At 67.3% G+C, this 55269-nt stretch carries 51 protein-coding genes (1 of these 51 only partly in view); 26 read left to right on the top strand and 25 right to left on the bottom strand.

Annotation, left to right across the window (positions count from 1 at the left end; genetic code table 11):
- Positions 1-278: 278 nt before the first annotated feature.
- Both AC5P9N_RS16205 and AC5P9N_RS16210 read right to left on the bottom strand, forming a co-directional pair.
- The gene (locus AC5P9N_RS16205; protein WP_005410971.1) at positions 279-2570 is read right to left on the bottom strand and encodes an NADP-dependent malic enzyme; all 2292 of its coding nucleotides are present in this window, start codon (positions 2568-2570) and stop codon (positions 279-281) included.
- Between the two features lie 230 nt (positions 2571-2800).
- On the bottom strand, positions 2801-4144 hold the full coding sequence (locus AC5P9N_RS16210) for a dicarboxylate/amino acid:cation symporter (RefSeq protein WP_005410972.1): 1344 nt from the start codon (positions 4142-4144) through the stop codon (positions 2801-2803).
- Between the two features lie 332 nt (positions 4145-4476).
- Between AC5P9N_RS16210 and AC5P9N_RS16215 the strand changes: the two genes are divergently transcribed.
- Positions 4477-5646, top strand: coding sequence for an OprO/OprP family phosphate-selective porin (locus AC5P9N_RS16215; protein ID WP_005414426.1), 1170 nt, complete (start codon positions 4477-4479; stop codon positions 5644-5646).
- A gap of 66 nt (positions 5647-5712) precedes the next feature.
- On the top strand, positions 5713-8355 hold the full coding sequence (locus tag AC5P9N_RS16220) for a hybrid sensor histidine kinase/response regulator (protein WP_099483939.1): 2643 nt from the start codon (positions 5713-5715) through the stop codon (positions 8353-8355).
- A 637-nt stretch (positions 8356-8992) separates the two neighbouring features.
- Here the strand turns inward: AC5P9N_RS16220 and AC5P9N_RS16225 are convergent.
- Genes AC5P9N_RS16225 through AC5P9N_RS16240 form a run of 4 tightly spaced genes read right to left on the bottom strand, consistent with a single transcriptional unit; the run spans position 8993 to position 12797 of the window.
- Positions 8993-9643 carry a response regulator gene (locus AC5P9N_RS16225; RefSeq protein ID WP_005414428.1) on the bottom strand — a complete coding sequence of 217 codons (651 nt, stop codon included), beginning with the start codon at positions 9641-9643 and terminating at the stop codon, positions 8993-8995.
- 28 nt (positions 9644-9671) lie between these two features.
- Positions 9672-10727: an ABC transporter substrate-binding protein gene (locus AC5P9N_RS16230; protein ID WP_099484739.1), complete on the bottom strand. Its 1056-nt coding sequence runs from the start codon at positions 10725-10727 to the stop codon at positions 9672-9674.
- A complete protein-coding gene (locus tag AC5P9N_RS16235) occupies positions 10724-12115 on the bottom strand; it encodes a sensor histidine kinase (protein WP_005414430.1) in 1392 nt (463 codons plus the stop codon). The genes AC5P9N_RS16230 and AC5P9N_RS16235 overlap by 4 nt, the downstream gene beginning before the upstream one ends.
- Positions 12108-12797, bottom strand: a complete 690-nt coding sequence (locus tag AC5P9N_RS16240; protein WP_012481218.1) for a response regulator transcription factor — start codon at positions 12795-12797, stop codon at positions 12108-12110. Before AC5P9N_RS16240 ends, AC5P9N_RS16235 begins: the two co-directional genes overlap by 8 nt.
- A 245-nt stretch (positions 12798-13042) precedes the next feature.
- On the opposite strand from AC5P9N_RS16240, the gene AC5P9N_RS16245 reads away from it, so the two are divergent.
- The 6 genes from AC5P9N_RS16245 to AC5P9N_RS16270 all read left to right on the top strand — a co-directional run bounded on the left by AC5P9N_RS16245 (position 13043) and on the right by AC5P9N_RS16270 (position 20128).
- A complete protein-coding gene (locus AC5P9N_RS16245; protein WP_024958494.1) occupies positions 13043-14182 on the top strand; it encodes an OprO/OprP family phosphate-selective porin in 1140 nt (379 codons plus the stop codon).
- A 74-nt stretch (positions 14183-14256) separates the two neighbouring features.
- Positions 14257-15585, top strand: a complete 1329-nt coding sequence (locus AC5P9N_RS16250) for a CitMHS family transporter (RefSeq protein ID WP_012481220.1) — start codon at positions 14257-14259, stop codon at positions 15583-15585.
- Positions 15586-15609: 24 nt separating this feature from the next.
- Entirely contained in the window at positions 15610-16350 is a 741-nt protein-coding gene (gene phbB / locus AC5P9N_RS16255) for an acetoacetyl-CoA reductase (protein ID WP_005414435.1), read from the top strand.
- 182 nt (positions 16351-16532) lie between these two features.
- Positions 16533-17153 (top strand): hypothetical protein, encoded by a 621-nt coding sequence (locus tag AC5P9N_RS16260; protein ID WP_065426815.1) that lies wholly within the window; start codon positions 16533-16535, stop codon positions 17151-17153.
- Positions 17128-17670, top strand: a complete 543-nt coding sequence (locus AC5P9N_RS16265) for a hypothetical protein (protein ID WP_049450563.1) — start codon at positions 17128-17130, stop codon at positions 17668-17670. Before AC5P9N_RS16260 ends, AC5P9N_RS16265 begins: the two co-directional genes overlap by 26 nt.
- A gap of 160 nt (positions 17671-17830) precedes the next feature.
- A complete protein-coding gene (locus AC5P9N_RS16270) occupies positions 17831-20128 on the top strand; it encodes a TonB-dependent receptor (protein ID WP_099484740.1) in 2298 nt (765 codons plus the stop codon).
- Between the two features lie 439 nt (positions 20129-20567).
- Here AC5P9N_RS16270 and AC5P9N_RS16275 read toward each other — a convergent pair whose 3' ends face one another.
- Both AC5P9N_RS16275 and rsgA read right to left on the bottom strand, forming a co-directional pair.
- Positions 20568-21821 (bottom strand): flavohemoglobin expression-modulating QEGLA motif protein, encoded by a 1254-nt coding sequence (locus AC5P9N_RS16275; protein ID WP_099484741.1) that lies wholly within the window; start codon positions 21819-21821, stop codon positions 20568-20570.
- 126 nt (positions 21822-21947) lie between these two features.
- On the bottom strand, positions 21948-23057 hold the full coding sequence (gene rsgA / locus AC5P9N_RS16280) for a ribosome small subunit-dependent GTPase A (protein ID WP_154329698.1): 1110 nt from the start codon (positions 23055-23057) through the stop codon (positions 21948-21950).
- 114 nt (positions 23058-23171) lie between these two features.
- On the opposite strand from rsgA, the gene AC5P9N_RS16285 reads away from it, so the two are divergent.
- The 3 genes from AC5P9N_RS16285 to AC5P9N_RS16295 are packed head-to-tail and all read left to right on the top strand — an operon-like array spanning position 23172 to position 25791.
- On the top strand, positions 23172-24446 hold the full coding sequence (locus AC5P9N_RS16285) for a pyridoxal phosphate-dependent aminotransferase (protein ID WP_099484743.1): 1275 nt from the start codon (positions 23172-23174) through the stop codon (positions 24444-24446).
- 3 nt (positions 24447-24449) lie between these two features.
- Positions 24450-25067, top strand: coding sequence for an SGNH/GDSL hydrolase family protein (locus tag AC5P9N_RS16290; protein ID WP_099484744.1), 618 nt, complete (start codon positions 24450-24452; stop codon positions 25065-25067).
- Positions 25068-25071: 4 nt separating this feature from the next.
- Positions 25072-25791, top strand: a complete 720-nt coding sequence (locus AC5P9N_RS16295) for a class I SAM-dependent methyltransferase (protein WP_049450566.1) — start codon at positions 25072-25074, stop codon at positions 25789-25791.
- 120 nt (positions 25792-25911) lie between these two features.
- On the opposite strand, the gene AC5P9N_RS16300 is transcribed toward AC5P9N_RS16295, so the two are convergent.
- The gene (locus tag AC5P9N_RS16300) at positions 25912-26691 is read right to left on the bottom strand and encodes a polysaccharide deacetylase family protein (protein WP_033835208.1); all 780 of its coding nucleotides are present in this window, start codon (positions 26689-26691) and stop codon (positions 25912-25914) included.
- 59 nt (positions 26692-26750) lie between these two features.
- Between AC5P9N_RS16300 and grxD the strand changes: the two genes are divergently transcribed.
- Positions 26751-27677, top strand: a complete 927-nt coding sequence (grxD, locus tag AC5P9N_RS16305) for a Grx4 family monothiol glutaredoxin (RefSeq protein WP_099484745.1) — start codon at positions 26751-26753, stop codon at positions 27675-27677.
- A 77-nt stretch (positions 27678-27754) separates the two neighbouring features.
- Here the strand turns inward: grxD and AC5P9N_RS16310 are convergent, their stop codons facing one another.
- Both AC5P9N_RS16310 and AC5P9N_RS16315 read right to left on the bottom strand, forming a co-directional pair.
- Positions 27755-28294 (bottom strand): DUF924 family protein, encoded by a 540-nt coding sequence (locus AC5P9N_RS16310; protein ID WP_005410992.1) that lies wholly within the window; start codon positions 28292-28294, stop codon positions 27755-27757.
- 43 nt (positions 28295-28337) lie between these two features.
- Positions 28338-29114 carry an AMP nucleosidase gene (locus tag AC5P9N_RS16315; protein ID WP_005414446.1) on the bottom strand — a complete coding sequence of 259 codons (777 nt, stop codon included), beginning with the start codon at positions 29112-29114 and terminating at the stop codon, positions 28338-28340.
- 152 nt (positions 29115-29266) lie between these two features.
- Between AC5P9N_RS16315 and AC5P9N_RS16320 the strand changes: the two genes are divergently transcribed.
- The 6 genes from AC5P9N_RS16320 (at position 29267) to AC5P9N_RS16345 (ending at position 34873) form a co-directional block, all read left to right on the top strand.
- Positions 29267-30676, top strand: a complete 1410-nt coding sequence (locus AC5P9N_RS16320) for an amidohydrolase (RefSeq protein WP_005410994.1) — start codon at positions 29267-29269, stop codon at positions 30674-30676.
- Positions 30676-31959: an amidohydrolase family protein gene (locus AC5P9N_RS16325; protein ID WP_005410995.1), complete on the top strand. Its 1284-nt coding sequence runs from the start codon at positions 30676-30678 to the stop codon at positions 31957-31959. The genes AC5P9N_RS16320 and AC5P9N_RS16325 overlap by 1 nt, the downstream gene beginning before the upstream one ends.
- Before the next feature lie 20 nt (positions 31960-31979).
- On the top strand, positions 31980-32612 hold the full coding sequence (locus tag AC5P9N_RS16330) for a 2-hydroxychromene-2-carboxylate isomerase (protein ID WP_005414448.1): 633 nt from the start codon (positions 31980-31982) through the stop codon (positions 32610-32612).
- 94 nt (positions 32613-32706) lie between these two features.
- Positions 32707-33648, top strand: coding sequence for a DegV family protein (locus AC5P9N_RS16335; RefSeq protein ID WP_005410997.1), 942 nt, complete (start codon positions 32707-32709; stop codon positions 33646-33648).
- Between the two features lie 77 nt (positions 33649-33725).
- A complete protein-coding gene (locus AC5P9N_RS16340) occupies positions 33726-34064 on the top strand; it encodes a hypothetical protein (RefSeq protein ID WP_005410998.1) in 339 nt (112 codons plus the stop codon).
- A 245-nt stretch (positions 34065-34309) separates the two neighbouring features.
- Positions 34310-34873 (top strand): DUF3916 domain-containing protein, encoded by a 564-nt coding sequence (locus tag AC5P9N_RS16345; RefSeq protein ID WP_014038449.1) that lies wholly within the window; start codon positions 34310-34312, stop codon positions 34871-34873.
- A 144-nt stretch (positions 34874-35017) separates the two neighbouring features.
- Here the strand turns inward: AC5P9N_RS16345 and AC5P9N_RS16350 are convergent, their stop codons facing one another.
- From AC5P9N_RS16350 to AC5P9N_RS16365, 4 genes are all read right to left on the bottom strand, one after another.
- Positions 35018-36430, bottom strand: a complete 1413-nt coding sequence (locus AC5P9N_RS16350; protein WP_099484746.1) for an efflux transporter outer membrane subunit — start codon at positions 36428-36430, stop codon at positions 35018-35020.
- Entirely contained in the window at positions 36427-37509 is a 1083-nt protein-coding gene (locus AC5P9N_RS16355) for an HlyD family secretion protein (protein ID WP_012481236.1), read from the bottom strand. The genes AC5P9N_RS16350 and AC5P9N_RS16355 overlap by 4 nt, the downstream gene beginning before the upstream one ends.
- Before the next feature lie 21 nt (positions 37510-37530).
- Entirely contained in the window at positions 37531-39060 is a 1530-nt protein-coding gene (locus AC5P9N_RS16360; RefSeq protein WP_099484747.1) for an MFS transporter, read from the bottom strand.
- Positions 39061-39213: 153 nt separating this feature from the next.
- A complete protein-coding gene (locus AC5P9N_RS16365) occupies positions 39214-40131 on the bottom strand; it encodes a LysR family transcriptional regulator (protein ID WP_005411002.1) in 918 nt (305 codons plus the stop codon).
- Positions 40132-40272: 141 nt separating this feature from the next.
- Between AC5P9N_RS16365 and AC5P9N_RS16370 the strand changes: the two genes are divergently transcribed.
- A complete protein-coding gene (locus AC5P9N_RS16370) occupies positions 40273-40719 on the top strand; it encodes a universal stress protein (RefSeq protein WP_032129880.1) in 447 nt (148 codons plus the stop codon).
- A 5-nt stretch (positions 40720-40724) separates the two neighbouring features.
- On the top strand, positions 40725-41195 hold the full coding sequence (locus AC5P9N_RS16375) for a hypothetical protein (RefSeq protein WP_099484748.1): 471 nt from the start codon (positions 40725-40727) through the stop codon (positions 41193-41195).
- Between the two features lie 39 nt (positions 41196-41234).
- Here the strand turns inward: AC5P9N_RS16375 and AC5P9N_RS16380 are convergent, their stop codons facing one another.
- The 6 genes from AC5P9N_RS16380 to AC5P9N_RS16405 form a co-directional block, all read right to left on the bottom strand.
- Positions 41235-42680, bottom strand: a complete 1446-nt coding sequence (locus tag AC5P9N_RS16380) for a GGDEF domain-containing protein (RefSeq protein ID WP_005411005.1) — start codon at positions 42678-42680, stop codon at positions 41235-41237.
- Between the two features lie 188 nt (positions 42681-42868).
- Positions 42869-43699, bottom strand: a complete 831-nt coding sequence (gene fghA / locus AC5P9N_RS16385; RefSeq protein ID WP_005411006.1) for an S-formylglutathione hydrolase — start codon at positions 43697-43699, stop codon at positions 42869-42871.
- A 63-nt stretch (positions 43700-43762) separates the two neighbouring features.
- Positions 43763-44122, bottom strand: coding sequence for a YqcC family protein (locus tag AC5P9N_RS16390; RefSeq protein WP_099484749.1), 360 nt, complete (start codon positions 44120-44122; stop codon positions 43763-43765).
- An 8-nt stretch (positions 44123-44130) separates the two neighbouring features.
- Positions 44131-45240, bottom strand: coding sequence for an S-(hydroxymethyl)glutathione dehydrogenase/class III alcohol dehydrogenase (locus AC5P9N_RS16395; protein WP_049396496.1), 1110 nt, complete (start codon positions 45238-45240; stop codon positions 44131-44133).
- A gap of 58 nt (positions 45241-45298) precedes the next feature.
- A complete protein-coding gene (gene frmR / locus AC5P9N_RS16400) occupies positions 45299-45574 on the bottom strand; it encodes a formaldehyde-responsive transcriptional repressor FrmR (protein ID WP_005411009.1) in 276 nt (91 codons plus the stop codon).
- Between the two features lie 70 nt (positions 45575-45644).
- Positions 45645-46550: a LysR family transcriptional regulator gene (locus AC5P9N_RS16405; RefSeq protein WP_049396494.1), complete on the bottom strand. Its 906-nt coding sequence runs from the start codon at positions 46548-46550 to the stop codon at positions 45645-45647.
- A 129-nt stretch (positions 46551-46679) separates the two neighbouring features.
- Here AC5P9N_RS16405 and AC5P9N_RS16410 point away from each other — a divergent pair, with 129 nt between their 5' ends.
- Positions 46680-47783, top strand: a complete 1104-nt coding sequence (locus tag AC5P9N_RS16410) for an alkene reductase (protein WP_099484757.1) — start codon at positions 46680-46682, stop codon at positions 47781-47783.
- 101 nt (positions 47784-47884) lie between these two features.
- Here the strand turns inward: AC5P9N_RS16410 and AC5P9N_RS16415 are convergent, their stop codons facing one another.
- Positions 47885-48562 carry an SMI1/KNR4 family protein gene (locus tag AC5P9N_RS16415; RefSeq protein WP_005411012.1) on the bottom strand — a complete coding sequence of 226 codons (678 nt, stop codon included), beginning with the start codon at positions 48560-48562 and terminating at the stop codon, positions 47885-47887.
- A gap of 114 nt (positions 48563-48676) precedes the next feature.
- Here AC5P9N_RS16415 and AC5P9N_RS16420 point away from each other — a divergent pair, with 114 nt between their 5' ends.
- Positions 48677-49093 (top strand): VOC family protein, encoded by a 417-nt coding sequence (locus AC5P9N_RS16420; RefSeq protein ID WP_012481244.1) that lies wholly within the window; start codon positions 48677-48679, stop codon positions 49091-49093.
- Positions 49094-49105: 12 nt separating this feature from the next.
- Here the strand turns inward: AC5P9N_RS16420 and AC5P9N_RS16425 are convergent, their stop codons facing one another.
- Entirely contained in the window at positions 49106-49801 is a 696-nt protein-coding gene (locus tag AC5P9N_RS16425) for a DAPG hydrolase family protein (RefSeq protein WP_065183180.1), read from the bottom strand.
- A gap of 76 nt (positions 49802-49877) precedes the next feature.
- On the opposite strand from AC5P9N_RS16425, the gene AC5P9N_RS16430 reads away from it, so the two are divergent.
- Positions 49878-50540, top strand: coding sequence for a TetR/AcrR family transcriptional regulator (locus AC5P9N_RS16430; RefSeq protein WP_024956057.1), 663 nt, complete (start codon positions 49878-49880; stop codon positions 50538-50540).
- 146 nt (positions 50541-50686) lie between these two features.
- On the opposite strand, the gene AC5P9N_RS16435 is transcribed toward AC5P9N_RS16430, so the two are convergent.
- Positions 50687-51571: a LysR family transcriptional regulator gene (locus AC5P9N_RS16435; protein ID WP_005411016.1), complete on the bottom strand. Its 885-nt coding sequence runs from the start codon at positions 51569-51571 to the stop codon at positions 50687-50689.
- Positions 51572-51678: 107 nt separating this feature from the next.
- On the opposite strand from AC5P9N_RS16435, the gene AC5P9N_RS16440 reads away from it, so the two are divergent.
- Positions 51679-52737, top strand: coding sequence for an NAD(P)-dependent alcohol dehydrogenase (locus AC5P9N_RS16440; RefSeq protein WP_099484751.1), 1059 nt, complete (start codon positions 51679-51681; stop codon positions 52735-52737).
- Positions 52738-52858: 121 nt separating this feature from the next.
- Here the strand turns inward: AC5P9N_RS16440 and AC5P9N_RS16445 are convergent, their stop codons facing one another.
- Entirely contained in the window at positions 52859-54223 is a 1365-nt protein-coding gene (locus AC5P9N_RS16445; protein WP_049450587.1) for a glutamate--cysteine ligase, read from the bottom strand.
- Between the two features lie 152 nt (positions 54224-54375).
- Here AC5P9N_RS16445 and AC5P9N_RS16450 point away from each other — a divergent pair, with 152 nt between their 5' ends.
- Both AC5P9N_RS16450 and AC5P9N_RS16455 read left to right on the top strand, forming a co-directional pair.
- Entirely contained in the window at positions 54376-55080 is a 705-nt protein-coding gene (locus AC5P9N_RS16450) for a VIT1/CCC1 transporter family protein (protein WP_043034022.1), read from the top strand.
- Positions 55077-55269: the 5' end (the start) of a helix-turn-helix transcriptional regulator gene (locus tag AC5P9N_RS16455; RefSeq protein WP_043034020.1), read on the top strand. Its footprint extends 632 nt past the window's final position; the window shows 193 of its 825 coding nt (coding positions 1-193); it begins with the start codon at positions 55077-55079; its stop codon lies off the right edge, out of view. The genes AC5P9N_RS16450 and AC5P9N_RS16455 overlap by 4 nt, the downstream gene beginning before the upstream one ends.

A 55269-nucleotide genomic window follows, 5' to 3' on the forward strand; every position in this document is an offset into this window, starting at 1 on the left:
AGTGCTCGACTATGGACGGTCAAACGGGCATTTTTATGGTGGTTCATCCGGGCTCTTTGGGGTCTGGAGAGGTGTGGTAACCACCATTTTCCAAAGATGTCCCGGATGAACAACGTACAGAGAGATCACAGTTAGTCGACTATCGCGCGATCGCGCGGGATTTTCGGCGTCCGAATCAAGAGCAGTCGACTAACAGTCGACTCTACCCGTTTCCGCTTTGCGGAAACAGAAACGCGCCCCGTGGGGCGCGTTTCTGCAGCTGTCGCTGAAAAGAAGGCTTACGCCTTCTTTTCCGCTTCCAGCTGCTTGCGGATCTGCGCATCCACCGCCGCAATGGCGGTCATGTTCAGGATCCTGCGCGAGGTCGCGCTGGTGGTCAGGATGTGCACCGGCTTGTTCACGCCCATCAGGATCGGGCCGATCGCCACGCCGTCGGTGAACACACGCACCAGGTTGTAGGCGATGTTGGCCGCTTCCAGGTTCGGCAGCACGAACAGGTTGGCGCGGCCCTGCAGGGTCGAGCCCGGCAGCAGCTTCTGGCGCAGCGCTTCATCCCACGCGGTGTCGCCCTGCATTTCACCGTCCACGTTCAGACGCGGGTTGCGCTTGAGCAGCAGCTCGCGCACCTGGCGCATCTTCAGCGCGTCCTTGGAATCGTGGCTGCCGAAGTTGGAGTGCGACAGCAGCGCCACCTTCGGCTCGATGCCGAACAGCTTCATGCGGTAGGCCGCCTGCAGGGTCGCTTCGCACAGCTGCTCGGCGGTCGGGTCTTCCTGCACGTGGGTATCGACGAAGAAGAACACGCCCTGCTGGTTGATCACGCCGGTCATCGCAGAGGTCGAGGTGACCTTCGGCTCCAGCGGCAGCACGCTGCGCACGTAGCCCAGCTTCTTGTGGAAGCGGCCGACGATGCCGGTCAGCATTGCATCGGCTTCGCCACGGGCCACCATCACCGCCGCGATCAGGGTCGGGCGCGAACGCATCAGGTTCTTCGCCGCGGCCACGGTCACGCCACGACGGCCGGTCAGGCCGTGGTAGTACTGCCAGTATTCGTTGAAGCGCGGGTCGTCGTTGATGTTGGTGACTTCAACGTTCTCGCCGATCTTCAGGCGCAGGCCGAGGCGCTCGATGCGCGACTCGATCACTTCCGGGCGGCCGATCAGGATCGGGTGTGCCAGGCCGTCGTCGACCACGTTCTGCACCGCCTGCAGCACCACTTCCTCTTCGCCCTCGGCGTACACCACGCGCTGCTTGTCGCTGCGCGCGCGGTCGTAGACCGGCTTCATCATCAGGCTGGTGCGGTAGACGAACTGGGCCAGCTTGTCACGGTAGGCGCCCATGTCCTCGATCGGGCGCGAGGCCACGCCCGAGTCCATCGCGGCCTGGGCCACGGCGGCCGACAACTCCACCAGCAGGCGGCGGTCGAACGGGCGCGGGATCAGGTATTCACGGCCGAAGCTCGGCGTCTCGCCACCGTAGGCCGAGCCCATGTCGGTGGCGGCACGACGGGCCAGCGCGGCGATGGCACGCACGCAGGCGATCTTCATTTCCTCGTTGATCGCGGTGGCGCCCACGTCCAGCGCACCGCGGAACAGGTACGGGAAGCACAGCACGTTGTTGACCTGGTTCGGGTAGTCCGAACGGCCGGTGCCGATGATCGCGTCAGGACGCGCGGCGCGCGCCACCTCCGGCATGATCTCCGGGGTCGGGTTGGCCAGCGCGAAGATCACCGGATCCGGCGCCATGGTCTTGACCATGTCGGCAGTCAGGATGCCCGGTGCCGACAGGCCCAGGAAGATGTCCGCGCCGTCGACGATCTCGGCCAGGGTGCGCTTGTCGGTGTCGCGCGCATAGCGCTGCTTTTCCGGATCCAGGTCGGTACGACCGGTGTGGATCACGCCCTCGCGGTCGAAGGCCAGGATGTTTTCCGGCTTCAGGCCCAGCTGCACCAGCATGTTCACGCAGGAAATGCCGGCTGCGCCCATGCCCGTGGTCGCCAGCTTCACGTCTTCGATCTTCTTGCCGGTGATCGCCATGGCGTTGAGCACGGCCGCACCGACGATGATCGCCGTGCCGTGCTGGTCGTCATGGAACACCGGAATCTTCATGCGCTCGCGCAGCTTGCGCTCGACCACGAAGCACTCCGGCGCCTTGATGTCTTCCAGGTTGATGCCGCCGAAGGTCGGCTCCAGCGAGGCGATGATGTCGACCAGCTTGTCCGGGTCGGTCTCATCCACTTCGATGTCGAACACATCGATGCCGGCGAACTTCTGGAACAGCACGCCCTTGCCTTCCATCACCGGCTTGCCGGCCAGTGCGCCGATGTTGCCCAGGCCCAGCACCGCGGTGCCATTGGAGATCACCGCCACCAGGTTGCCGCGGGCGGTCAGCTCGCTGGCCTGCTGCGGGTCGGCCTTGATCGCTTCACAGGCGTACGCCACGCCCGGCGAATACGCCAGCGACAGGTCGCGCTGGGTCAGCATGGGCTTGGTAGCGGAAACCTTGATCTTTCCCGGCGGGGACATCCGGTGGTAATCGAGGGCGGCCTGTTTGAAATCTTCGTTGGACATCGATGTGGGTTACATGAATGGGCAGAAGGGACAGGGGATGATACCCCCGTTGGAGCGTCTGGACCTGTCGCTATCCTGTCGCAGGCATGCTGCGACTGCACAATTCCGTGCCGTATGCGACGGTACTGGGATGCCAGCATCGGCGCCCCCGATGACAGCCATGGGACGCCCTGAAACGCCGCGGGGCCGTACCACTGTCGTGATCGGCCCCGCGGTACCACACACCTGGGTCAGCCCTTGGCCGGCAGCGCCTCGGGCAGTGCGTCCACCGGCGGCGGCAGCTCGCTTTCGCGGCCATCCAGCGCCAGCTGCAGGCGGTTGCGGTCCAGCGCGCCTTCCCAGCGCGAAACCACCACGGTGGCCACCGCATTGCCGATGAAGTTGGTCAGCGAGCGGCATTCGCTCATGAAACGGTCCACGCCCAGGATCAGCGCCATGCCGGCCACCGGTACCTCCGGCACCACCGCAAGGGTGGCGGCCAGGGTGATGAAGCCGGCACCGGTGACGCCGGCCGCACCCTTGGAGCTGAGCATGGCAACCAGCAGCAGGGCGATCTGGTGGCCCAGGGTCAGTTCGGTGTTGGTGGCCTGGGCAATGAACAGTGCCGCCAGGGTCATGTAGATGTTGGTGCCGTCCAGGTTGAACGAGTAGCCGGTCGGGACCACCAGGCCCACCACCGACTTGCTGCAACCGGCGCGTTCCATCTTCTCCATCAGCGACGGCAGCGCCGACTCCGACGAGGAAGTGCCCAGCACAAGCAGCAGCTCGGCCTTCAGGTAGCGCGCCAGCTTGAACACCGAGAAGCCGCACAGTCGGCAGACCACACCGAGGATCACCGCCACGAACAGGAACGCGGTGAGGTAGAACGAGCCCACCAGCCACGCCAGGTTGACCAGCGAACCGACGCCGTATTTGCCGATGGTGAAGGCGATCGCGCCGAAGGCACCGATCGGGGCGGCCTTCATCAGGATGTGCACCAGCTTGAACACCGGGGCGACCAGCGCCTCCAGGAAGTTCAGGATCGGCTTGCCCTTCTCGCCCACCGAGGCCAGCGCGATGCCGAACAGCACCGCGATGAACAGCACCTGCAGGATGTTGCCGTCGACGAAGGCGCTCACCAGCGTCTTCGGAATGATGTCCATCAGGAAACCGACCAGGGTCAGGTCGTGCGACTTCTCGACGTAGCTGTGCACCGCGGTCTGGTCCAGCTCGGCCGGGTTGATGTTCATGCCGGCGCCGGGCTGCACCACGTGCGCCACGATCATGCCCACGATCAGTGCCAGCGTGGAGAAGAACAGGAAGTACGCCATCGCCTTGGCGAACACCCGGCCCACCGTGCGCAGGTGGGTCATGCTGGCGATGCCGGTGACGATGGTGAGGAAGATCACCGGCGCGATGATCATCTTCACCAGGTTGATGAAGGCATCGCCGAGCGGCTTCATCTTCTCGCCGATCAGCGGTTCGTAGTGGCCGAGGATGGCGCCCAGGACGATCGCCACGATCACCTGGAAATACAGCTGGCGATAGATCGGCAACGGCTTTGCAGGCGCCGGGGCTGCGGTCGGGATGTGCATGGCGGACTCCGGAAGGGGCGTTTTCAGGCACGTACGGCCCCGGGACAGCACGGGAACCGTTACCGTGGAAACTGATCGCAGGCCCTGTGCTGCATGCGCAGGAGGTGCGACCAATGGACGCCTTTGTACGCGCCGGGCACGCCGGCGCAGATAACCTATTGGTACTAGCCCCCCGGTTCAGGTGGCGGCGATGCCTACACTGGCGCCGCACCGCCCGATCCTGGGGAGGCCGGTGGCCCGTGCTGAACGGCCGGGCGCGTCATTGCGAAAGTTTCGGCCCCTGCGGCCGTTGTTGTCCTGTCCACACGCAATCTGAGAGAGCCGCACCCAACATGCGCCCGATTCCCACCTTGCTGGCCCTGTCGCTGGCCGCGCTTCCCGCCTTCGCTTCGGCTGCCGATTTCGACAACTGGCCGACCAAGTACGCCTTCGGCGACGGCACCGAGTTGGCCGCTACCGCCAACATCGCCTACGACTACAACGATTTCTCCTCGGGCAGCGGCCTGGAGGACGACGACGCCGTGCGCCGCAAGGAGTTCGGTGCGACGCTGAAGAAGAAGGGCGTCTACGACGCGATGGTCTACTACGACTTCCAGTCCGATACCTGGCTGGACGTGTTCGTGCGCTTCGAGAGCAAGGCCTTCTTCGGTCGCGACATCGGTCGCTTCCGCTTCGGCTATATGAAGACCCCGGTCGGCCTGGATGCGAACACCTCTTCGCGCGCCGGCAGCTTCCTGGAAACCGCGCTGCCCGTGCAGGCCTTCTACGAAGGCCGCCGCACCGGCGTGGAATGGGTGCTGGAGCGTCCGCAGTACCTGCTGCAGGCCGGCGCCTATGGCGGCAAGGACCTGCAGGGTGACAACCCCGGCACCACCCAGGCAGTACGTGCGGTGTGGACCCCGGTGAAGGCGCCGGGTGACGTGATCCACCTGGGCCTGGCCTACTCGCAGGAAAATCCGCGCGGTTACAGCGATGGCCGTGACGTGCACCACGAGGCCAGCGCGCGCCTTCGCGCACGCCCGGAAGCCGGCCTGACCGACATCCGCTACGTCGATTCCGGCGCCCTGGTCACCGCCGACCAGATCCGCCGCACCGGCCTGGAAGGCATCTGGATCCGCGGCCCGTTCTCGCTGCAGGCCGAAGCCCTGCGCGCTACGGTCACCCGCCATGACGGCAAGCCCGACTACACCGGCAGCGGCCAGTACGCGATGGCCAGCTGGGTGCTGACCGGCGAGTCGCGCCCGTACAACGCAGGTGCCGTGGCCAACATCAAGCCGGCGCACGACTACGGCGCGGTGGAACTGGTGGCCCGTTACAGCCGCATGGACCTGGACGATGGCAGCATCCTTGGTGGCCGCCAGCACGACCTGACCCTGGGCGCGAACTGGTACCTGACCAGCCACTTCAAGTTCCAGGCCAACTACGTGAAGGTCGACGCCAGCCGTCGTGGTGTGCACAGCACGCCGGAGATCTTCGAGCTGCGCGCGCAGATGCACTTCTGACCCCTTCCACGTCAGATCCCGGCGGGCGTGCACGTCACGCCCGCCGGCCCTGCGTAGACTGCCGCCATGTACTGGCTCAGCCGCCACCGGATGCTGTTGCTGACCATCCTGGTGATGGTCGGAGGCACCGTGCTTTGTGCGGTCGCCGCCGGCCACTACGCCTGGCGGCGCGCCCTCGGCGAGGAAAGCAGCCAGGTGCAACGCCAGCTGCAGCTGTACGGCCAGGGCCTGCAGCAGCGCATCGACCGCTTCGGCACGTTGCCGCAGGTACTGGCGCTGGATCCGGATCTGCTGCACGCCCTGCGTGTGCCGCCCTCGCCCACCGAACAGCAGCGGCTGAACCTCAAGCTGCAACGCGCCAATGAAGTCACCCGTGCCTCGACCCTGACCCTGGTCGGCCACGACGGGGTGGCAGTGGCGGCCAGCAACTGGGACCAGCCGACCAGCAACGTCGGCGAGAACTACAGCTACCGCCCCTACTACCGGCAGGCACTGGCGCAGGGCCGCGGCCGCTTCTACGGCATCGGCATGACCACCGGCGTACCCGGCTACTACCTGTCGCAGGCCATCGAGGAAGACGGCAAGCGGCTCGGCGTGGTGGTGATCAAGGTCGAGCTGTCGGCGCTGGAACAGGAATGGTTGAGCAGCCCGGACGTGGTGCTGGCCAGCGACGACCATGACGTGGTGTTCCTGGCCAACCGTGACAGCTGGCGCTACCGCCTGCTGCGCCCGCTGGGCGCCGATGAGCGCCGCGAAATGCTGGACGCCCGCCAATACGCCGACCGCGCGTTGCAGCCATTGCGCGCGCGTACTGAAGACGTGCTTGCCGATGGTGGCCGCATGGTGCGCCTGCTCGATCCCGCACTGCCGCAGCTGATGCTGTGGCAAAGCCTGCCGCTGCCCGCCGAAGGCTGGAACCTGCATCTGCTGCACGACGCCAGCGCCGCCACCGCCGCCGGTCGCGCAGCCGCCCTCACCGGCGGTGCCGCGTGGCTGGCGCTGGGCTTCCTGGTGCTGTTCGTGCAGCAGCGCCGACGCCTGGCCAAGCATCGCCTGCGCAGCCGCCGCGAACTGGAAACCCTGCTCAAGCAGCACGCACAGGAACTGCGCACCGCACAGGATGGCCTGCTGCAGGCGGCCACCGACGCCGACAGCGGACTCAGCCGCAGCCTCGAACACCTGCCGCAGGGCGTGGTGGTGATCGACCGCGAACTGCGCCTGGTCGCGTGGAACTCGCGCTACCTGGAACTGTTCCGTTTCCCACAGGACCTGGTTCGCGTCGGCCGGCCGATCGAGGAACTGTTCCGCTTCAACGCACGCCGTGGCCTGCTCGGTCCGGGCCCGGTCGATGAAGCAATCGAGCGCCGCCTGAACCACCTGCGCAGCGGCCGCCCGCACATGCGCGAGAGCGAGAAGGACGACGGCACGGTGCTGGAGATCCGTGGCAATCCGCTGCCTGACGGCGGCTTCGTCACCAGCTATGCCGACATCACCAGCTACAAGAACGCCGCGCGCGAACTGCGCTCGTTGGCCGATGCGCTGGAGCACCGCATCGCCGAGCGCACCCATGATCTGGAAGAAGCCCGCCGCGAAGCCGAGCAGGCCAACCGCTACAAGACCCGTTTCGTTGCCTCGGCCGTGCACGACCTGCTGCAGCCCCTCAACGCGGCGCGCATGTTCGTCTCGGTGCTGCGCGGCAAGCTGAGTGACCCGGCGCAGCAACAGACCAGCGACCACATCGATGCTGCATTGGCCGCGCAGGATGCGATCCTCAACAGCCTGCTGGATATCGCGCGCCTGGAATCGGGCAGCCTGCCCACGCGCGTACAGGCGTTCCGGCTCGGGCCTTTGCTGCAGACGCTGGCACGCGAGTTCGGCATCGCCGCGCAGTCACGTGGGCTGGTGGTCGACTGGGTCGATACCGCTGCGGTGGTGGTCAGCGATGAAGCGCTGCTGCGCCGCATCCTGCAGAACTTCCTGTCCAACGCACTGCGCTACAGCGAACGTGGCCGCGTGCTGCTCGGCTGCCGTCGCCGCGAAGGCCTGCTGTGGATCGAAGTTCACGACCAGGGCCCCGGCATTCCCGATGCGCTGCAGGGCGAGATCTTCGAGGAGTTCCGCCGCCTGCACGACGGCCAGCAGCGCGGCGCCGGCCTTGGCCTGGCGATCGTCGACCGCATCGGTCGGCTGCTCGGCCACCCGATCCGCCTGCGCTCGCAGCTGGGCCAGGGCAGCGTGTTCGCGGTGGGCGTGCCGTTCGGCGAAGCCAGCGCGATTCCCGCTACTGCTCCTGTGCCGGTGCTGGTGCAGGAACCGGCCGCGGACAATCCGCTGCGCGGTCGCCGGGTGTGGGTGATCGACGACGATCCGCACGTCTGCGCCGCCAGCCGCGCGCTGCTGGAGCGCTGGGGCTGCGAGGTGGCGCTGGCCGACGGCCCGCAGGCGGCGCTGCAGCTGGCGGCAACAGGCGCGGTGCCGGAGCTGGTGCTGCTGGATGTGCGCATGGGCGATCACCACGGGCCGGTGCTGTACGAGACGCTGGCCGAGTTGTGGCAGGCCCGTCCGCCGGTGGTGCTGGTCACCGCCGAGCGCGATGCGGGATTGCGTGAGATGGCCGCCGAGCGCGGCTGGGGAATGATGGCCAAGCCGGTGAAGCCGCCGGCGCTGCGGGCGTTGATGAGCCAGTTGTTGATCCGCCATCGCGGGTAGTTTCCAGCCAACGGCGCAGCCCCTCGTGGGTGGTCGCACAAAGCAGTTCATCGGTGGGGCCGGGCAGATGGGCTGCACAGGGGCCGCTGCAAGTACGTCCCTGTAAGCTCGGTCGCCGCATCCATGCGGCTCACGCCCCTGTGCAGCCCATCTGCCCGACCACGGACACGTTCCGTGCGCGTCCACCCTCGGAGAAGAAAAAAGATCAAAAGCGGGTCGCGCGCTGCGCTTGCTCGTGTAGAGCCGAGCCCATGCTCGGCCTCACGGACGGGCCGGAAAGCAGCCGAGCGTGGGCTCGGCTCTACGAAAAATGGCCTGCCAGGCTGCCTTTGCTTTTGATCTTCTTTTCTCTTCCGTGGGTGACAGGCCACCGAAATCTGTCAGAGGTCGGTCGGGTTGGGTGCGCGGGGGTGTCAGCCGCATGGGCCCGAGGCATGCCTCGGGCGGGTTGGGCAGGACGCCCAACCCGGGTCTTGCCGTGTGCGCAGGACAGCGCACACGAGCAAGCGGCTGCCAAGCCTCCAGGGGCGGATTCACGGCGTCCCCCGCGCACCCAACCCGACTGGCCCGCTCGCAGCTTCTGCTTTCAGCGACCAACCCAAACCCACCCACGAGGGGCTGCGCCGTTGGCTGGAAACTACAACCCGATGCCGGCGTCGCCCTCAGGCTCCAGCGCCTTCACCAGTACCGCTGCCTGTGTGCGGCTGTGGCATTCGAGCTTCTTCAGGATCGCAGTGACATGTACCTTCACCGTGTTCTCGGCCAACCCCAGCGTGTAGGCGATCTGCTTGTTGAGCAGGCCATCGGCCAGGCACAGCAGTACCCGGAACTGCTGCGGGGTCAGCTGGGCCAGGCGGCTGGCCAGCAGTGCGTCGGCCTCGGAGCGTTCGGCGGCCATCGCCGGGAACCACAGGCCACCATCGAGCACCGCCTGCACCGCCTCGCCGATGGTCTCGGCCGGAGCAGACTTTGGAATGAAACCAGCCGCGCCGAACTGCTGGGCACGACGGATCACCCGCGGATGGTCGTTGGACGAGAGGATCACCACCGGAATGTCCGGATGCGAGCCGCGCACGTGCAGCAGCGCGGAGAAACCGTGCGCGCCGGGCATGGTCAGGTCCAGCAGCACCAGGTCCACATCCGGGTGGGCATCCAGCGCTTCGGCCAATGCCTCGGCGCTGGCGACCTCGCGCACCTGCGCCAGCGGCAGGCTCTGCCGCAACGACTGCACCACCGCCGAACGCAGCAGCGGGTGGTCATCGGCGATCAGGATGGTGTATTCACTCATGCCGCCATTGTACGGGCAGGCCGGAGCCTCAGCGCCCCGCCGGCTCCACGCTGCTGCGCCAGGCATCCAGGAACTGGCGGCGCTTGAGCGCGTCCAGGTACACCAGCAGGCCCGGGCCGAGCTGGATCGGGCGGCGGCTGCGGCCGGGCGCATGGTCGCCACGTGCGTTGCCGGTCACGATCGGCATCAGGCGTGCCTCGCGCGACAGCACCTGCTGGCCACGCGGTGACAACAGGTAGTCGAGGAAGCGCCGGGCTTCTTCCGGCTGTGGGCCGGTACGTGGAATCACCGCGGTACGCAGCACCACCAGCGTGTAGTCCTCGGGCTCCACGATCGCCAGCGGCGCACCCGCGTCGATGCGCGCCTGCGCGTAGGAGCCGAGTACGTTGTAGACCAGCGACAGCTGTCCGCTGGCGACCTTGTCCAGCAGCACGCCGGTGCGCTCCTCGCGCACCACGTCGTTGTCGCCCAGCGCGCCCAGCAACGCGCCAGCGATGCTGCCACGCTGTGCATCCTGGGTAGACAACAGGTAGCCGACACTGCTGCGCTCGATGTCATAGGTACCGACCCTGCCGCGCAGCGGTGCCCCCTCCGCGCGCAACCGGTCCAGCAGTTGCCGACGCGTGTGCGGCACCTTCGCAGCCGGCAGTGCGCGGGTGTTGTAGACCATCACCACCGGCTCGTAGCTGATGCCGAAGGCCTCGTTGCGCCACTGCGCCCAGGCCGGTAGCGCAGCGGTCTGCGCCGAACGATGCGGCAGCGCGTGGCCGTCGTTGACCAGCTTGGTCTGCAGGTCCATGCCGCTGGAGATCAGCAGGTCCGGCGATGCCGGTCCGCCGCGGTCGTGCAGGTACCGCGCGTACAGGTCCTGGGTGATGATGTCCTCGTACACCACCTCAGTGCCGGGGTGCAGCCGCTGGTAGTCGGCAATCACTACCGCGAACACTTCGATGTCGGTGGTGCCGTGGATGCGCAGCTGCGCAGTGGCCTTTGCCTGGGCCGGGAAGCGGCGCACGTCGCCCGGTGCCGCAAGCACCGGCAGGGCCAGCAGCAAGGCAACGGCAGCAGCGAACAGGCGGATCATGGAGTGCTCCGGGGCAGGCGGATGGTGGCGACCAGCCCGCCCTGCGGACGGTTGCTGAGGTCGATGCGACCGCCATGGCTGTCGACCACGCGCTTGACGATGGCCAGGCCAAGCCCGGCGCCGCCGGACGGCGCGCCTTCGCCACGGGCGAAGCGCTCGAACACGCGTTCGGCATCGGCGGCGGCAATGCCGGCACCGTGGTCGGCGATGGTCAGCACGGCCTGCCCGCCTTCCACGGTCAATGCGATCTGCAACGGGCCGTCGCCGCCGTATTTCAATGCGTTGTCGACCAGGTTCTTGATCGCTTCGCGCAGCAGCAGTGCATCGCCGTGCACCTGCACCGGTTCGGCGGTCATCGCCAGTTGCACGCGCGGCGCCGGGCCGGCCTGCGGCAGTGCCTCATGCAGGGCCTGGTGCACGGTCTCGGCCAGGTCCACCGCCGCAAAGCGCTGCAGATGCGAGCGATGGATCACGCTGGCATCGCTGAGCAGCTGGTTCAACAACCGGCTCATGTGGGTGGCATTGCGTTCGATCGCCTGCAGGCTGCGCCGCATGTCCTCGGGGTCGTCGTCATCCAGCGCCAGCTGTGCCTGCGCGCGCAGGGCAGCCAACGGCGTACGCATCTGGTGCGCGGCCTCGGCCATGAACGCGCGCAAGGTCTCGTTGCTGCTGGACAGTCGTTCCATGAAGCGGTTCAACGCCGCCACCATCTGGTCCATCTCGCGCGGCACGCGCGCATCCAGCGGTTTCAGATCGGACGGCTCGCGGCGCGACAGCTCGCGTTCCACCCGCACCAATGGCCGGAACGCGCGATGCACGCCAAAGGCCACCAGCGCCAGCAGCAGCCCGGACAGCACACCGATCGCCAGCAATGCACGGTTGACCATGTCCTGTGCAACCGCTTCACGTGCACGCCGGGTCTGGCCGACCTGCACCTGCACCTCGCCCTGCGCCGACGCGGCGGCGAAACTGCGGCCGACCACCACGAAGCGCACGGTCTCGCCGCTGTACGCCGCATCAAACAGCTGCGGTTGCGTGCCGGGCCGGCGCGGTGGCGCCGGCAGGTCGCCGTAGCCGGTGATCAGGTTGCCGCGGCTGTCGGCGACCCGATAGAACACACGGTCTTCCGGGGCCATCGCCAGCAGGTCCAGCGCGGCATAGGGAAGATCGACCTGCCATTGGCCATCGACCAGCGCCACCGAATCGGCAATGGACAACGCCGAGGACACCAGCAGGTGATCATAGGAACGGTTGGCGGCGCGCTGGCCATAGCCGCGCGCGGCAAACAGCAGGGCCACCGCGAACACCGCCAGCAACGCGCCGAGATAGAGCAGCAACGTGCGCCGCAGCGAGCCCGGTGCGGCATTCGCGGTACGCGCGTCAGCCATCGGCGTCGGCGCTGCCGTCGCTGGCTTCCAGCAGGTAGCCAACGCCGCGCACCGTGGTGATGCGCAGCGGTGCGCCCGCCAGCTTCTTTCTCAGGCGACCCACATACAGTTCGATGGCATTCGGGCCGGCTTCGTCGTCGAAGCCGAACAGGCCGTTGCCGATTTCGTCCTTGCCGACCACCTGGCCGAGGCGGCCGACCAGGATCTCCAGCAGCCGGTATTCGCGGTTGGGCAGCTCGATCGGTTCACCGTTGAGGCTGACCCGGTGCGCGGCGTTATCGAACTGGAAGCCGCCGATCTGCACCACTTCGCTGGCCTGCCCACGCGCACGCCGCAGCAGCACGCGGCAGCGTGCTTCGAACTCGCGGAAATCGAACGGTTTGCCCAGGTAGTCGTCGGCGCCGACATCCAGCGCCTGCACACGGTCTTCGATGCCATCGCGCGCGGTCAGCATCAGCACTGGCGTGCTGTCGCCGCGCTCGCGCATGCCGGCCAGCACGCGCAGGCCATCGAGCTTGGGCAGGCCGATATCCAGCACCACCAGGTCGAAGCTCTGGTAGCGCAGCACGCTGGCCGCCGCCAGGCCATCGGCCTGCCAGTCCACGGCATGCCCACTGCGGCGCATGCGGCGGATGATCGCATCGGCCAGATCCGGGTTGTCTTCGACCAGCAGCAGGCGCATGGGCACGGGGGTGGGAAGGGAAACGAATGCTACCGCATGCCGCTGCCGCGCTCGCCGCGCCCCGCCCGGAGGCGGCAGCGGGCCGCTTTACGCTGCTGCACCGCACAATCCGGTGACAGGACGATGACAGCTTGCCCGACCCAGACTGCGGCCGCGCACCGTCCGGTGCCCACGATTGCCGCGCGCCTGGCGCGCACCTGGGAGGGTTTGTGGAATTCATGTTTGCCTGGCGACGCCCTGCCGCCATGGTGGCGCTGGCTGCCCTGTCGGCGCCGGCCATTGCCGCCGAAGACGACCGTCCGGTCACCGCCACCCTCGGTGGTCGCCTGCACCTGGACTTCGCCACCTTCGACAACGACAACCGGGGCACCCCGAACAAGGACGACACCGAAATCCGCCGTGCGTGGGTTGACGTGTCCGGCAAGTTCTTCGTGGTCGACTACAAGCTGGAAGCCGATTTCTCCGGCGACCGCGTCGAGGCCAAGGACGTGTACCTGGCACGCAGCTTCGGCAAGGCCGGCAAGCTGACCGTGGGCCAGTTCAAGCAGTACTTCTCGCTGGATGACCGTACCAGCTCCAACTACGGCAGCTTCCTGGAGCGCGGCAACGCCGGCACCACGCTGGCGCCGCTGTACCGCCTGGGTGCGTCCTGGCAGGCCAACCCCGGTGACTTCACCTGGGCGGCCAGCCTCTACAGCCTGGAGAGCATCGACGCCTGGCAGGTGAAGGGTCGCGCTGCCGGTGGCCGCGTCACCTGGGCGCCCTCGCCCAGCGATGGCGACGTGCTGCACCTGGGCCTGTCGCTGGCCCGCGAGGCCTACGACAACCCCGGCGCCAACGGCGTGCCCGGCCTCCGCATCCGCCCGCGCCCGGCCGGCCATCTGTCCGACAACAGCCGCCTGACCCTGGTCGACTTCTCCGCCGGCCGCGATACCGACGTCAACAAGTGGTCGCTGGAATACGCGCAGGTGCGCGGCCCGCTGTCGTGGCAGGGCGAGTTCAGTGGCGCCACCTTCGACGACGGCGCCCAGCGCGGCGATGTAATGGCGGCCTACGGCATGCTCAGCTGGTTTGTCACCGGCGAAAGCCGTGCCTACGACCGCAAGACCGGTCGATTCGCGCGGGTCAAGGACATCCGGCACAAGGCCGGCGCCTTCGAAGTGGCGCTGCGCTACGACCAGATGTGGGGCGCGCAGCATCTCGACGGTGCGCCGGACCTGCGTCGCGGCAGCACCGAAGCCTGGACGCTGGGTGGCAACTGGTACCTGCGCGACAACCTGCGCTTCATGCTCAACGTGATCGAAAGCCGCAACCGTGATCGCCTGGCCGGGGTGACGGTGGACCGCACGCGCGCGGTCACCGGCCGCCTGCAGTACGACTTCTAGGCCCGACATTCCGGGCATTCCGCCCGGGCCCCTTCCACTCCCCACGTCCTGTTTTCGCAAGGAGTCCGCAGATGATGCTGAGCATCCTCGGCTTTGGCATGGTCATTACGTTCATGTACTTGATCATGAGCAAGCGCCTGTCGCCGCTCGTCGCCCTGATCACCATTCCCATCCTGTTCGCGCTGATCGGTGGCTTCGGTGCCGGCATCGACGAGATGATGCTGGAGGGCATCAAGAAGATCGCGCCCACCGGCGTGATGCTGATGTTCGCCATCCTCTACTTCGGGGTGATGATCGACGCCGGCCTGTTCGATCCGCTGGTGCGGGTGATCCTGCGTTTCGTCAAGGGCGACCCGATGAAGATCGTGCTTGGCACTGCAGTGCTGGCGATGCTGATCTCGCTCGATGGCGATGGCTCGACCACCTACATGATCACCGTCTCGGCGATGCTGCCGCTGTACCAGCGGCTGGGCATGAACGCGCTGAACATGACGTGCGTGACCATCCTCGCCGGCGGCGTGATGAACCTGACCCCGTGGGGCGGCCCGACCGCACGCGCGGCCACCGCGCTGCACGTGGATCCGGCCGACGTGTTCGTGCCGCTGATCCCGTCGATGGTGATCGCCTGTGCCGGCGTGCTGCTGCTGGCCTGGTACCTGGGCCTGAAGGAACGCCGTCGCCTCGGCGTGGTGACCCTGCCCAAGGGCGGCAGCTGGATGGACAACAGCGTGTCCGATGACAGCAATCCGCTGCCGACCGTGGAAGACGCCGAAGACATCAAGCGCCCGAAGCTGCTGTGGGTGAACCTGGCCCTGACCGTGGCGCTGATGACCGCGCTGATCATCGGCGTGCTGCCGATGCCGGTGCTGTTCATGGTCGGCTTCGCCATCGCCCTGGTGATCAACTACCCGAACCTGGCCGAGCAGCGCCGTCGCGTGGTCAACCATGCCGGCAACGTGCTGTCGGTGGTGTCGCTGATCTTCGCCGCGGGCATCTTCACCGGCATCCTCAACAACACAGGCATGGTCGAAGCGATGTCGCACAGCTTCCTGGCCGTCATTCCGGAATCGTGGGGCCCGTACCTGGCGGTGATCACCGCGGTGGCATCGATGCCGTTCACCTTCTTCATGTCCAACGACGCGTTCTACTTCGGCGTGCTGCCGATCCTGTCCGAGGCCGCTGGCAACTACGGCATCACCCCGGTGGAAATGGCGCGCGCCTCGCTGGCCGGCCAGCCGGTGCACCTGCTCAGCCCGCTGGTGCCGTCCACCTACCTGCTGGTGGGCCTGGCCAAGGTCGAATTCGCCGACCACCAGAAGTTCACCCTGAAGTGGGCCATCGCCATCTCGATGCTGCTGATGGTCGGCAGCCTGCTGTTCGGCCTGTATCCCCTCGCCGCCTGACCCTTTGCCAAGGAGCCTTCTGCAATGACGCTTCGAATCGCTTACGTCACCAGTGGAATGGGCAGTGTCGGCACTGCCATCTGCCAGAGCCTGGCCCGCAGCGGCCACACCGTGGTTGCCGGCTGCGCGCCGAACTCGCCGCGCAAGGCCAACTGGCTGCGCGAGCAGCGCGAACAGGGCTTCGACTTCATCGCCTCCGAAGGCAACGCGACCGACTGGGCCTCGACCAGCGCGGCGTTCGCCAAGGTGCGCGCCGAAGTCGGTGAAGTGGACGTGCTGGTCAACAACTCCGGCGGCAGCCGCGACCTGCTGTTCCGGCAGATGACGGTGGAGGACTGGAACGCGGTGATCGCCTCCAACCTCAACGCGCTGTTCAACCTGACCAAGCAGGTGGTGGACGGCATGGCCACGCGGGGCTGGGGCCGCATCATCAACATCGGTTCGGTCAGTGCCCACAAGGGACAGATCGGCCAGGTGAACTACGCCACCGCCAAGGCCGCGATGCATGGCTTCAGCCGTGCGCTGGCTGCCGAAGTTGCGTCGCGCGGGGTCACCGTCAACACGCTGTCGCCGGGCTACATCGCCAGCCAGGCGATCAGCAGTTTCCCGCCGGATGTGCTGGACCGGCTGGCTGCCTCGGTGCCGGTTCGCCGCCTGGGCCGCCCCGAGGAAGTGGCCGGCCTGTGCGCGTGGCTGGCGTCGGATGAAGCCTCGTATGTGACCGGTGCCGACTACGCCGTCAACGGTGGCCTGTACATGGGCTAAGCCCTCCCCCACGGAGTGCGCGGGGGCCGGATCACCTTCAGTTGTGAAGGTGATCCGGCCCCTTTTGTTTCTGCATTTCTGAGACGCACTTCCCGATACATCGGCAGAACCGCTGCTATACCTGCCAGCGCTCGCCGAGCCCGATGGATGAACGGCTGGAATCGCGGATCAAGGAGGTTGGCATGCGTGCATTGCTGATTGCGCTTCTCGTGGTCGCCACTACGCTGCTGGCGACACCGACCCGCGCGGAGCCCCCGCCTATGCGGGTGATCACGGGCCTGGGCTGCCCCGACTGGCTGATCCCAGGCGCGCCCACGCTCGACGCGCAGATCACCGGCCATCCGGAGTGGACCTTCGCCTGGGCTCCCGCGTCCTATACCAATCGCGATCCCATCCGGATCTACATCCAGTCCTTCGACTGCGATTCCTCCGACATTGCAGGCTATTACTTCCGGATCGCAGCCATTGCCCATGAAGTGGGACACGCACTGTATTTCGAAGGTATCGCCTTGAGCACCCGAGGTGCGTTCATCCAGCACTTCTGCACCATGGAGGGGAAAGCGGTACTCAACAACCTCACCGCGCGCAGTGAGCTTCTGGTGACCAGCCTGGGGTACTACGACATCGGCGTAGCTGCGTCCAACGGTCCTGGCCTCATCGCACAGGCCGATGCCGGCGGTGAAGACCTGGACCGGCAGGTAGGTAAGCTGTTCTGCGACAACAACGTAACTTCAACCACCGGCGAGAACTACAACGACTTCTACGGAAGAATCTACGATGAAGCGATCGCAGCCCGTCCCTGAACTTCTTCTGATCCTGAGCCTGTTGGTTGCCGGTTCTGCAACAGCAGCCACGTCCGCTGCCACTGCGGAAGAGGCGGATGCAACCTGGCGGCTCGTGGAGCGCTGGTCCTTGCAGCTGTCACGCTCTGACCTTGTCGCGCAGCTATCACCCCTGGCTCCGGCCGGCTCGCGTTCGGAAGCAAGAATGGGCCGGGGCGACAGCGCCACCATCGATCTGGCGCCATTCGCGGTCGCTGGGAGGATCAAGGGGCCCTCTGGCCAGATCTACACCGACGCGTCGGGGCGAATCATCAAAGGCATTACGCTGCGGCTGAGCGGCGCCTGCATCTCGCGAAAGCAGATGGGTCGTCGCTACCCCGACTTCAATGTCCTTTCCGTGCCGTCAGGGCATAGCCTGGACGAGTCGACGGTGTTCGGCACAGTAGTGAACGGCATCCAGATCGGGTTCTCATTCTCCGAGCATGACCGTGACTGCATGGACCAGCTCAAATTGAGCTGGCCTGGGGAGCGCTTCTGATTCCCACCGGCCTACCACCATGACGAACATGTTGCAGAGCACGCACCACTGCCCTGCATCGTTCGTTGGTTTTTCGTAAAGAAGGTTTCATGTTCCGTTCGCATAGTGGCCATGCACCGCGCACGCGTGCCGGTGACCACCCCCAATGCAACGGACCACCATGCAGACCCGACACCTGACGATCGCCGTGGCGATCGCCCTCTCCGCCGCCACCAGCGCCCATGCCGCCACCGCCGCCGATACCGGCGCCAGCACCGATGCCGCGCTGAGCGCGCAGACGCTGGATACCGTCTCCGTGATCGGCCAGGGCGAGACCCGCCAGGTGCAGCGCATCACCACCGTCGACAAGCAGGTGCTGCCGCCGGGCACCAGCGGCCAGAAGATCCTCGACCGCCTGCCGGGCGTGTCGGTGCAGTCCAACGATGCCTTCGGCGCCAACGAAGAATCGCAGACCATCAGCCTGCGCGGCTTCGACAAGAGCCGCCTCGGCTACACGCTGGACGGCATCCCGCTGGGCGACAACAGCTACGGCAACTACAACGGCCTGAGCATCGCCCGCGCCATCATCGCCGAGAACCTGGCCGGTGCCGAGCTGTCGCAGGGCATCGGTTCGCTGGGCGTGGCCTCGACCAGCAACCTGGGCGGCACCATCCAGTACTTCTCGATGGACCCGTCCACCGAGTTCGGTGGCCGCGCCAGCGTCACCGTCGGCGACAACAGCCAGCGCCGTGGCTACCTGCGCGTGGATACCGGTGACATCAACGGCTTCTCGGCCTATGTGTCCGGCGTGCACCAGGACCAGGACATGTGGGCCGCGCCCTACCAGAACCAGACCACCCGCCAGTTCAACGCCAAGGCAGTGTGGAATGTCGGCGACCACCGCTTCGGTGCGTTCGTGGCCACCTCGCGCGCCAGCCAGGCCAACTACGCCTACCTGTCCAAGGACATGCTGGCGCGTGGCCTGGGCTGGGATTGGAACATCTACGCGCCGGACTGGGATCGCGCCGTGGCCGCTGCGTACTGCGCGCCGGGCACCTTCAATGCTTTGAAGTGCAAGTACAGCGGCAATGTCCGCAGCATCGACGATGCCTACTACCAGAGCCGCGCACTGCGTGACGACAATCTCTATTCGGTCGATGCCGACCTGCGCCTGGGCGAGCAGGGCCGCCTGAAGCTGCTGGCCTATCACCACGACAACCGTGGCCAGGGCCACTGGTGGGCACCGGGCCAGCCGTCCTACCCGGGCACCGACAGGATGCTGCCGATCTCGATCCGCAGCACCAACTACACGATCAACCGCGACGGCCTGACCGCCGCGCTGTCGTGGACGGTGGGCATCCACGAACTGGAAGCCGGCCTGTGGTACGAGCAGAACGACCACAACGTGTCGCGCAACTTCTACTACATCAGTGGCCCGTTCCTGGACGACCTGTACCTGAAGAACCCTGATCGCCTGCTGTTCAACCAGGACTTCGACATCCGCACGCGCCAGTTCTACGTGCAGGACCGCATGCGCTTCCTGGACCAGCGCCTGACCGTGGACGTGGGCATCAAGAGCCCGAACACCCGCATGCGTGCCACCGCCCAGCCGGGCGTGGAAACCAGCATCGCCTCGGGCACGCTGACCGCCAAGGAATCGGTGCTGCCGCAGGTGGGCCTGGGCTTCAAGCTCAATGCCAACAACGAGCTGTTCGCCTCGTACGCCGAAAACATCGCCGCCTTCGTCGGCGGTGGCAGCGGCGGCCCGCTGCAGGTGTCGCCGGAATCGTTCGCGGCCAGCGCTGGCCTGGAGCCGGAGAAGTCCAAGAGCCTGGAAGCCGGCTTCCGTACCTTCGGCGAGAAGTACCAGGCCTCGATCGCCGCATACAACGTCAAGTTCGACAACCGCCTGCTGTCGTTGAACCCGTGCTCGAGCATCGAAGTCGGCACGCGTCCGGAGTGCGTGACGCGCTTCATCAACGTCGGTTCGGTGAAGAGCTACGGCGCGGAACTGACCTTCATCCTCAAGCCGATCGACGGCCTGCAGTGGTACAACGCGCTGTCCTGGAACAAGACCACCTACGAGGATGACTACACCTCGGGCGGCGCCATCGTTCCGGTGGCCGGCAAGATCACGGTGGATACGCCGCAGCGCATGGCCTCCAGTGAGATCAGCTGGAATCGTGACGGCTTCTTCGCCAGCCTGCGTGCCAAGTACACCGGCAAGCGCTACTACACCTACACCAACGACCAGTCGGTGCCGGGCGTGACCACCTTCGACGCTGGTGCGGGCTACGACTTCGGCCCGGGCCTGGGCCTGCGCAACGTGCGGGTTTCGTTGAACGCGACCAACCTGACCAACAAGCGCTATGCCGGCCAGCTGAGTTCGTTCGCACCGACTGATCCGAAGGGCACGCGTTATGCGATCCATGCGAGCGCGCCGCGGCAGCTGTTCATGACGGTGGCGGCGGAGTTCTAAGTCGAAAGCGTTGCCCCGCGGCGTCTTGATTATCGTCGCGGGGCAGGGCCGGATGGGCCGGCGCAGGACACGCCGTAAACCCATCCATGGGGGCTCGATGGCGCCATCCATGGCGCCAACGGTCCTGCGCCGGCCCATCCGACCCTGCTCGACGGTTTCCCGCGCCACGGTGCGGAAGGCAAAGAAGAGCAAAAAGCAAAGAGCCGGGCATTGCCCGGCTCTTTGCTTTTCAAGCGCAATCCCTTCGGCGCGGTGATGTGCTGCCGCCCGCGCGGGAAAATGTCTGGCGGCGGTGGGGCACCCTGGCCAGGACCGTGAGGCGCATGGATGCGCCGATCGAGCCCCCATGGATGGGTTTACGGCGTGTCCTGGCCAGGGTGCCCCACCGCCGCCCAGCGACATCAATCGAGGCGCCAGCGCATCATCCCGCCAACGCCTTTCATTCCGGCGCCAGCTGGTCCATCCGTATCCGGTTGGCGAACAGCGAGAACGCCAGCATGCCAGCCAGGCCGTTCGCCCGGCTCACCCAATGCGGCAGCCAGCGCGGCGGCTTCAACACCCCCGCCTCGAACAGCGGCGCGAACGCGATCGCATCGGCCAGGCTCATCTTGCCGGCGAACAACCAGCGGCAGACCTGCAGGCGGTCCTCGGCCAGCATGTGGCGGAAGAAGGTGTGCACCGACACCAGGCCGCGCAGATACACCGTGTCCTTGGTGAACGCCAGGCCGCCATTGGGCGGCACGCCACGGAACACGCGCTGTGCCGAAGCGAAGCTCTCTTCCGCGTTCTGCCCGGCATCGCAGAAGTAGCGGAACACCTCGATGAAATCAGCACCTTCGCGCGCCATCGCAATCGCCTCGGTACGCAGGCTGATGCGCTTCAGGCGCTCGATGTCGATGCTGCCGGTGATCTGCTCGGCGAACGTCGCCAGCCCCTCCTGGGTTGCCGTCACCCGTGGCGAGGACAACGCCAGGCTCGGCAGCACCGGCTGTTCGCGGCCATTCAAGGCGGTCAGCGAATGCACCAGCGCTTCATGGTGGAACAGCTGCGCACGGTCGTAGGCGCTGAAGCGCGCACTGGTACGCAGGCGGATACGGGTCGGGCCGGCGGCCGCCTTGGACACCAGCTCCGGATCCAGCTGCACCTGGATGATGCGTGATTCGAAGAAGGCATCCAGATCGTTCTGCAGTTGCAGCTGCAGGGCAATGGCCGAGACCGGCACCTGCTCTTCCGGCGCCAGCAGTTCGTGGTCGAGTTCGGCAGCAATCTGGATGAAGTGACGCGCCGCTTCGCGCGTGCTTGGGCCACTGCCCGGCAGCGGCTGCTCGGGGGCGCCGAACAGCTGCACCGAACAGGTATCGACCGCAGCCGTGCCCAACCCTTCCAGCAGCTGTGCGGCCAGGTCCCAGCTCTGCGCCGACTGCCGCACGTAGTGGCCCAGCGGATGAGTGTCATCGCAGTCGGCGGCGATTGCGGCAAGCGCACGGCGCTCCTCGCTGAAATCCAGCCTCGGGTAGTCCACCTTCGGCAGCACCGGTTGCCCACGTGCCACGCTGTCCAGGAACGGTACCTGCAACGTCGCAGGCCAGCTGGTCAGGCCCAGCAGGCGGATGCCTCCCACGGCCTCGACCAGGCGCGCATCGAGCGCTGCATGGTGGGCCACGTCACGGTCCAGCGTCGCAGTCGGTTCCATGCGCGGACTATAACGCCCTGCCGTGTCCGGCGCCGTGCGCCGCCGCCCGAGCATCGGCTCGGGCGCTACAGGGAATGATTCCACCGCGAACCAAGTGTAGAGCCGAGCCCATGCTCGGCTGCCTTGTTACCGCCTACGCGGCTTGCCCGCCGGGCGGAACTGCTGGCCCTTGCCCTTCCTGCCACCACGCTCCTGCGCGGTCTCGGCCTGGCGCACGGCCAGCTTGGCGGCGGCGGCGGCCACTTCTTCCTTCAGCTTGAAGTAATTGAGCAGCCGGCTCTCTTCGATCTCTCCGGCCTCGATCGCCGCACGCACGGCACAGCCCGGTTCCTGCTGGTGCTTGCAGTCGTTGAAGCGGCACTGTGCGGCCAACGCTTCGATATCGGCGAAGCCACCTTCGGACAGCGTCTCCTCGCCGGTCGGCTTCAGCTCGCGCATGCCAGGGGTGTCAATCAGGCAGGCGCCCGTCGGCAGCGGCATCAGCGCGCGATGGGTGGTGGTGTGCCGTCCTCGCGAATCATTGGCGCGCACCGCATTGGTCTTCATCCGCTGCTCGCCAAGCAGCGTGTTGGTCAACGTGGACTTGCCCGCACCGGAAGAACCGACCAGCACCACGGTGTGGCCCGGGCCGAGCCACGGCTGCAGCACCGCAACGCTGTCGGCATCCAGGCCGTTGATCGCATGCAGCGCGATGCCCTGCATCTCCAGCTCTTCCAGTACCGCCAGTGCGTCTTCGCTGTACTCGGTCTGGTCGGCCTTGGTCAGCACCACCACCGGTTCGGCACCGCCACCGCCGACCAGCAGCAGGTAGCGCTCGATGCGGCGCGGGTTGAAGTCGGCATCCAGCCCGCAGACGATGAACACCGTATCGATGTTGGCCGCGATCACCTGCTGGTGGTAATGCTCGCCTGCCGCACCGCGCTTGATCGCGGTACGCCGCGGCAGCAGCGCGACGATGCGGATGCCGTCGAGCAGCACCCAGTCGCCCACTGCGGGCCGTTCATGGCTGGGGAAGCGCGGGCGCTGCCATTCGGGCAGCGACTCGGCCTTGATCGAGGCATCCGGGCCATCGGCCACCACGTAGTGGGTGCGGTGCTGTTCGATCACCCGTGCCGGGCGGGCCTGCGGGTGCGCGGCCATCGCGGCCTGCCAGTCGGCCTGCTGCGGCGGGCCCGGCCAGGGCCAGCCGATGGTCTGCAGGGCGATGAAATCGGGGGTCTGGGTCATCGCCGCCATTCTACCTGTGCCAGCGCCCTGCCAGCCCAGCAGTGACGGGCCCGGAGCCCTTGCCATGCATTGCAGCAATTCCGGTAGGATGGAAGCCCCATGCCTTTTGACGGCCCAGCTCCCATGTCCACCAACTCGCCCAAGCCCCTGGCCATCCGCGAGCGCCTTTCCGAAGTGCGCTACGAAATCCGCGGAGAACTGGCGCGGCGAGCCCGGGAGCTGGAGGCGCAGGGCCGCAAGCTGATCAAGCTCAACATCGGCAATCCGGGCGCTTTCGGCTTCCGCGCGCCGGAGCACCTGCAGCGTGCGATCGCTGACGACATGGGCCGCACCGACCCGTACACGCACCAGCAGGGCCTGCCGGTGGCACGTGAAGCCATCGCCAGCTACTACGCCCGTCGTGGCGCACCCGAAGCACATCCGGACCGCGTCTTCCTCGGCAACGGCGTCAGCGAGCTGATCGACCTGTCGCTGCGTGCGCTGCTCAACCCGGGCGATGAAGTGCTGGTGCCCTCGCCCGACTACCCGCTGTGGTCGGCTTCGACCATCCTCAACGATGGCCGCCCGGTTTACTACCGCTGCGCGCCGGAGAACGGATTCCAGCCGGACCCGAGCGAGATCGAGACGCTGGTCTCTTCGCGCACCCGCGCCATCGTGCTGATCAATCCGAACAATCCCAGCGGCGCCAGCTACCCGCGCGAACTGCTGGAGCGCGTGGTGGAAATCGCGCGCCGCCACAACCTGCTGCTGCTGGTCGATGAGATCTACGACCAGATCCTGTACGACGACGCGGTGTTCCAGCCGGTCGCGCCGCTGGCCGGCGACCATCCGTGCCTGACCTTCAGCGGCCTGAGCAAGGTGCACCGCGCCTGCGGCTGGCGCGTGGGCTGGGCCCACCTCAGCGGCGACAATGCGCGCCTGGGCGACTTCCGCGCTGCGCTGGACCTGCTCGGCGCGCTGCGCCTGTGCGCCAACGTGCCAGGCCAGTACGCCATCGAAGCTGCGGTGAACGGCCCGGACACCATCTCCGAGCTGTGCACGCCAGGCGGCCGCCTGTATGAAACCCGCCGCGCGGTGATCGAGGCCTGCGAAGCCAGCGAGCACCTGTCGCTGGTCGCGCCGGCCGGCGCGCTGTACGCGTTCCCGGCCGTGGTCGGCGCCGCTGCGAAGGGCTTCGACGACCACAACTTCGCGCTGGACCTGATGAACAACGAAGGCGTGCTGGTGGTGCCGGGCTCGAGCTTCAACGTGCCGTACCGCCACCATTTCCGCGTGACCCTGATGCCGGAGGCCTCGGTGATGCGCGATGTGTTCGCCCGCATCGACCGTGTGCTGGCGCGCCGCGCCGAGGATGCGACCAAGGTCGTGCCGCTGAAGCCTCGCCGCTCGGTGGCCTGAGCCGTGGCGCTGTCCTACCTGGCGCTGGGCGATTCGTACACCATCGGTGAAGCGGTTGCAGTCGAAGGCCGTTGGCCACACCAGCTGGCCGCCGCGCTGCGCGCGCAGGACGTGGCGCTGGCCGACCCGCAGACCATTGCGACCACCGGCTGGACGACCGACGAGCTCGATGCGGGTATCGACGCGGCTGCACCGCAGGGCCCGTTCGATTTCGTCAGCCTGCTGATCGGCGTCAACAACCAGTACCGCGGGCGTCCGCTGGACGAGTACCGCAGCCAGTTCCAGGCCCTGCTGCAGCGGGCGATCGGCTTCGCCGGCGGTGATGCCGGCCGCGTGCTGGTGCTGTCCTTCCCCGATTGGGGCGCGACCCCGTTCGGTGTCGGCAGTGGCCGCGACCTGGCCGCGATCGAGATCGAGACCGACGAGTTCAACGCGGCAGCCGAGGTGATCAGCACCCAGCAGGGCGTGGCCTTCGTCGACATCACCGATATCAGCCGCGCACAGGGCGAAGACCCGACGATGATCGCCGAGGATGGCCTGCACCCTTCGGCGCGGATGTACGCGCTGTGGAGCGCACGCGCCCTTCCGGTGGCCGCGCACCTGCTCGGCGGCACGGACTGAGGCGATGGACGGCACGCCACGGAACGGCCCGCCCCTGCCCTGCACTCCCCTGACGGCCCCGCAGGCCCGCTTGATTGCCGAGGCCTTCCGCCCGGCGCAGGCCTGGGGCAGCCGCCGCGACTACTACTACACCCGTGGCAAGCTCGGCAGCGATCCGCTGTACGACGGCGTGCTGCAGCATCTGCCTGACGATGGGCAGCCGGTGCTGGACCTGGGCTGCGGGCTGGGCCTGTTCGCCCATGTACTGCGCCAGCGCGGCGGTACCCAGCGCTACCTTGGCGTGGACGTGGATGCCGGCAAGATCACCCGCGCGCAGCGTGCTGCCGCCGACCTGCATGACGTGCGCTTCGATTGCGTGGATGTGCAGGCGCCGCTGCCGGCGCAGGCCGGGCACGTCCTGCTGCTGGACGTGCTGCAGTACCTGGACGCGGGCCCACAGCAGGCACTGCTGCGCGCGGCCAGCGCACAGGTGGCCCGCGGCGGCCGCCTGCTGCTGCGCACGCCGCTGGCCACCGGCGATGGCCGCGACCGCACCACGCGGGTGGCGGACCGGCTGGCCTGGCTGATCGGCTGGATGGGCACGCGACCGCGCCACTACCCCGATCCGCAGGTATTGCAGACAACGCTTGCCGAAGCTGGATTGCAGGTGACCGCACCCCGGCCGCTGCACGGGCGTACCCCCTTCAACAGCTGGCTGCTGGTGGCCAAACGCCCCGCGTTGTAGGGCCGAACCCACGCTCGGCTGTGCTGTTGCGGTAGATCCACGCCATGCGTGGATGGCCTCGCGACCACTCCTGTAGGGGCGAGCCCACGCCCGGCTGCCCCAAGCGGCCAGAAGCCTGGTTTACAGGACCGGCAGCCGCGCCTTCAGCCCCCGCTCGTCCAGCGCCTGCAGAACGCGTTCGATGATCACCCGATTGTGACCGTGGGCGGCGCCCTCATGCAGCAGCACGATGGCGCCGGGTTGCAGGTCAGGCAACAGCCGCGACAGCACGCCCTCCGGCGTGCAGCCGACGCCGTCGTAGCCCCGGGCACTCCAGCCCACGCGCACCAGGCCCAGCGCCTTCAACACCGGTGCCACGAACGGATTGGTCATGCCCACCACCGAGCGGTACCAGCGCACTGGATGCCCGCTCAGGGCCTGCAGTGCATGCTGGCAGCCCTCGATCTCCGCCCGCATCGCCGCCGGGCCCAGACGCCAGAAGCGCGCCTGTGGGTGGCTGTGGCTGTGGTTGCCCAGGTCGTGGCCGCGGCGCAGGATCTCCTGCACCAGTTCCGGCTGTGCCAGCGCACGTTCCCCCACCAGGAAGAAGGTGGCCCGCGCCTGGTGGCGGTCCAGCAGGTCGAGCACGGCGCGGGTTTCCGGGCCGGGGCCGTCATCGATCGTCAGCCAGACGCTGTTGCCGGCCTCTGGCAACCGGCTCAGCACCGGTGCGTAGAAGCGGCTGTTGGGCAGGAATATCGGTACCATGAACAGCGCGTGGCTGGCCACCATCAGCGGCAGGCCCCAGTGCCAGCCTGCCAGTACCCATACCAGGATCACGGCCAACTGCGACGCCACCAGCCAAGGCAGCCAGCGCCAGGGCCGGGTCGGGATGCGATGCAATGTTCCTGCGTTGCTCATCCCCCATGATGCCATGAGGGGTAGAATTGATGATTCGAATTCCCGGAAACCCGACGTCCATGTCCCTCGATCCCGCCCTGCGTTCGCGCATCGAATCCATCCTCAACGCCAACCGCGTCGTGCTGTTCATGAAGGGCCAGCCGTCGATGCCGCAGTGCGGTTTCTCGGCCAAGGCCGTGGGCGCCCTGCAGGACCTCGGCGTCGAGTTTGCCCACGTCAACGTGCTGGCCGACCAGGAAATCCGTGAAGGCATCAAGGCCTACGGCGACTGGCCGACCATCCCGCAGCTGTACATCGACGGCGAACTGGTCGGTGGCAGCGACATCGTGCTGCAGATGGCCGCCAGCGGCGAGCTGAGCAGCGTGCTGGGCCTGGCCGCACCGGACCGCACCCCGCCGAGCATCACCGTCACCCCGGCCGCCGTGGAAATGCTCAAGGGCGCGCTGGCCGACGCTCCGGGCGCTGCCCTGCAGCTGAGCATCGACGCCGGCTTCCAGCCGAACTTCCAGCTGGCTCCGCACGACGAAGGCGCGATCGCTGCCGAGTCCAACGGCCTGCGCGTGCAGTTCGACCTGGCCAGCGCGCGTCGCGCCAACGGCATCACCATCGACTGGGTGGACGACATCCGCGGCAAGGGCCTGGCCATCGACAATCCGAACGCACCCAAGCCGGTGCAGGAAATCAGCGTGCGTGATGCCGATGACCTAGTGCGTGCCGGCAACATCACCCTGGTGGACGTGCGCCCGGCCGAGGAGCGCGAGATCGCTGCTGTGGGCGTGCCGTTCAAGAGTTTCGACGGCAACGGCCGTGCGGAGCTGGAGGCCCTGCCCAAGGACACCACACTGGCCTTCATGTGCCACCACGGCGGCCGCAGCGCACAGGCTGCCGAGCAGTTCCGTGCACTGGGCTTCACCAAGGTGTTCAACGTCACCGGCGGCATCAACGCCTGGTCGGAAGAGGTGGACAACGGCGTGCCGAAGTACTGATCGGCACTGAAAAAGGGGACGGAGGGGATTAAGTCGTTTATGGCACAAACGACTTAATCCCCTCCGTCCCCTTTTTCTTAGCCGGCGAACCCGCCTTCGGCCAGGTAATCCAGTTCTTCCGCCGTGGGGAAGCGACCGAGCACGGCATTGCGATGCGGGAAACGACCGAAGCGGCGGATGATGTCGCGGTGCAGTTCGGCGTACTGCAGGTATTCCTTGTCACCCAGCACGTCGAACATCGCCACCGAGCGGTCCTGGTCCAGCGGATCCTCGGAGTGCTCGAACGGCAGGTAGATGAAGGCGCGCAGCTTCGGCACCAGCTGCAGGTCCAGGCCTTCCTCGATGGCGCGCATGGCGTAATGCCGGGCCAGGCCATCGGTGGCGTAGGAATGGGCAGTACCCCGGAAGCAGTTGCGCGGGAACTGGTCGAGCAGCAGCATCAGGGCCAGCGCCCCTTCGGCACTGCCCAGCCAATGTTCGCGCGCGCGCGAAGCGGCGGCGAAATGCTCATCCAGAAACAACTGGCGGAACTGCGCGTCGAACGCGTCGTCGCGGGCGAACCACTTCGCAGGGCCCGCCTCCTTCCAGAATTCCACCACTTGCGCGGCAACGTCCATCACCTACTCCCCAGGGCCGGCGCGCCGCGCCAGGCCATCATCATCATTCGTCGAAGCGCAGGTGGCGGACCGACTTGCCGTTGCGCCGGATAAGCTTAAGCGCCTCGATACCGATCTGGATATGGTTTTCCACGAACTGGGAGCTGACCTTGGCATCGGAGGCTTCGGTCTTGACCCCATCGGGGATCATCGGCTGGTCCGACACCAGCAGCAGCGCACCGCTGGGGATGTGGTTGGCGAAGCCGGCGGCGAACACGGTGGCGGTTTCCATGTCGATGGCCATGCAGCGCATCGCCCGCAGCCGCTCCTTGAAGGCCTCGTCGTGCTCCCAGACCCGGCGGTTGGTGGTGTAGACGGTGCCTGTCCAATAGTCGTGGCCAAGGTCGCGGATCATGGTCGAGACCGCACGCTGCAGCGCGAACGCCGGCAACGCCGGCACTTCCGGCGGCAGGTAGTCTCCCGAGGTACCCTCGCCACGGATCGCAGCGATCGGCAGCACCAGGTCGCCCAGCTGGTTCTTGCGCTTGAGGCCGCCGCACTTGCCCAGGAACAGCACCGCCTTGGGCATCACCGCCGACAGCAGGTCCATGATGATCGCGGCATTGGGGCTGCCCATGCCGAAGTTGATCATGGTGATGCCGTCGATCGTGGCGCTTGCCATCGGCCGGTCCAGGCCGATGACCGGCGCACCGGTCAGCTCGGAAAAGGTATGCAGGTAGCCGCCGAAGTTGGTCAGCAGGATGTGCTGGCCGAACTGGTCCAGAGGCACGCCGGTATACCGGGGCAGCCAGTTGTCGACGATTTCCTGCTTGCTTTTCATGGGCGGTCCGGTACGGCGGGGGACCGGGTATTTTCGGCCACCCGGCCGGTGCAGTCGAGCCGCCGTCGACCGTCCTGTGAAGAAGGTCACTTGGCAAGCCCGCCGCCACCGGGCTAGCGTCGGCGGTTGGACCAGGTTGCAAGCGGAACTGCATGGCATCGACGTTGTTGCGCGCCGGGGTGGCCCTGGCGCTGCTTTCATTGAGTACGGCTCCGGCGGTGGGCGCCTCGCGCTTTGTCGCCGATCCCTACCCCAGCACCTACCAGGCCCATCCAGATGCGCCGGTACTGATCCAGAATGCCACCGTGCTGACCGGTACCGGCCAGCGCCTGGACAACGCCGATGTGCTGCTGCGCGACGGCCGCATCGTTGCCGTCGGCCGCCAGCTGCAGGCCGATGCGGGCGTCACCCGCATTGATGCACAGGGCAAGTGGGTCACTCCGGGCCTGATCGACGTGCATTCGCACCTGGGCGTGTATCCCAGCCCGGGTGTCGGTGCGCACAGCGACGGCAACGAGATGACCGCACCGGTCACCGCCAACGTCTGGGCCGAACACTCGGTGTGGCCGCAGGACCCGGGCTTCGCCACCGCGCTGGCCGGCGGCGTGACCAGCATGCAGGTGCTGCCGGGCTCGGCCAACCTTGTCGGTGGCCGCGGCGTGACGCTGAAGAACGTCCCGGCCATCACCTACCAGGCGATGAAGTTCCCCGGTGCGCCGTGGGGCCTGAAAATGGCCTGCGGCGAGAACCCCAAGCGGGTCTATGGCGAGGGCAAGGGCGTGACCCCGGCCACGCGCATGGGCAACGTGGCCGGCTATCGTGCCGCCTTCATCGATGCCGCCGACTACATCGCCAAGAACAAGCCCAAGCCGGCAAAGCGCAAGAGCTGGTTCGGCAGCGACAAGGGCGACAGCGCCGGTGATGCCGGCGGCAAGCGCGATCTCAAGCTGGACACGCTGGCCGGCGCGATCGAAGGCGACATCCGCGTGCACATCCACTGCTACCGCGCCGACGAGATGGCCACCATGCTCGATCTGGCCAAGGAATTCGGCTTCAAGGTAGCCGCCTTCCACCACGGCGTGGAGGCCTACAAGCTGGCCGACAGGCTGGCCGCCGACGGCGTCTGCGGTGCGCTGTGGGCCGACTGGTGGGGCTTCAAGATGGAAGCCTTCGACGGCATTCCGGAGAACATCGCGCTGGTCGACCGGCCGAAGAACAGCTGCGCCATCGTCCACTCCGATTCACCCGAGGGCATCCAGCGCCTGAACCAGGAAGCGGCCAAGGTGATGGCGTCCGCGCGCCGCGCGCGCATGCCGGAGATCACGCCCGAACACGCCATCACCTGGATGACCGCCAACGCCGCCAAGGCGCTGGGCATTGAAGGCCAGACCGGCACCCTGGAGGCCGGCAAGATGGCCGACGTGGTGGTCTGGAACGGCAACCCTTTCAGTTCCTACGCGCTGGCCGAGCAGGTCTTCATTGATGGCCGCAGGTTGTACGACCGCAGTGCACCGGCAGCGACGCCGCGTTCTGATTTCCAGCTTGGCCAGGAGGTGCGTTGATGATGGTGCTCAAGCAGTTGGCGCAGTCTGCCGCGAAGGGCAGCCGAGCATGGTTCGGCGCTACTGTCATGGTGCTGGCCTGCATCTCCGCATCCGCACAGGCACAGGACCTGCTGGTGCGCAACGCAACGGTGCACACAGCCAGCGCACGCGGCAGCCTGCACAACGCCGATGTGCTGGTCCAGGGTGGCATCATCCGCGCGGTCGGCCCCGGCCTGTCCGCGCCGGCCGGGGCGACCGTGGTCGAAGCCAATGGCAGGCCGCTGACCCCGGCCCTGTTCGGTGGCATCACCGAAACCGGCATCGAAGAGGTCTCGGGTGAATCGAGCACGGTGGACAGTTCGTTGAAGCTCGGTGAGCAGCCGCTGCGCCCGGAATTCGACGTCACCCTCGCCTACAACCCGGCCTCGGTGCTGATTCCGGTCACGCGCCTGGAAGGCATCGGCTTCACTGCATTGGGGGCAGCCACCGGTGGTGGTTTCGTGGCCGGCCAGGGCGGCGTGATGCGGCTGGACGGCAGCGCCGACCCGATCGGCCCGCGTGCCCTGTTCCTGCGCATCGGTGCGGCCGCCTCCGAACTGACCGGCCATTCGCGCGCCGCGCAATGGATGCTGCTGCAACAGATGGTCGACGAAGCACGCGGCCAGGTGGCTGCAGACTCGCCGCACGCGCTGCTGACCCCGGCCGGGCGCCGCACACTCAGTCGCTACCTGGCCGGCCAGGGCCGCATCGTGGTGGAGGTGGATCGTGCCTCGGACATCCGCCAGCTGCTGCGCTGGGCCACACGCGAGAAGGTGAAGATCGCCATTGCCGGTGCCAGCGAAGCCTGGCAGGTCGCGCCGGAGCTGGCCGCTGCGCACGTGCCGGTATTCGTCGACGTGCTGGCCAACCTGCCAGCCAGCTTCGACCAGATCGGTGCCACCCTGGAAACCGCCGCACGCCTGCAGCGTGCAGGCGTGCCGGTGTCGTTCGTGCAGCGCGGCGACGCCACCCACAATGCGCGCAAGATGCGCCAGCTGGCTGGCAATGCAGTGGCCAACGGCCTGCCCTGGGCTGACGGTCTGGCCGGGCTGACCCGGGTACCCGCACAGGCGTTCGGCGTGGCCGACCAGATCGGCAGCATCGAGCCCGGCAAGCGCGCCGACCTGGTGCTGTGGGAAGGCGACCCGCTGGACGTGGCGCACTATGCCGAACAGGTCTGGCTGGGCGGGCGTGCGATGCCGATGCGCTCGCGCCAGACCGACCTGCGTGATCGCTACCTGCAGCGCAATGCGCAGCCCTGACTGCATTGAAGGACACCACCATGGCCACCCTGCGCTGGTACTTCGACTTCGTCTCGCCCTACTCCTACCTGCACTGGCAGAAGCTGAAACAGTTGCCGCAGTTCGCGCAGATCCAGACCGTGCCGATCGCCTTCGGCGCGGTGCTGCATCACCTGGGCAATCTCGGGCCGGCCGAGATTCCGGCCAAGCGCCGTTTCATGTACCGCCAGCTGCAATGGACCGCGCAGGCCGAGGGCACGCCGATGCGCTTCCCGCCCGGCCATCCGTTCAATCCGTTGTCGGCGCTGCGCCTGTGCCTGGCCGCCGGAGCCAGCGCACAGGCGGTGGACGTGCTGTTCGACTGGATTTGGCGCGACGGCCATGCCGGTGACAGCGCCGAGGCCCTGCGCGAACCGGGTGCGCAGCTGGGCATCGAGGATGTCGCCAGCGCCATCGCCGCCCCGGCGGTCAAGGAACAGCTGCGGCGCAACACCGAGGCCGCAATCGGCGCCGGGGTGTTCGGGGTCCCGACCCTGGCCATCGACCAGGAACTGTTCTGGGGCAACGACGCCCATCCGCTGATGGCGGCCGTGCTGGCCGATCCTGCCCTGCTGCAGCAGCCCGAATGGCAACGCCTGGACAGCCTGCCGGTGGCGGTACAGCGCGATCGCTGAACAGGGGTGGCGCCTTTCCCTCGGGCGCGGGCTCTGGTTTTGAGATAGATTTCACGTTTCCGAACCTACAACCGCCCTGGAGGGGGAGCCGCGGATGCGCATCGGAATCGTCGTCGACTCGGCCTGCGACCTGCCGCAGGACTTCATTGCCGAGCACAACATCGTGCTGCTGCCGATCACCGTCCGCATCGGCGAAGCCGTGCTGGCCGATCACCGCGATGAGCAGGCCACGCTGAGCTTCCTGCACGCGCACGTGGCCGAACACGGCGCCGAGGCGGAAACCATTCCCTTCAGTGTCAACCAGATCCGCGACCTGTTCCTGCAGCAGCTGGTGATCGATTACGACCACGTGTTCTGCATGACCATCACCAAGACCCGCAGCCCGATCCATGACAACGCGCTGCAGGCCAGCTTCGCCATCCTCAACGACTACAAGCCGGTGCGCCAGGCGGCAGGCTACAACTCACCGTTCGCGCTGCGCGTGCTCGATACCCAGAACCTGTTCGCCGCGCAGGCGGTTACGGCGGTGGAAGCCGTGCGCCTGCGCGAGAGCAACGCCAGCGTGCAGCAGATCCGGGAGCGGCTGGAGGAACTGGCCGGCAACGTGCACGGCTACATGGTCACCCGTGACCTGTACTACATGCGTGCGCGCGCACGGCACAAGGGTGACCGCAGTGTCGGCCTGCTCAGCGCCGCACTGGGCAGCGCGCTGGACATCAAGCCGGTGCTGCATGGCTACCGCGGCGAGACCGGGCCGGTGGCCAAGATCAAGGGATTCGACAATGCCGTGCAGAAGCTGTTCGCGGTGGTCGGCCAGCGCGTACGTGCCGGACTGATGACGCCGACGGTGTGCGTCAGCTACGGCGGAGAACTGGACGAGCTGCGTGCCCTGCCCGGCTACGCACAGCTGAAAGAGGTCTGCGCCACCCATGGCGTGACCGTGTACGAATCGGTGATGAGCCTGACCGGCATGGTCAACGTCGGCAAGGGCGCGGTCACCGTAGGCTTCGCCGATGGGCCGCATCGGTTCGAATGAGCGCTGGCCACGGCCGGAATCTGCACATCGATTCCACTGCGGTTGTGCCAGTCTTGCCGCACTTCAAGGAGAACTCCATGCCTGCGCAGTACCACATCAGCCTGCCCGACCCGTCCAAGGCCCGCGGCAATGACCCTGACCTGTCCTTCCACTCGCAGGGCGCCGCCGGTTTCGCCGAAGAGCTGCAGGATGCCCTGCGCAGCGGCACGCTGTTCGAGCGCTGGAAGGCCAAGCAGCCCGACCCGGACGCGGTGGAACCGCAGTGGGGCGTGACCGATCCGGAGGCCACCGTGACCGGCGAGCAGAAGGACCTGCGCATCAACCTGGTCGCCACCACCCGCATCGACAGTGACGTGTTCAAGCAGCGCCTGCGCCTGCTGGCCGGCAGCCACTGGGAACTGCGCGACGTGCGTTGAGGCACCCGCCCGCCGGGCATGGCCCGGCGCTACCGTGCCCGTGTCGTGATCGACCCGGTGCCGATGACCATGCTCTGGTAGACGCCAACCTTGGTTGGCGCTTGCACAAACGGCTGCCAACCAAGGTTGGCCACTACTGACGCGCCGCCGGACATGGCCATGCGCTTCCGAGGGCTGCTCCGGTAGATGCCAACCTCGGTTGGCGCTTTCCAACCCGCCGCGCATGTGGCTGGCACACTGTGGGAATGAGAAACAGAGATGCCATCACCCGGCCGGGTACGCGCGGCGAGAAGAAGCTGCGCGATGCCCCACGCCGACTACGCGACCTGCAGCATTGGGCTGACTGCTTCAGTGGTGCGTTTCCCTCGCCAGAGGAGTTGGGCAGTCAAGCTCGCTACTGGAACTACAAGGTTCCGACCCGAGCCGGTCTGATCGAAGGCCCGGCCACCACCCTGAGAATCCAGCGTGCCTGCGCCCAATCGCTCATCAGCGCCTGCGCAAATCTGATCCAGTCGCGGCCCGCTTCACAAGCTACTGTGCGGGTAACCTGCTGCATCGCCCAGCCAGGGATGTTCTCCAGCGAGATTTGCCTTTACCTGGACGAAGCGTACTTCCAGGGCCACGTCGCCTCGACAGCGGATGGCCAGGTCACCGCCATCACCTCGCGCAGTCTTTCCGCCGAATGGCAGCTCGTCCTACCCCAAGGCGTTGAGGAGCGAGGTGTGCAGGTCAGCATTCCTCCCACCGACCACGATGACGGTCTGGAACAGGAATACTGGTTTTACGGCGAGGTAGCGGACCGGCGTTGATGCGTCCACCGGGTCCACAGCACGTGGCCCGACGCACGACGGGCTCTGGTAGACGCCACCCTTGGTTGGCGCTCCAAAAAAACTGCCAACCAAGGTTGGCAACTACCGACGAACCGCCGGGCATGGCCCGGCGTTTCCCTATCGCTACCAGCCTCCGCCCAGCGCGCGGTACAGCTCCACCCGCGCGATCGCGGCGGTGGCCTGGCTGTTGGCCAGCGCGGCCTGGTTGTCCAGTGCGATGCGCTGGGTGGTCAGCACGTCCAGCATGTCGACCACGCCGGCCTGGTACTGCCGGCGCGCCGCCCCCAGTGCCGTCTCGCTCTCATCCACCGCCACGTGCAGCTGCACCGTGCGCTGCTGCTCGGCACTGTAGCCATCCATGGCGTCATCCACTTCGTGCCATGCCTGCAGCACGGTACGGCGGAACTGCAGGGCCGACTGTTGCTGCTGCAGCCTGCTCAGCGCGAGATTGGCCTTCAGCCGTCCGCCCTGGAAGATCGGCAGGCTGATCGACGGACCGATGCTGAAACGGTGCGCGTTCCAGCCATCCAGGTCATCCAGCTGCTTGGCCTGGAAGCCGGCGTCGCCATTCAAGGTGATGCGCGGCAGGAAACTGGCCTTGGCCACGCCGATGCCTGCCGTTGCCGCATGCAGTGCCGCTTCGGCACGACGGATGTCGGGGCGACGCTCGGCCAGTTCACTGGGCAGTCCCACCGCCACGGCCGGCAATGCGGGCCAGTCACGGCGCGCATCGTGCAGCTGCGCGTCCAGCGCCTGCGGCGGCTGCGCCAGCAGGAATGCCAGCGCATTGCGCAGCTGCGATTCACGATGCCGCAGTGGCGCGATGCGTGCCTGCAGCGATGCCACCTGCGCGGCCGCGCTGGACACCTGCAGCGTGCTGGCCACACCCTGGCGTTGGCGTGCTTCGGTCAGGCGCTTGATGTCGTGGGCGATGCTGAGGTTGTCCTCGGTGATCGCCAGCAGCTGCCGCGTCGCGCGCAGCTGCAGGTAATCACGCGCGGTTTCCGCCAGCAGCGCGATGCGCACTGCATGTGCATCCTCCTCGGCCATCTGCACGCGCGCGTCGGCCGCTTCCACCTGGCGCCGCACGCGGCCCCACAGGTCCAGTTCCCAGCTCAGGCCGATACCGGCCTGGAACAGCCCGTAGTCATCACGGCCGCCGTTGCCGGACGGATCATTCAGGCCCACCTCGCTGTTGCGTGCACGCACGCCACTGGCGCTCGCGCTGACGCTGGGCAGGCGATCGGCGGCGGTGATGCCGCGTGCAGCACGGCTCTGCTGCACGCGGTTGGCCGCCAGCTGCAGGTCCAGGTTGGCCGCCAGCACCTGGTTGGCCAGCTGCCCCAGCAGCGGATCGTCGAAACCGGCCCACCAGGCCGCGTCCTGGTCGATGGCGTTGCCGGCGACGGCCTCACCCTGCCAGTGGCTGGGCAGTTCCGCCTGCGGGCGTACGAAGTCCGGCCCCATCGTGCAGGCAGCCAAGGCCGTGCACAGGCTGGCCGCAACGAAGGTGCGGAACACGGTGACTGCGCTCATGCGCCCTCCCCGCTCTTGTGGCCCGGACTGTGCTGCACGCTCTGCGCGCGCGCGCGGCTGCCCAGGTCAACGCTGGCTTCCACCGACATGCCGGCACGCAGCTGGTCCAGCAGCGGCTGGCCCGGCTCCAGCACGATCTTCACCGGAATGCGCTGCACCACCTTGGTGAAGTTGCCGGTGGCGTTCTCTGGTGCGACGGCAGCAAAGGTGACGCCGGTGGCTGGTGCAATGCTGTCGATGTGCCCGCGCAGCGGCTTGCCCGGGAATACGTCCACCTTCAGTTCGACCTGCTGGCCGGCCTGCATGCGGGTCATCTGCGTTTCCTGGAAGTTGGCGACCACGAAGGCGCGCTTCAGCGGCACCACCGCGGCCACCGGCGTACCCGGCGTCAGGTAGGCACCCACGCGCACCGCGCGGCGACCGACCATGCCATCGATCGGTGCGCGCAGCACGGTGTGCGACAGATCCAGTTCGGCGCGCGCCTGCGCCGCTTCCGCACGCTGCACCGCCGCCTGTGCAGCCTGCACGCCCGCGCTGAGGATGTCGGTGCGCTGGCGTGCGGTCGACAGCGCGGCCTGGCCCTGCTGCAGATGCGCACTGGCCACGGCCTGCTTCGACTGCGCCTGCTGCGCGTTCTGCACGGTACCGGCGCCGTCACGGGCCAGTTCGCGGTAACGCTGCTGGTCGGCACTGGCCAGGGTCAGCTCGGAACGGCTGACATCGACACTGGCCCTGGCCTGCGCGATCAACGAGTCCTGCTGGGCCAGTGCGGCCTGCGCATTGGCCAGCTGTGCACGGGCATTGGCGAGGTCGGCACGGGCCGCCTGCAGGGCGACCTGGTAGTCGCGGTCGTCGATGCGGGCCAGCACATCACCGGCCTTCACCGACTGGTTGTCCTCGACTTCCACGGCACTGACGAAGCCGGGAATCTTCGGCGCTACCAGGGTGTAGTCGGCCACCACGTACGCATTGTTGGTGGTCTGGTGGCCGCCATCGCGCAGCAGCAGCCACGCGCCGACGGCCAGGGCCAGCACGCCCAGGCCCAGGCCGGTGTTGAGGGTGGTTCGATTGATCGTCATGAGGGGGTTCCTGCGAAAGGTTCAGGCCACGGCACGTGGCGGATGGATGCGGGTGGGCATCCAGGCAATGAGGGGAATGAAGGCCAGCGCCACCAGTGCGACCACCCAGTACAGGTCGGCCGAGGTCAGCGCCTGTACCTGCGCATGCAGGCGCGCGCCCAGCTGCGGGCCATCGGCCAGCCACGGTTGCTCGCCAAGGCGATCGACCAGCACGGTGGAATGGAAATGACGGCGGCCCTGGGCGACGGCATCCAGCATGCCGCCGGCGAGCACGGCAGCGAAGCCCTTGACCGTGTTGAACCAGGCCGAGGCGAACGGGCCGTCCTGCGGCGCCAGGCCGCCGGTGGCCAGCATCAGCAGCGGCAGCACCGCCATCGGTTGCGCGAACACCTGCAGCAGCTGCACCCACAGGAAGTTGTCGCGGATCCAGGCCACGTCCAGGTGCGAGCCCAGCCAGCAGGCCAGCGCCAGCATCGCCAGGCCCGTGGCCTGCACCCAGCGGCAGTCCACCGCGCGGATGTTCAGCAGCGCCGCCACCAGCGGCAGCGCGATCACCTGCGGCAGCGCCACCCACAGCAGCATCGGTGCGGTCTGCAGCGGCCGGTAGCCCTGCACGCTGGCCAGGAACCCGGACGGGATCGAGATCACCGCCAGCAGCACGAACAGCACGCCGCCCAGCGTCACCAGCGAGTAGCTGAGATTGCGGTTGGCCAGCAGCTGCAGCTTGAAGAACGGCAAGGGGTGGAACCATTCATTGATCATGAACAGCACCATCAGGCCGGCACCGCCACCGATCATCAGCGTGATCATCGGCGAGTCGAACCAGTTCAGGCGCGGGCCCTGCACCAGGCCCAGCACCAGCAGCACCAGCGCCGGCAGGCCCAGCAGCAGGCCGACGCCATCGAACTGGGCGAAGCGTTCCAGCCGCAGCGGGTCCTGAGGCAGGCCCCAGCCGACCATCGCCATGGCGGCCAGGCAGTACGGCACGATCTGCCAGAACGCCCAGTGCCAGCCCACCTGCTCGACCCAGAACGCGGCCAGCGGCGTGCCCATGCTCGGGCCGAACGTCGCCGTCAGCGCGTAGCCGGCCAGGCCGTACAGCTTGATGCCCGGGGGCAGGAAGCGCAGCGCCACGCTCATCAGCAGCGGCGGCAGCGCGCCACCGCACAGGCCCTGCAGCGCGCGCAGCAGCAGGAACACCTGCAGGTTCGGGGCGAGCGGGCACAGCACGCCCAGCACCATGAAGCCACCGATCATCGCCAATGCGAAGCGGCGCAGCGAGAAGGTGGCGGCACACCACGGTGCGAAGGCCATCGCGCTGACCGACATCGCGCTGTAGAGGGCGACGATCCAGCTGCCGTCGTCGACGCTGAAACCCATCGCGCCACGGATGTCGGCCAGGGCGACCTTGGTGATGTTCTCGTTGAAGCCCGACACCAGCACCGCCAGCAGCACGCCACACAGGCCGACCAGAATGCGGCGATCGAGCCCGGGGGCGGCGGCAGGACGGGGCGCTGCGGCGGCCGGGACAGCGGCGGCCGGCGTACTCATCGCCGGGCACCTATCCGTGCAGTGCACGGCATGTTGGGGGTCATTGGAATGCGCTCAGTGAAACTCCGGGGAGCGCAGTCTAGGGAGCCGGTACCCTGCGAAAAATGGCGCAACCCGCATCCCAGGCGTGCGCCAGGCGCACGCATGCAGATGTCAGCGTGGGGCCTCCCCTGCGCTTTCGCACATGGTCTTGATCGACCGCCGCAGCCACTGGTGGGCGGCGTCGTTGTCCAGGCGTGGATGCCAGGCCTGCACGATGGCGGCGGTCCGCACCGGGATCGGCAGCGGGAACAGGCGCAGCGGCAGGCGCATGCTGACGATCCGCTCCAGCATCACGCTCGGCATCTGCGGCAGGATCAGGTCCGATTCGGCCGCCGCGAAGATCGCGCCGTGGAAGGTCGGGCTGATCAGCGCCACCCGCCGCTGCAGGCCCAGCGCGGCCAGATCATCGTCGATCGGACCACGCGGCAAGCCGCGGCGCGACACCGCGATGTGGTCGCAGGCGGCAAAACGCTCGGCGCTGATCTCCTCATCGAACAAGGGATGATCTTCGCGCGCGGCGCCCATGAACGAGGTACTGAACAGGTTCTGCACCTTGGTATCGGGCGCATGCTTGCCGGCCGTGCTGATGTACAGGTCGATCCGGCCCTGCGCCATCGCATCGTCGTCGGTATCTCCTTCGGGCACGAAGCGCAGCACCGCGCGCGGCGCCTGCTGGCGGAACAGCTCGCGCAGGCGCCCGCCGAAACCACCGACGAACACATCATTGGCACGCACGCTGAAAGTCCGCTCGAGCACGCGCATGTCCACTTCGCGACCGGCGTTGAAGACGCGGTGGGCCTGCTCGATCACATCGCGGACCTGCTCGCGCAGCTGCAGGGCGCGGGGCGTGGGCGCCAGACCGCGGCCGGCACGCACCAGCACCGGGTCGCCCAGCGCGGTGCGGATCCGGCCCAGGGTACGGCTCATCGCCGGCGCGCTCAGGTTCATCCGGCGCGCGGCGGCGGCCACGCTGCATTCGTCAATCAGCACGTCCAGTGCCAGCAACAGGTTCAGGTCCGGCAGGGGCATGACAGTCTCCAGTAAATCAGATGACTTTACGGCACTTGCAACCACGGTGGATTGCGTTCGACGCATTCATTGACTGACGGGCACGGCATGGGTGCGCGCGGTGACATCGGCGACCATCCCCGGCCTGCCAAGGAGACATCCATGTTCAATACCCTGCTGGTCGCCCTGGATGGTGGCCCCCAGCACGCGCGCGTGCTGGACCTGGCCGCCGCCATCGCCGGCCCCCACAGCCGCCTGCACCTGCTGTGCGTGCTCGACCCCGAATTCGCGCTGGCGGCCGATGCCAGCGAAGCCGACCGCATCGAGTACCCGGAAGCCGCCCGCCAACGCTCGCGGGCCGAAGCGGTGCTGGCCGAAGCCCTGGCCGAGCTGCGCGAACGCGGCGTCGACGCCATCGCGCAGATTCCCTCCGGCGACCCGGGCGAAGTGATCAGCGAGCAGGCCCGGCGCCTGAAGTGCGACCTGATCGTCATCGGCCACCGCCACCTGTCCCGGCTGGAACGCCTGTTCGAACCCTCGATCGGGCAATGGACCATCGACCACGCGCCCTGTCCGGTGCTGGTGGAAACCCGCGACCCACAGCCCTAGCCACCATGGCCTCCCGTTCCCCGTTGTTTCCCACCCGGGTCAACTACCGCGCCTTCGGTCGACAGTTCGGCCGCGGCGAACAGGCGCTGCTGGGCGCGATACGGCAGCTGCGCGACCCCGATCTGCGGGCCGATGGCCTTGCCCAGCTGAGCGGACTCGGGCTTGGCCAGGAGGGATGCGACGCCTTCATCGGCCTGCTGCCGCTGCTGGCCACCCCCGCCGCTCCGATCGATCTGCTGCCGGCCGGCTCTCCCTTCATTGCCGCCAGCGAATTGGACCTGCTGGTCTGCCTGCTGCGCATCGCACAATGGCGGCATGCGCGGCCCCGCGAAGACGACACGCTGGCACCGTTGCGCCGGCAACTGGCACGCTGTGCGATGGCCGTGCAGGCGGCAAACCTGCCGTTGCGGCAGCGCTCGTTGTCACCGGTCGGGCTGAGGCTGCTCGATCCGACCGGCTGGTTGCGGCAGCGATAAGCCGTCGCGCCCCCCGTGTGATCGCATGCAGAGAGCTGCTCAGCAGTCCATCGTTCCGTGCGTGCTGCCCTCGTCATCCAGCACGTGCGCATGCAGGATCACCTGGTTGCGGCCAGCCCGCTTGGCGGCATACAGGCCGGCATCGGCGTCTGCCAGCAACTGATCGGCACTGGCCAGAGCCGGCGGATGCAGGTAACCCACGCCGACGCTGATGCTGACCGGGCCCTCCGGCAATGGCAGCGCTTCGACCGCTTCGCGCAGCCGCTCGGCCAGCGCCAGCACGCCCGACAACGGGCTTCCGGGCACGATGACGGCGAACTCTTCACCGCCATAACGCGCAACGCTGTCACCACCGCGACCGGCTATGGCCTTCAGCACCCCGGCCACCGCCTGCAGGCAACGATCACCGGCTGGATGGCCGTGCTGGTCGTTGAAGGCCTTGAAGTGGTCGATATCCACCAGCAGCAGGCCCAGCTCGGTGCCGCTGCGCCGTGCGCGATTCCACTCGGACGTCAGCCGTGCGTCGAACTCGCGGCGGTTGGCCACGCCGGTCAGGCCATCCTGCCGCGCCAGTTGATCCAGTGCTGCCTGGCGTTCCAGAAGATCGGTCTGCAGCAGGACGCTGCGCAGGCCGAAGCCAAGGGTGGCTACGACGAAGCCGGCAACGGCCAACGGCCGCGCATGATCGACCACCAGCGTGCCGACCACCAGCAGCAGCAACGGCAGGATGATCGGACCGGCGGCCTGCACCGTCCTCGCCAGCCGCGGGTGTGCCGTGGTGCCTGTGTCCGGCGCCGCGTCCAGCGCCAGGCAGGCGATCAGCAGGAAAGGTACGTCAATCAGCAGATCGTTGAACGCACCGAATGCATCATCGAAGGTGTAGTGGTTGATGTAATAGGCCACCAGCAGATAGGTCAGTGCGTACAGCGCCAGTGCGCGGAAGAACCTGCGCCGTTCGGGCACGTCGCCGGCCAGCCATCGCACCACGGCGAACGCGGCGATACACAGGTTCTGGATGTCGAACATGCGTTGCATGTTGGACAATGCGTGGTCGTCGATGTCCACGCGGGCGGCGAACGACTGCGCATGCACGAAGAACAGCACGCCAAGCAGCGCCGCCATCGCCGCGTCGATCAGGCTGATGCTCAGGCGCTCGCGGCGTGCCCGGGCCAGGATGAACACCAGGGGCACGCCATACAGCACGTACAGGAACAGGCTTGCGCGCGGGGTGAAATCGGCACGCCCGGCGCCCAAGGCGTCGATCATGTTGAACGCCATGCCGCCGGCCCACAGCAGCAGTGCCAATGCCGTGGCGCGCCACCCCAGTGCCGCGCGGTCGCGGCGGGCCCGCCACAGGCAGGCGGCCGCCGCCAGCAACGGGGCGCCGGTCAGGAAAACGAAGGAGCCGACCCCGGCGGGGCCAGGCCACAGGGCCAGCACCAGGCCATGGCACAGCACATACAGCAGCGCCAGCACTACCGGCATGCATCCCCCCGATCCGCAAGGCCGTCTACGCGCACGATAGCGCGCCGGCACGCCACAGCGGCGTGATCCACTGCGGCAAAACGACACTCCGAGTGCACCGCGATGGTAGTGCCGGCCGCTGGCCGGCAAACCCGGGGAATCACAGGACCGCAGGTTGCCTGCCAGCGGCCGGCGCTACCGGAACGCCCTCAGCCCTGCAGGGCGCGGGCGTGGTGGGCGATGTGCTCGCCGATGAAGCTGGCGATGAAGTAGTAGCTGTGGTCGTAGCCGGGCTGCAGGCGCAGGGTCAGCGGATGGCCGGCGGCATCGCAGGCCTGCTGCAGGCGCTGCGGCTGCAGCTGGGTCTGCAGGAACTCGTCCGCCTCGCCCTGGTCGACCAGCAGCGGCAGGCGCTCGTCAGCCATAGCGATCAGCTCGCAGGCATCCCATTGCGCCCAGTCGGCCGGGTTGTCGCCCAGATAGGCATGGAAGGCCTTCTGCCCCCACGGCACGTGGCTGGGCGCGACGATCGGCGAAAACGCCGACACGCTGCGATAGCGCCCGGGGTTGCGCAGCGCGATCACCAGCGCGCCATGGCCGCCCATCGAATGGCCACTGATCGCGCGCGCGTCGGTCACCGCGAAGTTCGCCTCGATCAGCGCCGGCAGCTCCTGCGCCACGTAGTCATGCATGCGGTAGTGCTTCGCCCACGGTGCGCGGGTGGCATTGAGGTAGAACCCTGCCCCCTTGCCCAGGTCGTAGCCCTCGGCATCGGCCACGTCATCACCGCGCGGGCTGGTGTCGGGCGCGACGATGATCACACCGTGCTCGGCCGCATAACGCTGCGCGCCGGCCTTGGTGATGAAGTTCTGCTCGGTGCAGGTCAGGCCGCTCAGCCAGTACAGCACCGGCAGCTTCTGTGTTTCCGCCTGCGGTGGCAGGTACACGGCGAACTGCATGTCGCAGCCCAGCGTGGTCGAATGATGGCGGTAGACGTCCTGCCAGCCGCCAAAACAGGCTCGGTGTTCAATGCGTTCCATGGTGCTCTCCTGCGCGGCGCGTCAGCGCACGCGTGCTTCCGGTAGATGCCGACCTTGGTCGGCTTATCCACGCCCGGCGTGGATGCCTTGGTTGATCCGTTCATCCAGCTGTGCCAGCAGGCGCAGCAACGATTCGACGCCAGGCTGGCCGTCAAGGTTGCGATACGCCGCCACCGCCACGTCGCTGCGTGGTGGCCACTGGCCGTCGGCGCGGGCTTCGTGCAGGCGCGGCAGGAATACCTGCGCAAGCCACTGCTCGAACGGCATGCCATCGTCGCTGCCGAAGGCCGAAGTCACCGCACACGGCGGTCCCACCTCGCCGTCGACCCAGCCCAGCGCACGCAACGCCTGCTCGATCGGCACCACCAGGGCCGCGCGCGGGTCTTCCGCACGCGGCCGGCGCAGGGCATCGAACCAGCCCATGACGCGGCTCAGTAGTGGACCACCGAACGGATTGACTTACCTTCATGCATCAGGTCGAAGGCGTCGTTGATCTTGTCCAGGTCCATGGTGTGGGTGACGAACGGGGCCAGTTCGATATCGCCCTTCATCGCATCCTCGACCATGCCCGGCAGCTGGCTGCGGCCCTTCACGCCGCCGAAGGCGGTGCCCATCCACTTGCGCCCGGTCACCAGCTGGAACGGACGGGTGGAGATCTCCTGGCCCGAACCGGCCACGCCGATCACCACGCTCTGGCCCCAGCCACGGTGCGCGCATTCCAGCGCCGCGCGCATCACGTTGACGTTGCCGATGCACTCGAAGCTGTGGTCCACGCCCCAGGTGGTCATTTCAACGATGACCTGCTGGATCGGCTTGTCGAAATCCTTCGGATTGATGCAGTCGGTGGCACCGAATTCGCGCGCCAGCTCGAACTTGGACGGGTTGGTGTCCACCGCGATGATGCGGCCGGCCTTGGCCTGGCGTGCACCCTGGATCACCGCCAGGCCGATGCCACCGAGGCCGAACACGGCCACGCTGTCGCCTTCCTGCACCTTGGCGGTGTTGTGCACCGCGCCAATGCCGGTGGTGACGCCACAGCCGAGCAGGCAGACGTGCTCCGGGTTGGCGTCCGGGTTGATCTTCGCCAGCGAGACCTCGGCAACGACGGTGTACTCGCTGAAGGTCGAGCAGCCCATGTAGTGGTACAGCGGCTCGCCGTTGTAGCTGAAGCGGCTGGTGCCATCCGGCATCACGCCCTTGCCCTGGGTAGCGCGCACCGAAACGCACAGGTTGGTCTTGCCGCTCTTGCAGAACAGGCACTCGCCGCACTCGGCGGTGTACAGCGGAATCACGTGGTCGCCGGGCTTGACGCTGGTCACGCCCTCGCCGACCTCCACCACGATGCCGGCGCCTTCGTGGCCCAGCACCACCGGGAACAGACCTTCCGGATCATCGCCGGACAGGGTGAACGCATCGGTGTGGCAGACACCGGTGTGGGTGATCTTGACCAGCACTTCGCCCTTCTTCGGCGGGGCGACGTCGATCTCGACGATCTTCAGCGGCTGGCCGGGACCAAAGGCGACGGCGGCACGGGACTTCATGGTGGTTTCTCCAAAGACAGGCAATGACAGGATGGGCGGCGCCATGTTGCGCCATCGTTTATTTCAGGTACGAGCGGATCAACGCGCTCATGTCGCGCACGCGTTCGGCGCGTTGTTCATCGGAGGCCGCAGGCTGGCCGAACTCCTCGCGCAGATGGGCCTCCATCACCTCGGACATCAGGCCGTTGACCGCGCCACGGATGGCGGCGATCTGCTGCAGCACCGGCCCGCAGTCGGCGCCGGCTTCCAGCGCGCGGTCCAGCGCATCGCACTGGCCACGGATGCGGCGCACGCGGGCCAGGACCTTTTTCTTCTCTTCGGGGGAGTGCGGCATGGCGGGCCACCTTGGAACTATACTGGGGGATAGTATACAAACCGGAGCCACGGACTCAATCCCGGCCGGTTCAATCAAACAATCCCTCACCCGCCAACCGGGTCAGCTCATCCACCACGTAGCGCACCTTGGGCCGCAGGTGGCGCGTCGGTGGCCACAGTGCGTGGATATCGATGTGCCGTTGCATGTGCGCATCCAGCACCGACCGCAACGCGCCGGAATCCAGGTGGCGGCGTACCAGTGAAACCGGCATCTGGCAGATACCAAGCCCGGCGATGGCCGCCTCGATCACCGCGTCGCCGTCATTGAGTTGATACGGCGCATTCGGGATGAATGTCCCTTCGTCCTCCTCGCTACCGATCCGCCACCACACCGGTTGCCCGTGGCGGAAGCCAACAATGCTGCGGTGCTGCGCCAGTTCCTCCACCGTGCGTGGCACGCCGTGCGCCTGCAGGTACTCCGGCGATGCGCAGGTGACCAGTCGCTGACGCCCCAGCCGCCGCGCCACCAGATGCTCGGCCTGGTGCAGCCCGCCGAAGCGGATCAGCAGGTCGATGCCTTCCTCGACGGGATCGACGAAATGATCGGTGAAGGTCATCGTCAACTGCAGGTCCGGGTACTGCCGGCACAGCCGCAACAGCACCGGCAGCACCACCAGGCGCCCGAACGAGGATGGCATGTCGATGCGCAGCCGCCCGCTGGGCAGGCCGGCCGAACCCAGGCAGGCCTCGGCGGCGGAGATTTCTTCCAGCGCCGCCGCGCACGATGCGTAGTACGCCTCGCCATCGGTGGTCAGCGCGATGCGCCGCGTGGTGCGGTGGAACAGGCGCACCCCCAGCCGCGCTTCCAGCCGGGCGACGGCCTTGCCCACCGCCGAGCGCGAGATGCCCAGCGCGTCGGCGGCCTCGGTGAAGCTGCCTGAGCGGGCCGTGGTGACGAACGTGACCAGGCCATTCAACGATTCCAGCGGCAGCATCGTTCGCGCTCCATTGGGGACAAATAGTCCCGCACCCAGAGAGATCGAAGCGCTTTATGCGCCCGCATGTCAACTCCATCCTGTGTGCATCGCGCCGCTGGCGCCTTCCCCCGCACCGAGATGACCGACATGACCGCCGCCCTGTTCCGCCCCTTCGACCTTGCAGGCACTTCCCTGCGCAACCGCATCGCGATGGCGCCGATGACCCGTGCCCGCAACCCCGGAGCGGTCGCCAACGAACTCACCGCGCAGTACTACCGGCAGCGCGCCAGCGCCGGCCTGATCATCAGCGAAGGCACGCCTGTCTCGCCGCAGGGCCAGGGCTACATCGACGTGCCGGGCATCTGGTCGGCCGAGCAGGTGGCCGGGTGGAAGCGTGTCACCGAGGCGGTGCATGCCGCACAGGGCACGATCTTCGCCCAGCTCTGGCACGTCGGCCGCATGTCGCATTCCTCGCTGCAGCCCGGCGGTGGGCAACCGGTCAGCGCCGGTACCCGCCCGGTGGCCAGCGCACCGAAGAACACCTCGTTCGTGTACCTGGACGATGGCAGCCGCGGCCACGCCGATCCCACTCCGGCACGTGCACTGGAGACTGCGGAGATCCCCGGTATCGTCGACGACTTTGTGCGCGGGGCGGACAACGCCATTGCGGCCGGCTTCGACGGCATCGAACTGCATGCCGCCAACGGTTACCTGTTCGAGCAGTTCCTCAACCCGCTCATCAACCAGCGTGATGATCGCTACGGCGGCTCGCTGCCCAATCGTGCGCGCTTGATCCTGGAGACCGTCGATGCGATGGCGCAGCGTATCGGTGCGCATCGCATCGGCGTGCGCCTGGCACCGAACAACCTCACCTTCGACATGCCGTTCTACCCCGACAACGAAGCCACCTATCTGTACCTGGCCGAGGAACTGGGCAAGCGTGGGCTGGCCTACGTGCACCTCAACGACAACCTGCAGGCGGGCCGGTCGGTGCTGGGCGAGGCGTTCCTGCGGCAGTTCAAGCAGGCCTACGGTGGCACCGTCATCCTGGCAGGTGGCATGACCCGCGAACGCGCCCTGCAGCTGGTCGAAGCGGGCACCATCGACCTGGCCGCGTTCGGCCAGCCGTTCATCGCCAACCCGGATCTGGTCGAACGCCTGCAGCGCAACATCGCGTTGGCCACGCCCGACCGCAGCACCTATTACGGTGGCGGCGAAGCAGGCTACCTCGACTACCCGGCCGCGGGCTGATCCCCCACGGGGTCGGAGCCCTTTCCAACGGAAAGGGCTCTGACCCCTGTTCGGCGCACAAGGCGTCAGAGCCACGCTGCGCGCGGATCCGACCCCGGCCTTCAGGCGTCCTCGCGCACGTAGGCGAACGACTCGTCCAACCGCTCGAAGCCGATCACCTCAGCGACGATGGCCTGTGCATCCTCGTCGCTGATGTTTCCTTCAGCGATATCGTCAACGCGGGCGAACAGCCGCTGCAGGGCTGCGTACTGGTCATCGCGCAGGAACGGCTGGTGGCTCTGCAGCCAGCGCCGCAGGTTGCTGGCCAGCTCGCCGTGCGACAGCAGCGTGTACGGCCCCTGGTAGTCAGCAACGGCTTCGACCATCTTGCGGAACAGGAAATCCTGATAGCTGGCCGCCAGCACATCGGCACGATCATCGTCATGCCACACCAGCACGACGGGGGGCTCGGCAAAGCCGGGCGCGTTGCTCCAGAAGCAGTAGCTGTCGCCACCGCCGGTCCGCGCAAAGGGCAGCAACTGCAGGTCAGTGCGCAGGGGATTGTAATGATCCTCCGCAGTCAACTCCTGCCACGCCTCGAGCAGCTCATCGTCCTCCAGGGGCTCATAGTCCTGGGCATACAGCAGCACCGGCGGATCCGCCTGCAGCGTCGGGAATACCACCTCGGACCATTCCGGATGTGGGGCACCCCAACTCAACCGATCCGCTGCATGCAGCTGCTTGAACAGGGGCGGGAAGGACTGGCCGGTGGCCTGTTCGATGCCGGATAGCGCGCTCATGGATGTCCTTGTCGATGGAGACCGCCCAGCTTGCCCGAATCCGCGCAGGAGATGAACCAGCCGCAGCACGCGGCAGGACTAGACTGCGACCACCGGATGCCGCCCATCGCTGCCATGAACGCCACTGCCCACAGCTTCATCGTCAACCTCGACGTGCCCGACCTGGCCGCCGCCGAAGACTTCTACATCCGGGCCTTCGGCCTGCGCATCGGCCGCCGTCTCGGCCCGGGCGCCGTGGAGCTGCTCGGTGGGCCAACGCCGCTCTACCTGCTGCACAACGACGCCGGCAGCGCCGCCACCGAAGACGGCGACGTGCGCGACTACGAGCGCCATTGGACGCCGCTGCACCTGGATTGGGTGGTGGATGACATCGAAGCCGCGCTGGTACGTGCAGTCGCAGCCGGAGCGACGCTCGAGCAATCCGTGCGCGAGCGCCGCTGGGGACGCATCGCCGTGCTGGCCGATCCGTTCGGCCACGGCTTCTGCCTGATCCAGTTCAGCGGCGAAGGCTACGACGCACTGGTCGAATGACCGCTGCACCGCTCACCACGGCAACGGCACCGCTTCGCCGTTGGCGCGCTCGCCGTAGTACAGCGACGGCAGCAGGCGCGAGAGGAAACTGAACTCCGTGTAGCAGTGCTTGAGCAGGCCCAGCCCGACCGCATCGCCGGCATCGCGGTGCGGATCGGCGCTGTCCAGGCCGAGCACGAAGCGGCTGCGCAGCACACAGCCAAACGGCGTATCGCGTGCGACGTGCAGCATCTGCCCGTCGCAGGGGTCAGCGTTTGCATCCAGACGGACCTGGTCGCCGAAGCCGATTCGCGCGGCGATCACCGCCGATACATCGCCTGCATCCTGTGCCGCCTGCAGGCGCTCGGGCACCAGCAACGTGCGCGGGTCATGGAACTTCAAGCGCGCCGCCACCGGCGGAATGTCGGCCAGCGATTCCACCGCATGGATGCTGGCGCCGTGGTAGCTGCGCCCGCGCTGCCAGGCCGCGTCCCAGCCACGATGCTCGACATGATCGACCGGATGCCACCAGCGGATGTGCTGGGTGGTCTCGAAGAAGGTGAACCACCAGTCGAGCATGCGGCCCTTGCAGCCGTGCAGATCGGTGCGCACCGCCACCAGCAGGGTGCCGTCTTCGCGGCGCTGGATGCCGGTCTCCAGATGCATCGGCGCCGGGTCGAGCAGATCGTGGTGGTCCAGCCAGGCGCGGGCGTTCACAGCGGTATCCATCGGGGTCTCCTGCGGTGTTGGGAGCCCCGACAATACGGAAACGATATCCGTTTCGTAATTGTCCGGATGCGGTAAGATGGGCGCAATGAACAGCACCACCGTGCCCGAGCCCACATCACCGACCCGCCGCCGCGGCCGCCCTGCGCGGCCGGAAGCCGAAGTCCGCCACGCCGTGCTGCAGGCCACGCTGGAGCTGCTGCTGGCGCAGGGTTATGAGGCCACCACCATCGAAGCGGTGGCCGCGCACGCCGGGGTAGCGAAGAAGACCGTGTACCGCCACGCCAGCAACCGCGAGGAACTGGTCGGGTTGGCAGTACGCGAGTGGACCGACGGCTTCGCGCCACAACTGCAGCGCGATGCGCGCAATGCCCAAGAGGTCGTGCCGTTGCTGCAGGACATCCTGCACGCGGTGTGCGCGCAGGCGCTGTCGGCGCAGGCGGTGCAGGTATTCCGCCTGCTGGCCACCGACTTTCCCGGCAAGGACGCGCTGCTGCAGGCCTATCTGGACAATGGCATCGAACGCGGCCGTGCGCTGCTGGCCGACTGGCTGGCGCGCCAGCAACAGCGTGGGCTGCTGCGCGAGGGAGATCCTGTTCGCATGGCGCGATTGCTGCTGGCGATGGCCGTGGCCGAGCCGCTGCGCGAACGCGTGATCGGTGTGGTGGCCGAGGATGCGCCGGTGGACGTGCACCTGCGCGACTGCGTGGCGTTCTTGGCGCCGGTGTTGCAGGCGCCGTAAGGTTGTTCCATCCACGCGTGGCGTGGATCTACCGGCCGGTCCCGATTCGTTGGTCGGCAATGGCCTTGCCCGGTGGGTGCCGACCGTTGGTCGGCACTGGCCTTCCACGGTGGGTGCCGACCGTTGGTCGGCACTCCTGCAGTAACTCACTCGCGCAGCATGTCCACGAACGCGCGCAACGCACCGGGCATCTGCCGCTGCTTCGGGTAGTACAGCGCGAAGCCGGCGAACGGTTCGCTCCAGTCTTCCAGCACTGCCACCATCTGGCCGGATTCGATGTACGGGCGGGCGGTGTCTTCCAGCACATAGGCCAGGCCGATGCCATCGAGTACCGCTCTGACCACGGTGCCCTGCTCGCACAGCGTCAGCCGCCCCGGTACATCGATCTCCAGCGCCTGCCCACCGCGCTCGAACTGCCACTTGTACAGATGCCCGCTGGCGAAGCGGAAGCGGATGCATTCGTGTGTGGCCAGGTCGCGCGGATGCTGTGGCGCCGGGCGCCGCCGCAGGTAGTCCGGCGAGCCGACAATCAAGCCACGCAGCGGTGGGCCCATCGGCACCGCCACCATGTCCTCGGGTACGAACTCGTGCAGGCGCACGCCGGCGTCGTAGCCTTCGGCAACGATATCGACCAGGCCATCGTTCTCGGTCAGCTCCACCCGCACGTCGGGATGGGCGTGCAGGAAGCGCGCCAGCCGTGGCCCCAACTGGGTCGGCACTGCGGCGCGGGTAGCATTGATACGCAGCAGGCCCGCCGGCGCGGCGCGGAACTGGTTCATCTCCTCCAGCGCGTCATTCACCTGGCCCAGCGCGGGCTGCAGGCGTTCCAGCAGGCGCTGCCCGGCCTCGGTCAGGGCCACGCTGCGGGTGGTGCGATGGAACAGGCCCACGCCCAACCGTTCCTCCAGCGCGCGGATGGCATAGCTCACCGCCGAGGTCGACAGCGCCAGCTCGGCGCCGGCACGGCGGAAGCTGCGGTGACGGGCGACCGCCGCGAACGCGGCCAGGTGGGTGAGATTGTCAGTGGCCATGATTGTGCAGTTTCACTTGATGAATCATGCCGATATCCGTGCTTCTTGCGGCTGGGTACGGGGCGTATTGTAAAACGCCTTTCGACAAACCCTGCCAAGGATTCCCCATGTCCCTCGCCCGTGGTTACGCCGCCCACTCCCATACCGACCCGCTGGTGCCCTTCGAGTTCGAACGCCGCGCGGTCGGCCCGGACGATGTGCGCATCGAGATTCTCTACAGCGGCATCTGCCACTCCGACCTGCACCAGGCCCGCGACGACTGGGGTGGCTCGATCTACCCGATGGTGCCGGGCCACGAGATCATCGGCCGGGTGACCGAAGTCGGCAGCAACGTCACCCGCTTCAAGGTCGGCGACCACGCCGGCGTCGGCTGCATGGTCGACTCCTGCCGCCACTGCGATGCCTGCGAGCACGACCTGGAGCAGTACTGCGCAGAGGGCGCGACCTGGACCTACAACGGCCGTGAACGCGAAAGCGGCGCGCCGACCTACGGCGGCTATTCCGACCACGTGGTGGTCGAACAGCGCTTCGTGGTGAAGGTGTCCGACACCCTCAACCTGAAGGCCGCCGCGCCGCTGCTGTGCGCCGGCATCACCACCTGGTCGCCGCTGCGCCACTGGAAGGTCGGCCCGGGCCAGAAGGTCGGCGTGATCGGCCTCGGTGGCCTCGGCCACATGGGCGTGAAGTTCGCCAAGGCACTCGGCGCGCACGTGGTGATGATCACCACCACGCCGGAAAAGGGTGCCGACGCCAAGCGCCTGGGCGCCGATGAGGTGCTGGTCTCGCGCGATGCCGCGCAGATGAAGGCGCACGCGGGCAGCTTCGACTTCCTGCTCAACACCATCCCTGTTGGCCATGACACCAATCCGTACATGGGCCTGCTCAAGCGTGAAGCCACCATGTGCCTGGTCGGCGTGCTGACCGAACTGGACCCGCCGTTGACCGGTGGCAGCGTGATCTTCGGCCGCAAGCACCTGACCGGATCGGCGATTGGAGGCATGGCTGAAACCCAGGAAATGATGGACTTCTGTGCCGAGCACGGCATCGTCAGCGATGTGGAGATGATCGACATCAAGAACGTCAACGAAGCCTGGGAACGCATGACGAAGAACGATGTGCGCTACCGCTTCGTGATCGACATGGCGACGATGAAGGACGCGGCCTGATCCAGGGCAGATGCGAAAAAGAAAAACCCCGGCAATGCCGGGGTTTTTTTCTGGTAGTGCCGGCCGCTGGCCGGCACCCCCGCCTGGCTGCCGGCCAGCGGCCGGCACTACCGCAATCCACTCAGTACGCGAATTCGCGGAACACCGGATCGACGTCGCCGTGCCAGCGGCCATGGAACAGCGCCAGCTTGCGCTCGGCCGGGGTCAGCCCGGATTCGACGATCTCCTGCAGCACGTCCAGGAACTTGCTCTCGTCCTGGCCGTCGGCATTGCGCGCCGCGCGGCGCTTGAGGCCTTCGACGGAAATCTTCACGGCTTCGCGGGCCAGGTCGCGCACCGTGCCATTGCGGAACGGCAGGTTCATCGCATGCTTCGGCACGCCGTCGCGCAGTGCATGGCGCTCGGCCAGGGTGAAGTCACGCACCAGGTCCCACGCAGCGTCCAGCGCAGCGTCGTCGTACAGCAGCCCGACCCAGAACGCCGGCAGCGCACACAGGCGGCTCCACGGACCACCATCGGCGCCGCGCATTTCCAGGTACTTCTTCAGGCGCACTTCCGGGAACGCGGTGGTCATGTGGTCCGACCAGTCGCGCAGCGTCGGCAGCGCGCCCGGCAGCACCGGCAGCCTGGCCTGCATGAAATCGCGGAAGCTCTGCCCGCTGGCGTCGTGGTAGATGCCATCGCGGTAGGAGAAATACATCGGCACGTCGAGCAGGTAATCGACATAGCGCTCGTAACCGAAGCCATCCTCAAACACGAAGTCGAGCATGCCGGTGCGGTCAGCGTCGGTGTCGGTCCAGATGTGCGAGCGGTAGCTCAGGTAGCCGTTGGGCTTGCCTTCGGTGAACGGCGAATCGGCGAACAGCGCGGTGGCGATCGGCTGCAGCGCCAGCGATACGCGGAACTTCTTCACCATGTCCGCTTCGGTCGCGTAGTCCAGGTTCACCTGTACCGTGCAGGTGCGGGTCATCATGTCCAGGCCGAGCGAACCGACCTTGGGCATGTACGAACGCATGATCTTGTAGCGACCCTTGGGCATCCAGGGCATCTCGTCGCGCTTCCACTTCGGCTGGAAGCCCATGCCGAGGAAACCCAGCTGCAGTTCGCCGGCCACCTGCGCCACTTCGTTGAGGTGGGTGCCGGTCTCCACGCAGGTCTGGTGGATGGTCTCCAGCGCCGCACCGGACAGCTCCAGCTGACCGGCCGGTTCCAGCGTCACCGAGGCGCCATCGCGCAGCAGGGCGATCGTGTTGCCGTTCTCCTGCACCGGCTCCCAGCCGAAGCGGACCAGGCCGTTGAGCAGCGCTTCGATGCCGCGCTCGCCTTCGAAGGTCGGCGGGCGCAGGTCATCCAGGCGGAACCCGAACTTCTCGTGCTCGGTGCCGATGCGCCACTGCGCGCGGGGCTTCTCGCCGGAGGCGATCACCTCCACCAGCTGCGAGCGGTCGGTAATGGGGGTATCGGCGACGTGGCTGGGGCTCGACAAGGGAAAGGCTCGCTGGACGGTGGCGGGGGATGTGGGGCTCGCGGCCTTCCATCGCAAGGGCGCACTATAGCGTGGCACCCCGTTGCGTCATGCGACGGTGACGGGTTTCAGCATCCTACCGACGCCCTCTTGACCCTCGTACACTCAGAGCCATGAGCCGCCATTCACGACACCCCGAACTGCATCGCTCCGAGCGCGTCGGCTGGCTGCGAGCCGCCGTGCTGGGCGCCAACGATGGCATCGTCTCGGTGGCTGGCCTGGTGGTCGGCGTGGCCGCCAGCGGCGCCTCGGCTGCGACCATCCTGGCCACCGGCGTGGCGGGTACCGTGGCCGGCGCGATGTCGATGGCGGCGGGCGAATATGTCTCGGTGCAGACCCAGGCCGACACCGAAGCGGCCGACCTGGCAATGGAAAAGCGCGAGCTGCGCGACGATCCGCACAGCGAACTGGAGGAGCTGGCCGCGATCTACCGACACCGCGGCCTGGAGCCTGCGCTGGCGCGGCAGGTTGCCGAACAGCTTACCGCCCACGATGCGCTGGGTGCCCACGCCCGCGACGAACTGGGCATCACCGATACCCTGCGCGCCCGTCCGCTGCAGGCAGCGCTGGCCTCGGCCGGTGCGTTCACCTGCGGTGCGGCGCTGCCAGTGATGACCGCCCTGCTGGCGCCGGTCGACAAGGTCGCACTGATGACCACGGCCAGTACCCTGCTCGGCCTGTGTCTGACCGGCGCGGTGGCAGCCCAGGCCGGCGGCGCCCCGCCGGTACGCGGCGCGATCCGGGTGATGTTCTGGGGTGCACTGGCAATGGCCGCCGCTGCAGGCGTCGGTCGCCTGTTCGGCGCCCCGGTGACATGACCGGCATGCTGCCGCCAGTTACCGCACTGCTGGCCGAGATGGCCAGTCTGGCCGGCTGCGCACGCGCCGAAGGTTATGCGTGCATCACCGCGCGGCGCGAACATGGCGCCAGCTCGGTGGAGATTCCGCAACCGCAGTTCGCGATCCTGCTGGAAGGCCGCAAGCAGGTGCGTACCGCGCACCAGTCGC

The sequence above is a fragment of the Stenotrophomonas sp. YJH_SMC_6 genome (assembly GCF_059371335.1).

What these genes read in the sequence shown, in the direction of transcription:
- AC5P9N_RS16205 (WP_005410971.1), bottom strand. Translation starts at nt 2,570, where the DNA reads ATGTCCAACGAAGATTTCAAACAGGCCGCCCTCGATTACCACCGGATG.
- AC5P9N_RS16210 (WP_005410972.1), bottom strand. Translation starts at nt 4,144, where the DNA reads ATGCACATCCCGACCGCAGCCCCGGCGCCTGCAAAGCCGTTGCCGATC.
- AC5P9N_RS16215 (WP_005414426.1), top strand. Translation starts at nt 4,477, where the DNA reads ATGCGCCCGATTCCCACCTTGCTGGCCCTGTCGCTGGCCGCGCTTCCC.
- AC5P9N_RS16220 (WP_099483939.1), top strand. Translation starts at nt 5,713, where the DNA reads ATGTACTGGCTCAGCCGCCACCGGATGCTGTTGCTGACCATCCTGGTG.
- AC5P9N_RS16225 (WP_005414428.1), bottom strand. Translation starts at nt 9,643, where the DNA reads ATGAGTGAATACACCATCCTGATCGCCGATGACCACCCGCTGCTGCGT.
- AC5P9N_RS16230 (WP_099484739.1), bottom strand. Translation starts at nt 10,727, where the DNA reads ATGATCCGCCTGTTCGCTGCTGCCGTTGCCTTGCTGCTGGCCCTGCCG.
- AC5P9N_RS16235 (WP_005414430.1), bottom strand. Translation starts at nt 12,115, where the DNA reads ATGGCTGACGCGCGTACCGCGAATGCCGCACCGGGCTCGCTGCGGCGC.
- AC5P9N_RS16240 (WP_012481218.1), bottom strand. Translation starts at nt 12,797, where the DNA reads ATGCGCCTGCTGCTGGTCGAAGACAACCCGGATCTGGCCGATGCGATC.
- AC5P9N_RS16245 (WP_024958494.1), top strand. Translation starts at nt 13,043, where the DNA reads ATGGTGGCGCTGGCTGCCCTGTCGGCGCCGGCCATTGCCGCCGAAGAC.
- AC5P9N_RS16250 (WP_012481220.1), top strand. Translation starts at nt 14,257, where the DNA reads ATGCTGAGCATCCTCGGCTTTGGCATGGTCATTACGTTCATGTACTTG.
- phbB (WP_005414435.1), top strand. Translation starts at nt 15,610, where the DNA reads ATGACGCTTCGAATCGCTTACGTCACCAGTGGAATGGGCAGTGTCGGC.
- AC5P9N_RS16260 (WP_065426815.1), top strand. Translation starts at nt 16,533, where the DNA reads ATGCGTGCATTGCTGATTGCGCTTCTCGTGGTCGCCACTACGCTGCTG.
- AC5P9N_RS16265 (WP_049450563.1), top strand. Translation starts at nt 17,128, where the DNA reads ATGAAGCGATCGCAGCCCGTCCCTGAACTTCTTCTGATCCTGAGCCTG.
- AC5P9N_RS16270 (WP_099484740.1), top strand. Translation starts at nt 17,831, where the DNA reads ATGCAGACCCGACACCTGACGATCGCCGTGGCGATCGCCCTCTCCGCC.
- AC5P9N_RS16275 (WP_099484741.1), bottom strand. Translation starts at nt 21,821, where the DNA reads ATGGAACCGACTGCGACGCTGGACCGTGACGTGGCCCACCATGCAGCG.
- rsgA (WP_154329698.1), bottom strand. Translation starts at nt 23,057, where the DNA reads ATGGCGGCGATGACCCAGACCCCCGATTTCATCGCCCTGCAGACCATC.
- AC5P9N_RS16285 (WP_099484743.1), top strand. Translation starts at nt 23,172, where the DNA reads ATGTCCACCAACTCGCCCAAGCCCCTGGCCATCCGCGAGCGCCTTTCC.
- AC5P9N_RS16295 (WP_049450566.1), top strand. Translation starts at nt 25,072, where the DNA reads ATGGACGGCACGCCACGGAACGGCCCGCCCCTGCCCTGCACTCCCCTG.
- AC5P9N_RS16300 (WP_033835208.1), bottom strand. Translation starts at nt 26,691, where the DNA reads ATGAGCAACGCAGGAACATTGCATCGCATCCCGACCCGGCCCTGGCGC.
- grxD (WP_099484745.1), top strand. Translation starts at nt 26,751, where the DNA reads ATGTCCCTCGATCCCGCCCTGCGTTCGCGCATCGAATCCATCCTCAAC.
- AC5P9N_RS16310 (WP_005410992.1), bottom strand. Translation starts at nt 28,294, where the DNA reads ATGGACGTTGCCGCGCAAGTGGTGGAATTCTGGAAGGAGGCGGGCCCT.
- AC5P9N_RS16315 (WP_005414446.1), bottom strand. Translation starts at nt 29,114, where the DNA reads ATGAAAAGCAAGCAGGAAATCGTCGACAACTGGCTGCCCCGGTATACC.
- AC5P9N_RS16320 (WP_005410994.1), top strand. Translation starts at nt 29,267, where the DNA reads ATGGCATCGACGTTGTTGCGCGCCGGGGTGGCCCTGGCGCTGCTTTCA.
- AC5P9N_RS16325 (WP_005410995.1), top strand. Translation starts at nt 30,676, where the DNA reads ATGATGGTGCTCAAGCAGTTGGCGCAGTCTGCCGCGAAGGGCAGCCGA.
- AC5P9N_RS16330 (WP_005414448.1), top strand. Translation starts at nt 31,980, where the DNA reads ATGGCCACCCTGCGCTGGTACTTCGACTTCGTCTCGCCCTACTCCTAC.
- AC5P9N_RS16335 (WP_005410997.1), top strand. Translation starts at nt 32,707, where the DNA reads ATGCGCATCGGAATCGTCGTCGACTCGGCCTGCGACCTGCCGCAGGAC.
- AC5P9N_RS16340 (WP_005410998.1), top strand. Translation starts at nt 33,726, where the DNA reads ATGCCTGCGCAGTACCACATCAGCCTGCCCGACCCGTCCAAGGCCCGC.
- AC5P9N_RS16345 (WP_014038449.1), top strand. Translation starts at nt 34,310, where the DNA reads ATGAGAAACAGAGATGCCATCACCCGGCCGGGTACGCGCGGCGAGAAG.
- AC5P9N_RS16350 (WP_099484746.1), bottom strand. Translation starts at nt 36,430, where the DNA reads ATGAGCGCAGTCACCGTGTTCCGCACCTTCGTTGCGGCCAGCCTGTGC.
- AC5P9N_RS16355 (WP_012481236.1), bottom strand. Translation starts at nt 37,509, where the DNA reads ATGACGATCAATCGAACCACCCTCAACACCGGCCTGGGCCTGGGCGTG.
- AC5P9N_RS16360 (WP_099484747.1), bottom strand. Translation starts at nt 39,060, where the DNA reads ATGAGTACGCCGGCCGCCGCTGTCCCGGCCGCCGCAGCGCCCCGTCCT.
- AC5P9N_RS16365 (WP_005411002.1), bottom strand. Translation starts at nt 40,131, where the DNA reads ATGCCCCTGCCGGACCTGAACCTGTTGCTGGCACTGGACGTGCTGATT.
- AC5P9N_RS16370 (WP_032129880.1), top strand. Translation starts at nt 40,273, where the DNA reads ATGTTCAATACCCTGCTGGTCGCCCTGGATGGTGGCCCCCAGCACGCG.
- AC5P9N_RS16375 (WP_099484748.1), top strand. Translation starts at nt 40,725, where the DNA reads ATGGCCTCCCGTTCCCCGTTGTTTCCCACCCGGGTCAACTACCGCGCC.
- AC5P9N_RS16380 (WP_005411005.1), bottom strand. Translation starts at nt 42,680, where the DNA reads ATGCCGGTAGTGCTGGCGCTGCTGTATGTGCTGTGCCATGGCCTGGTG.
- fghA (WP_005411006.1), bottom strand. Translation starts at nt 43,699, where the DNA reads ATGGAACGCATTGAACACCGAGCCTGTTTTGGCGGCTGGCAGGACGTC.
- AC5P9N_RS16390 (WP_099484749.1), bottom strand. Translation starts at nt 44,122, where the DNA reads ATGGGCTGGTTCGATGCCCTGCGCCGGCCGCGTGCGGAAGACCCGCGC.
- AC5P9N_RS16395 (WP_049396496.1), bottom strand. Translation starts at nt 45,240, where the DNA reads ATGAAGTCCCGTGCCGCCGTCGCCTTTGGTCCCGGCCAGCCGCTGAAG.
- frmR (WP_005411009.1), bottom strand. Translation starts at nt 45,574, where the DNA reads ATGCCGCACTCCCCCGAAGAGAAGAAAAAGGTCCTGGCCCGCGTGCGC.
- AC5P9N_RS16405 (WP_049396494.1), bottom strand. Translation starts at nt 46,550, where the DNA reads ATGCTGCCGCTGGAATCGTTGAATGGCCTGGTCACGTTCGTCACCACG.
- AC5P9N_RS16410 (WP_099484757.1), top strand. Translation starts at nt 46,680, where the DNA reads ATGACCGCCGCCCTGTTCCGCCCCTTCGACCTTGCAGGCACTTCCCTG.
- AC5P9N_RS16415 (WP_005411012.1), bottom strand. Translation starts at nt 48,562, where the DNA reads ATGAGCGCGCTATCCGGCATCGAACAGGCCACCGGCCAGTCCTTCCCG.
- AC5P9N_RS16420 (WP_012481244.1), top strand. Translation starts at nt 48,677, where the DNA reads ATGAACGCCACTGCCCACAGCTTCATCGTCAACCTCGACGTGCCCGAC.
- AC5P9N_RS16425 (WP_065183180.1), bottom strand. Translation starts at nt 49,801, where the DNA reads ATGGATACCGCTGTGAACGCCCGCGCCTGGCTGGACCACCACGATCTG.
- AC5P9N_RS16430 (WP_024956057.1), top strand. Translation starts at nt 49,878, where the DNA reads ATGGGCGCAATGAACAGCACCACCGTGCCCGAGCCCACATCACCGACC.
- AC5P9N_RS16435 (WP_005411016.1), bottom strand. Translation starts at nt 51,571, where the DNA reads ATGGCCACTGACAATCTCACCCACCTGGCCGCGTTCGCGGCGGTCGCC.
- AC5P9N_RS16440 (WP_099484751.1), top strand. Translation starts at nt 51,679, where the DNA reads ATGTCCCTCGCCCGTGGTTACGCCGCCCACTCCCATACCGACCCGCTG.
- AC5P9N_RS16450 (WP_043034022.1), top strand. Translation starts at nt 54,376, where the DNA reads ATGAGCCGCCATTCACGACACCCCGAACTGCATCGCTCCGAGCGCGTC.